Raw genomic sequence first — 57383 nt, 5'->3', positions numbered from 1 at the left:
TGGAATACCGCAGCAGGCGGGCACCATCCGAACCTCGTTAGGAGGTTGTTGAAAAACAGCCAGATCGCCGCCGTCCTCGAAAGCCACTTCGTGCGGCGTAGCGCTGCTACGCCTCCTCGTGGTTTTCTGCGGGTGCGACGATCTGGCTATTTTTGAACAACCTGAGGCTTTCAACTGTCTGCTGGACCCCAGAACAAAAAAACCTCGGCAGCCTTACCAGGCTCCGAGGTTTTTTTGTTTCTTCATCCGATCATTTTTTCAGCCGCCCCTTGAGCTGGCCGCAGGCCGCCGAGATGTCCCCGCCGCGGCTGTCCCGGGTGATGACCGTCACATGGCGGTCGATCAGGTATTTGTGGAAGGCATCCACGGCAGCTCGGGTCGGGGCCTTGAGATCGCACCCTTCATGTTCGTTGAAGGGAATCAGGTTCACCTTGTTGGGGATGTCGCTGGTCAGGCGCAGCAGGCGCTTGGCATCCTCCAGCGTGTCGTTCAACCCTCCCAGCATGACATATTCGAAGGTGACCTTGCGCCGGCCCGGCAGGGGGAACTCCTTGCAGGCCTTGAGCAGATCCCGGAGCGGATACCTCCGGTTGACCGGCATGATCCGGTCGCGCAATTCGTCGGTGGTGGCGTTCAGCGAGACCGCCAGGTTGACGGTCGGCACCTCGCGGCCGAGCCGCTCCATCTCCGGCACCAATCCGCAGGTCGAGACCGTCACCCGCCGGTTGGAGAATTGCAGGCCATTGCCGTCGATCATGATCTGGATGGCCGGGATGACGTTGTCCAGGTTGTGCAGCGGTTCGCCCATGCCCATCATGACGATGTTGCGGATCTCGAACTCGCGCCTGACCGCCATGATCTGGTTGACGATCTCGGCGGTCGTCAGGTTGCGGGTCAGCTTGAAGGTTCCGGTCAGGCAGAACTCGCAGCCCATGGCACAGCCGGCCTGGGACGAGATGCACAAGGTGTTGCGCCCCTCGTCCGGGATCAACACCGCTTCGACGGCATTGCCGTCCGAAAGCGCGAAGAGATACTTGCGCGTCCCGTCGCTTCCCTCCTCCACCGCTTCCGGTTCGAGGTCGCTGATAAAGGCGGTCTCGGCCAACTCCGCCCGCAGATCCTTGGAGATATTGCTCATCTCCTCGAACGAACGCGCATTCTGCTGGTAGATCCACTTGAAGATCTGGGTGGCGCGGAAACGCTCCTTGCCCTTGCCCTGGAGAAATTGCTCCAGAGCCGGCAGCGTCAGATTTTTAAGGTCGGTCTTTTCCGTCATCTATCGTATCCACAAACCCGTGATCATTTCTTTTCCTGCCCGCTTTCTTCCGGTGCTACCGGTGGCGGGCCGTCGGCCGGCGGCTCCGCGGAAGGGTTCTTTTCCGTCTCCGGCGCCAGCTCCTGCGGCACGGCCGGCGTGGGTTCGACAGACTCATTCCGGGCCGACGACGGGGCGGTGAACACCGGCGGCGTGGCGATGCTCTTATCGACCTTGCGCTGCATACCGGCGATATTGGGCTGCTGGGCCACCGCCGCCTGGTATTCGCCCTCGCTCAAGACCCCCTTCTTGCGTAAGAGTCTCAGGATCATGTCCGAACGACGCAACACCTTGCCCAGATTCTTGTAGGGATTATAGGCAAGACGCGGGCCGGGCAGCATGGCGGCGAGGAAGGCGCACTCCCTGGGGGTCAGGGCCGACGCCGGTTTTCCGAAGTAGTAATGAGCGCCGTTGCCGATGCCGTAGACCATGGGCCCCAGCTCGACCACGTTCAGATAAAGTTCGATGATGCGCCCCTTGCTCAACTCCTGCTCCATGCGCCAGGCCAGGTAGATCTCCTTGAGCTTGCGGGTAACGGTCTTCTCCCGGGAGAGGAACAGGTTCTTTGCCGTCTGCTGGGTGATGGTGGAGGCGCCGCGCTTGAGGCTTTTCTTTTCCAGGTCGTACTTGATGGCGTTCTTGATGGCCTTGACGTCGAAACCCTCGTGTTGATAAAAGTTGCTGTCCTCAGCCAGGATCACGGCCCATTTCATCTCGGGCGGGATGCGGCCGGAAGGGGTCCAATAGCGGTTTTTCGGCCCAACGACGAAAGGATGGTATTCCCCCTGCCAATCCTTCACCTGGATGGTCATGGTGAATTTCCGGTCGGCCAGATCGGAAACCGGCGGCGCCAGGCTCAGGGAGATGACGATGTAGGCGAGGTAGCAGGCGATTACCAGCAGGGTGCCATAGATGAGCTTTTTCATAAGTGGATATTATTACCAGAATACGGCGGCGGCGGGAACTATTTTTCCTTGGCCCCTTCCTCCAGAGGCGTGGTTTCTGACGACACAAGCTCGACAGCCACCTTTCCGAACGGTGTGGTCGTTTCCATCTTTACCGGCACCTTGTTTTTATCGTTGGTCAGCCAGATCAACATATCCCCTGTTCTCCTGAAAATCCCTTTCTGTTTGACATGACGCAACAGCAGGCTATCCACCTTCGTTAGATTTCGCAGCCGGACTTCCTCCCGGCGTATAACTTCAACCGGCACGGACGCATAGGCGTCGCCATCGTAAATATTCAGTATTTCCGTCGTGCCGATCTGTAACGGCCGGTTCCTGAGGTAATAGAACGAGGAGAGGGTATCAAGCACGTCGCTGTTGGGTATGGTCTCATCCGAGTAGCGCTTCCGAATGCGGTCGATCCAGAACACGCGCTTATCCCTCAGGAATATGGTGAAACCGATATCACTTTTGAAAGATCCTTCCTGCTGCCTGATCGTGGCAATGATGAAGTTGCCGGCAATGTGTCTGGCTTCCATAAGATCATCGACAGGATATACGCCCGACAGGGCGGTGTTTGTCCTGGTTCTCAGGATTATCCTTACCTCGCCTTTTTCGTTCTTTGCTTCCAACTCCACGTTCCCCACCGGGACGCCCAGCAAGGTGATCAAGTAAGTGAGTTTTTCATCTTTTGAGGACATGAACTCGCCGGCGGTTCTCAATGGAGGGGGTATTGGCGGCGTCACCGCATTGTGCTGCCGGAGGACCGGTTGCGTTGTCGGTGACGGTTCACCGGCACGGGTACCGCCATCGGTCGTTTCTTTGCCGATTGCAGCAGGCTCAACAGCCTGCGGCTTGATCGGGCTTTTTTCCGGTGCGGCCGGAGGCGTGCCGACCTCCTCCCCCTGTACCTGGGCGCGATTCCCGTTATCAGGCTGCTCTTCCGCGACCTTGTCCGAATGGTTGGTCTTCAGGTCGCTGGAAACGGCTACCGGCGCGGTGGCGGCAGATGGTTGTGCAACGTCTACCATTACGGCCTGGAGAAGGTTAACCGGCGCGGCAAAATTGTAGTTCCCGAACCTGCCCATGGAATACAATACCAACAGGTGTGCCAAAATGGATAACCCTGTATAGGCAGTCAATGTTCGGATTTTATCAGATGGTGTTTTCATTCGTCCCGAAATCCCGAATAAATAAACATGACTTGCGCTTGTTTTAAAAAAAGCCGGCGCAAGGCCGGCTTAAATGGTTGACATATGGAAGGGGGAGGGGCCAGGACGGCCCCTCCCCTACAGCAGAGGCCTAGTACTTCAGAGGCCGTGTTACCAGGGTGCTGCCGGAAGTCGCTTCGCGAACAGTCGGCTCGTAGGTGGTCGGGTTACCGGTAGTGCCGCCGCCATAGGTGGTGCGGAAGTACGCGGTGGCGCCCGACTGGGTTACGGTGCCAGCGGGGTTGTAGTTCGACTGTGCAGCCGAGCTGGTGCCGTGGTGGCTACAGGTGCTGTAACCGGGGTTGGTGTCGGTATCGCTGTTGGTGTAGCAGCCACCGATCGGTTTTCCGGATGCGCCGGGGAAGCCTGCCGAGCCGGAGCCGAAAGCAGGTCCATTATCCGCAATCGGATTGTTAACCGTCAGCAGGGTCGGATCGGAAACATCCTTGCCATCCCAGCCGCCCGGAGGTGCATAGCGGTAGTTGCCCATACCAGGCATGAAGCGGTAGGTGGTCTGCAGACGGCCAAGACCGTCGGTATAGGTGTAGTTGCCGCCGTGGATGCCGCCAAAAGCGCTGCGCAGGCCGCTGTTGTGGCAGTTGATGCAGGCGATGCCGGTGATGTTACCGGAGTTGGCGTTGCTGCCGGCAACAAACGGCTCGGTGGAACCGCTACTGGGTGATGCGGCAGTTGCACCTGCCGCGGGCAAGTAGTCATAGACCCCCACCTTGTCAGGTTCCCAAGAGGCAACCAGACGGGTAGCGCCGATGGCATTGGCCGAGTCGGCCTGGCACTGGCCGTGCATTGCGGATACGGCGTGGGCTACGTAGTAACCGGTGAGCTGACCCATAACTACGGTCGGATGGAGAGCATTCCAACCGGCTTTCCAGGTAGGTACCCTAGTTGCCGGCTTGTTGACGGTGACCGTAACACCGGCGCCGCTCACACAAGCTGTCTTGCTGGCATTGGTGTAACCACCGAAGTCGGCGCAGTTAAGGTACGTGCCCGTTACAGCAACTGAATCCGTAATCTTGCCTTCTGCCACCAATTCATTCCACAGAGTCTGGGTGGCTGCTTCTTCCCCGGCTTTGTGGCAGTTGAAGCAGACATAGGTCAGGTTGTTGTGGATCTCGTCGGTGCCGAGGCTGTTACGCAGCAGGTACTCGTTCACCGAACCGTGGGCGCCGATGGCGACGGAGGTGGTGGTGCCGTCAGCGTTGGTGGAGGAACCGACTTTCCACTGGCCGACGGTGTGGCAGTCGCCGCAATGGAGGATGGAGTTATCGCCGACATTCTGGGTAGCGCCCAGCGGGATGTAGGTGGCAACGAACTTGCCGCCTTCGTACAGGGTTGCTTCGCCGCCCTCTTCGGGGCCGGCCGGGTCATAGGTCAGGCCTGTACCGAACGGGCTCGTCACACCGCTGACCGTGTGGCCTTCGGCGATCTGGCTGGCATCGGGAACAGGGTTGCCGGTACGGGCTGCCCAAGCTGCGGCATTGGCAGCGGTGGAGAAGCGGTAGGTGTAACGCTGGCCGGATACGGCGTGGTGCGAAGCGTTGGTGGTGGTGAATGCGGTTTTTACATCAACAACGCCGGCGCGGGCAACCTGGTCGTAGCCGTTGGTCAGGGTGTCGCCGAACGGGTTCATGGCGGTTCCGGTGAAGCCGGCAACGCCAGAGAAAGTATTGGGTATTGCGGCGGCGCCGTTACTGTCATGGCAGGAGAAACAGAAGTTGTCCATCTCAGAGTGGTTCGTGCCGTCCCAAGCATGATCAAGGTTGTTATCTGCGTCACGCAGGTGGACTTTGGCGTCTGCCATGTGCCTCGTCGCGTCTACAACAACCTTACCAGACACAACTTTGCCTTCCAGATGGCAAACTGCACACTGAGCATTCGTAGGTGTGGCACCGGTGATGTGGTGAGATCTCTTGTTGAATTCAGGTATGATGGCGCGGACGCCGTTGTTGTCGTTGATTCGCTCCGCTCCATGCTGCGGTGCGGCGACGTCATGGCAACCAACGCAGTTATCACGTTTGTCAGTAGGTAGCGTGGTGGTCACCTGAATGGCGTGGACACTGCCGCTACCGCTAGCGGTGTGGCAATGGGAACAGTTGTTGCCGACAAAGTCAGCTTTGGCCATCACAAAAAGCGGGGCGAGGTCGGCATCGGTATGGCACACTGTGCACCTGTCACTGGCCAGCGGGTTTGGAAATGGAATCGGGCCGACACCGTTGTGCTGGGCTCCACCGCCATGACATCCCTGGCATCCTTGCGCGCCCGCAAAATTGGCCGGGTTATGCACCGAGTTTGCATATTCCTGGACAAGTGAGGCGCCCGATACGGAATCAGTTGTGGTTGAGTGGCAGACAATGCACGTACTTTCGCTGACCAATGCCGCCCCACCGAAATCAGTCGTCCCCTCTTTGCTGGACGAACCGCACCCGTTCAACAGTGCGGCACAAGATAACGCGCTTAACAGCATCATGCTTAACTTCTTGATCTGCATAGTTTTCCCCCTTCTTGTTTAGTGATGGCTCAGTTAATTTCAGGATCTCCGGCACTGTGGCACTGCAAACAGACCTTCTTGCTGCTTCTGTCCTTGTAGTTGCCGGCCTTGAAGCCCCTCGGGTGGGGATTGGCACCGCTTCTAATCATATTGCCTGTAAGCGGGTCCGTCCTCGTCGACGAGCTGTGGCACTTTTTGCAGGTCGAGCCGTCTTCATGGCAGGTCTGGCAGGCCTGCAGATTCCGCCGCGCCTCGCGGCCATGCTCAAATCCCCAGCGCTGTTCTCCCACCGTATCCGAGACTTGGGTCCGGTGCGACACGAAACCCAGTGACTTCAGGCCGCTCTGGGGCAGTTTGCTGTGGCAGGCCGTGCAGTATTTCTGGTCGTGGCAGCGGTAGCATTGCTGCTGGTTGTCCTGGGCCTTGATCGGGTGGATCTGCAGCCAGCCGCTGCGGTGGCTTTTCGGCTTGTAGTCCCGGCCCGCGTTGCTCTGGGAGAGGTCTTCGCCCGAGCCGCCGCCCTGGTGGCAGTCCAGGCACCAGGCCTGGGCATGGCACTGGTTGCAGTTGTTGTTCGCCCGGCTCGCCAGGACCCGGTGCCCGCGCACGAAGTCGGCGTCGTGGTTGGGGGCAACCCCTTCGCCTTTATGGCATTCGTTGCAGTCCTTGATCGCCATCGTGGCGTATTCCGCGTGGGACATCTTCTTGTCGGCGTACGACCGTTGCTGCAGGCAGACCAGGCCGAAGCCGAGAAGTGCTAGGATAAATACAATTCGCTTCACGTAGGTCCCTCCTTTCTAAAAGTCGTAGTTGAAGACGACCCGCCCCTGCCAGTCGTTTTCGTACTGGGCATTGACGTTGTCTTCAGCCCGGACGGACGCGGACATGTTCCTGGCAAGTTTGTACTTGGCGCCAAACCAGTATTTGCGCGCGGTCTCATCTCCGGTGCTCCGGTCGAACGCATAGACGTCGTACTGGAGGCCGGCGGCCAGGTCCAGCGGCTTGACCGGGGTGTAGGTAACCTCGGCGCTGCCGCCGTTCAGGTTGCCGCCGTAGCCGTTGTTGTGGTCGTAGTTCAGGTCCAGCCGGAGGTTTTCGATGGGACGGATGCGGCACCCGACCTCGACGACATCGGAGGCGTCGCTGCCTTCGCCGTAGAATTGCCGGGTATAGCCGGCATTGACCGACAGCATGTCGTTGATGGTGTAGTCGGCCCGGACCAGGGCTTCCTGGTAACGATCAACGGCAAAGATCGAATAAATCGATGTGGAGTCGAAGGTCGGGTAGCTCTGGTACCATTCCGCGGTCAGGACGAGGTTGGCCGTGGGGAAGTACTTGGCCCCCACCAGCAGTTCGGTGAAGGTTTCGCTGGGCAGGTCGAAGCGGGTGTCGACGTATCCCTTGAACGAGTTCCAGTATTGCTTGGCGGAGAAGCCGAGCTGGTCGCGGGCGACACCGTCGTTGTCCAGCTTGAGGAAATAGCTCAGTTCGGCGTCGGTGTTCTTGTAGCCGTTCAGGTAGACGGCTGCGCCGAAGGCGAAATCCCGGTCGCGGGTGGCCTCGCCGTTCAGGTCGAAGAAGACGTTGCGCCCCCCCATCACCGAGAAGCCGATGGGACCGACATTCTTCAGGTCGATCTTGCCGCCGTCGATCAGGGCCGAGCCGGCCGCATAGTTGACGAACTGGCGGCCGAGCCGGATGTCGACCTTGTCGAACAGGTTGCTGTAGTCGCCGTACAGGTAGTAGAGCCGGCCATTGAGGCCCTCACCGTTGTTGATATCCTGGGTGACGCGGCCGTAGCCCTGGAAGGACAGCTTGCCCTCTTTGTCGATCTTGGTCACCGACAGGTTGAGGTACTCGCCGAATTCATGCTGCTTGTTGCCGGTGAAGACGTCGTTGAACCAGGCAAACTGGGTGGAACTTCTGCCGTGGATCTCCGCCGACCAGGCGGCTGTCGATGCCAGGACAACCGTTATGCAGGCCAGCAGGCAGAAAAATCTTTTACATGTCATCAGAAACCTCCTTTCATGTAATTGTTCTCCGCGGGGAGAACATAACAATGCAAAACCCTCTCTCCTCCTTTCCGGTTATTTCTTGCCGCACCGGCTCCTGACGCATGAATGCACCAATGGTCCCCGGTCCAAAGAGACGCCCGGAGGCCCGGAAATTGGCCGCCCGTCGGTCTGTGCGCACGAAAGAGGGCCGGCGTGCGTGCGCGAGCCTGGCGGCGTGCCGGTTTCGGTATACGAAAAATTGAATTGGTACTTTATTACGGAGTGAGAGGCGGGGTCTTTTCAGTTATTGCGGAGTTTTGTCAAAAAATTGCGATATTTTCACACAATTGCCTTGCGGTATTTGCCCGGGGTGACGCCGACGATTTTATGAAACACCAGGGTAAAGTGGCTCTGGCTTTGAAAACCCAGTTCAAGGGCAATATCGGCAATGGGCAGGTCGGTGGTGGTCAGCAGCCTTTCGGCTTGTTCGACCTTCAGCTTCAGGACGAACCGATGGGGGGACACATGCGTTGCATTTTTGAATTGACGGGAGAAGTGGAACGGCGTGAGGCAGGCCACATCGGCAATTTCGTCCAACGACAGGTTTTTATGCAAGTGCGCCTTGATGTATTCCGTGACGCGCCTCAAACGGTTGGCATCGAGGCAGCCTTGCTCCGTTTTGCTGGAGCCTGAGGCGTTGGTTATGTCGAAGATGCGGCTTAAAAGAGCCAATGCCAGCGTCTGGCCGTGCAGGCGGCCGTAGGGCGAGCCCGCGGCAAAATCCGCCCGAAGGGCCATGGCAAGATAACATACCGAATTATCCATAAGCCCGTAATGGGCGTTTTGTTGCAACCGGTTGCCGGTAATGCGGTATTCCGTCGTCTTCTCGATGAATTTCTGGTTGAACGTCACCAGGATGATTTTATGTTCATCCCCAGCCCGAACTTTTTCCGTCACCCCTTGGGGGCAGAGGTTGAACATCCCCTGTTTCATTACCTGGCGGTGAAATGAGCCTTTGCTCCAATAGTGGATTTCCGATGCGGGGTCCAGGTGGATGGGGATGTACCAATCGGGGTACATCTCTTCGGTTTCATGCGGTTTTATATTGAGAGCCGCGACATTGAATCCGTCCGACTCCCGGCAAAAACTGGCAATGCCCGGGGCGACATCCATAAACGGCATGTCGTCGCGAGCCCCTGGAATGTTGTAAATGGCAGCGTCAGCCAACACACGTACCCCCTCAATTCTGCGTTACTTTTCCGTCCCGGCGATTTTACACAAAAATGTGCACGAGGGCCAGCACCGAATTTTCAGCGTACTCCTCACGCCCCACGCCCGTAGTCTTCATTCCCTGCAGATTGAAATATGAAATAAATGTGCGCGGGTTTGTGCAATTGCGGAAAGCTGCTATAATTGCGTCACAAAATCGGATGGTTTCATCGCAGCGCCTCCCCGAAGCCGAACTTTGGGCGGGGAGGGGACAAGCGGGAAGGAACGTATGGCGGCGGCGGAAGAAGGTTACGGCATAGGCTTTTTTGTTGAAGGGAAGTATCACGTCCTCTGTCATGACGGAAAAATGTACCGGTTCCACATCCTGACCCCGGACAGCGCCGAGGACCCGGTGAGGCTGACGTACTACCAGGCCCGGTCATTCGTCGAAACCCATCCGGTATGCACCAACATCAGCCTTCACCAGGTGCGGATCATGCCGTACCGGGAGATCGAGAACATCCTTCAGGGCAGGCAGGCGGAAAGTTCGGTGCAATCCCTCGCCAAAAGCGGCGAGGAGGAGGAAGAGGAACCGCTGCACTGACACCGCCTCCTCACGTCACCTGGAACCTGCGGGGCTCCACCAAGAGCGGCAGCGAACCGTCCAGCCCCGCGATGCCGAGGATGTTGTCCATGGTGCCGTCGCGGCGCTTCTCGTCGAAGATCCGCAAGGATTCCAGCAGCGCGGCCCGGGCGTTCAGGGAGACCTCCTGGTGGTCCGTCAGGTTGTAAAACCAGCTTCCCAGGTTCAGGACGTTGCATTCCTCGAATTCGTAATGCCCAAAATCCCATGAAAGGATCTCCACCAGGGTCATCTCGATCAGCATCTTCAGGCCCTCGCACGCCGCTTCCTTTGCGACCATGCTGTTTTCCAGCAGCGTCAGCACCAACGGCTTGCGGTTCGGGGGGTCCTGCTCCTGTATGGCCAGGGCCCAGGCAAGCTCCGCTTTGGTGATGGCGCCGATATGCACGAGGATCTGCCCGATCCTGACCATGCCGTTCAGGTAGTTTGCGCTGACGATATCCCCTTTCGAGAACACCAGGTTGCATTCTCCCTTGAAACAGCCGATGCGGATCGTCCCGGACTTGCGGGTTTCGTGCACGAACTGGATGATATCGCTGATGGGAAATTGGCTGAGATCACCAATGAGAGACATGGTTCCTGCCCTTTGCGTCGTAAGGCTTCAAGTTTCCGTAGTATAACGGTTAGTCCGGTTTGATGTACAATGAAAAATAACCTCCGGCGGTGGTTGCCGCGACCGCCGGCAGGACGGCAAAAAACCCCCGCGGGGCCTGTCCCCTCCTCACGTGAACGTACCTGCGGAACGTCCTATCTCTTTGTATATAAAGAAAAAATAATTTAGTGCGGGATTGAATAACTACGGGATAATGCTATAGTTATGTAACAAATTATATAGTTCAGCCGTGACGCCTCGATAAAGCCGAACCCTTCGCGAGGAGGGGGCGGAAAGCTACGGATCTTCACCTTGAAGATGGCCGGGTTGCCGGAGGAGTGCTCTTCCGAGGACCCGGCCTTTTTGCGCGCGTGACAAACCGGCCGGCACGGCCGAGAGGAGATGCAGCACCCATGGCCATACCCGTTCAGAATGTTTCCGGAAAAGAGCCGGACCTGAATCAATGCGCAACCGAGCACGTGGTGGAGGACTTCTCCCGGTGTCTGTCCAACAACACCGCCTGCCGCTATGCCGTTCCCGCCGGCACCAGCAGCAGCTACTGCATCCACCCCAATCACCGCAGCCTTCAGGGCATGCTGGTTCCGGGCGGCCCCGGGGACCGGCGGGCCTACGGATGGCATGTGCCGCGCTGAGCGCCGCTTTTTCAGCCCGGAATGCCGCAATGGAGCCGCCGGCCGTCAGATACCACCTCAGGGGGACCCCATGGCATCCCGGGATTTCAAACTCTTCGACGCACATCTGCATATCATCGACAACCGTTTCCCCCTGGTCCCCAATAACGGCTATCTGCCGGAGCCGTTCACCTGCGACGATTACCTGGGCCGCATGAAGCGGTACGCCCTGGCGGGGGGTGCCGTGGTCTCCGGCTCCTTCCAGGCCTTCGACCAGACCTACCTGGTCCACGCCCTCAGGCAGCTCGGCCCCGCATTCGTGGGGGTGACCCAGGTGCCGGCCACCGCAAGCGACGCCGAATTGCTGGAGCTGGACCGGGCCGGGGTACGCGCCGTCCGCTTCAACCTCAAGCGCGGCGGTTCGGAGGAGATCGGTCATCTGGACGCCATGGCGCGGCGGGTCCACGAACTGGCGGGCTGGCACGTGGAATTGTACGCCGATTCCCGTGAGTTGCCTGCGCTCTTCGCCACCCTGGCGGCCCTGCCCGCCGTGAGCATCGACCATCTGGGGCTTACCGGGGACGGCTTCGGCACGCTGCTGGCCCTGGTGGAGCGCGGCGTCCATGTGAAGGCCACCGGCTTCGGCCGGGTGGATTTCGACGTGCGCACCGCCCTGCAAGCCCTGTATGCCGCCAATCCCGAGGCGTTGATGTTCGGCACCGACCTCCCCTCCACCCGCGCGCCCCGCCCCTACCGGGACGACGATTTCGCCCTGGTGGTCGGAGCCCTGGGGGAGGAAGGCGCACGGCGGGTCCTGTGCGAGAATGCCGTGAGGTTTTATCGGCCAGGGAAGGGCGGGGAATGATTGTTGTGGGACTTTAGGGGTATGGGACTTATGGGAATTAATAGGACTAATGGGAATTGATAGGACTAATAGGAATTAATAGGACTAATAGGAATTAATAGGACTAATAGGAATTAATAGGACTAATAGGAATTATAAGTCACATAAGTCCTATAAGTCCCATAAGTCCCATAAGTCCCATAAGTCCCATAAGTCCCATACCCCCCATACCTCTTATCCCCAGTCCAAAGGAGATCGAATGAATTTGAGGTTTTCGTTGTCCATCGTCTGCTGCATGGCCACACTTGCTGTCTCATCCTGGGCCTTGGCCCAGGAGAGCAATGAAACGACAAAGCCGGACAAAAAGGTCGTCTATCCCCAACGGGAGCAGCCGCTCTCGGAGGTTACCGCCGACACCACCTGGCTCGCCGGCAGCCATATCCGCACTACGGGCGGAGACCTCACCATGGGCGAGGCGAAGGTGGGTTTTTCCCGCCGGTTCGTCATCGACCCGAAGATTGACCTGTCCGCGGGCCTGAAGTATTCGCTCCGGGAGATCGACGCCCCGGACAGCGCCCGTCTCCCCGAGTCGCTGCATACCCTGTCGCTGGACCTGGGAGCGGTGTACCATGTGGACAAGCGCCTCACCCTGGGGGTCCGGGTGTCGCCGGGGGTCGGCAGCGATTTCAAGGGCTTCTCGGCGGGGGATGTGCGGGTGCCGGTGGCGGTCCACGCCAATTTTCAGGCGTCCCGAAGCCTGTCCCTCATCGGTGGGGTCGCCTACACCGGGATGAATCATTCCTACCCGGTCATGCCGGTGCTGGGCCTGTTGTATATCCCATCGGAACAGTGGGTCTTTGCCCTGGGCTTTCCCCGCACCGGCGTCGTCTACAAGCCGGACCGGAAAACCGACCTCTACGTGGGGGCCGAGTTCGCCGGCGGCGAATATCAACTGCACGACCCCCCGGTGGGGGCCAATGTCGTGAGCTACCGGGATTACCGGGCGGTGGCCGGGGTCGACCTCCGGGTCCTCCCCTTTGCCAAGATGGGGATCGCGGGGGGCTACGCCTTTGCCCGGAAGTTCGTCTTCTACGACGGCAACCGCAACGACATCAATCTGGACGGCGCGCCCTTCGGCCGCGTGGCCCTCACCTTCACCTGGTGACCGGGAAGTCTGGAACATTCGCCAGGATTAAATGAAAATAATGTCTAAAATTATTGACTAGTTATGAATAAATGATAGGATGCTACTTTAGTTGTATTGCATATTCCGATAAAGACACGTTCCGATAAAGCCAAACCCTTCGCGAGGAGGGGGCGGAAAGCCGCGGATCTTCGTACCGAAGATGGCCGGGTTGCCGAAGGAAAATACTTCTTTTGCGCTTCCCGGCCTTTTTGCGTCCCGATTCCGGGGCGGGCCGGAGGGAGCGCGCATGTCCGCACCGCGGGGTTCCGTGGACGGCGGACCGGACCCGCGAGGAGAAACACGCATGGCAAAGGGATTTGAAACCAACAAGGTACGTATGGAGACGATCGGCATCTTCGGCAAGTCGGTCGGCAAGCGGGCAGGGTTTACCTGCGAGTGGTGCGGGAGCAAGGATGACCTGCGCCTGTGGGATTACAAGCCGGATATGAGCCCCAATATGGATACCCTGGCGCTGTTATGCACGCGGTGCCGGGACCTGGCCCACGGCAGGCGGGCCGCCCCGGAGGAGTTGCACTCCATCCGCAAGGCGCTCTGGAACAACACCCCCTCGGTAGCGGAAGGCGCCGCCCGGGTGCTCGCCCGGTGCCGGGAAGCCTGGGCGCGGACCGCCATCGAAGACAGCTATATCGACGACAACGTCAAGTCCGAATTGCTCAGGCAGGGGAATCCGGCCGGGCGGAGATAGGAAGAGCCTAAGGGGCTTCGGGTTTATAGGACTTATAGGACTTTAAGTCTCATAAGTCCCATAAGTCCCATAGGTCCCATAAGTCCCATAAGTCCCATAAGTCCCATAAGTCCCATAACACTTCCCTCCCCTTTGCACCAATGGGTCAAAACGATACAAAAGAGGCGCCCGGTAGTCTTCCGGGTGCCTCTTTTCGTATAAATTACCGGCAGTTCCGTGAATAGCTGTTTTATGTTAAAAAAATTAACATTTTGCAAATAGTGTTAAAATTTTTAACATATTGATATTATTATTGAAATTAATGTCAGCTTGGCGTTATACTCAAACTCAATAGCGCCGGTCCCCAAGAGGAGACAACCCGGCGTCTCTTGACGAGGATATCGCCGGCACGGTCCCGTGACCGGCTTTGGTTTACCCGCTTATCCCCGAAAGTCCCTCCGGTTGGAGGCTCATGGGAGGAACTATGGTCGGAAAATTCGTTATTGCCCTGATGTTGGGGGGCTTGTGCGTATCGGCGGGGGGGTGTGTGCACCGCGCCGGCGGCGTTTCCCGGCAGGCCGCAGATCCCGCCGCCCTTGCTGGGGCAGCAGCCGGCAAACCCACCGGCATGTGCGGCACGCTCCTGATGGAGGATCGCGCCACGCCGCTGCCGGGGGTGCATATCGTGCTCAGAAAGAGCGGGCAGGCGCCCATCGTCGGGGAGACGTACACGGACCTCATCGGCAATTTCACCCTGACCGGGGCGTTATCCGGCGAGACCTACCTGGTGGAGGTCGATTCTCCGGAGCACGCCGGGAGCATGACGATCACGGCCGCGCCGGACCAGGACAACTGGCACGAGATCATCGCCCACAAGCGGTGACCGGCCCGGCTCCGGGGGGATCGGGTTGTCCTTCCCGGGTGCGCCGGGTTCCCGAACAGATGCGCCAAAGGCGTCCGGACATGTTCCGGGCACTTTTTTGTCGATGATCCTCTCGTTATTTAGCATGATCAATTTGACGAAGTCATTTACCGAAATGAGAAAATGATTATCGAAATGAGAGGTAGTGAAACGGTTTGGTAGAGCAAACCATAACGGTTACAGGCTGTTAGGATGTGCCGTCCGTTGGTATGTTCCTTGCCATTGTTATAGTGCCGGGGAGGTGCGTCCCGGGACCAGCCGGCGCCGCCCGGCACCGGCGCGCATCGTTGTACGGTTCATGAAAAATCAGACTCATCGAAGAGGCAAAACCAGGGTAACCTGGCGACGCAAAGCTACCTGTCCAACCTGCCGTGGATAGAGGGGCCGCCGAAATGACACAAGTCTCCCGATTGTGACAAGGCCCGCCTTTGCGTAAAGGCAGGGCCTTTTTTGTGCCCTTGTTTTTCGTGGTTGCCGTTGGCGTCACTATCGTTTCGACATCACACAGGAGGCCTGGAAATGAAGGATTTGAAGATCGGCACCAAAATGCTACTCGGGTTCGGGATCGTATCGGCCATCATGATCTGCACCGTAACCGCAGGGATCCTGCTGCTCAACAGGATCGGGCGGCAGTTCGACGAGGCCCAGGCCTTCAACACGATCAGCGGTTACTCCCAGCGGGTTCAGACCTCCATCTTCGATATCAACGACCTGGTGAAACAGGTGGCCATGAACAGCGACGAGTCGGAGAAAAAGGCGGTCCTGGCCAAGATCGCGGAGCGGCGCAAGATCTACGTGGACAATCTGGAAATGGTGTCCAAGACGGCGGTGTCGCCTGAGGCGAAACAGTTGTTCGAGGAGTACAAGAAGACCACGGCCGCCGGCCGGGAGGTCAACAAGAAGTTGATCGCCTATGCCATGGATAACAAGATGCAGGAGTTTATCGACACCTACAAAAAGGAGTTCGAACCGATCGACGCCAACAGCCACGCCATGCTCAACAAGATGGCCGCATACAACGACGGCAGGGTGAAGGAATTGCTGCAAAGCGCCGATCAAAGCGAGAGGCAGGCCAAGCTCATGTTCGGCGTCTTCGGGCTCGCCGCGGTCCTGATCAGCGTCCTGATCGCCGTCACCCTGACCCGCGGCGTGACCCGGCCGATCGGGGAGTGCGTCGTGGTGGCCAACTGCCTGGCCGCCGGGGACCTGACCGTGGAGGTCCGGGTGGACGCCAAGGATGAAACCGGCCAATTGATGGCGGCCATGCGCAATGTGGTCCTGACCCTGCGCGACCTCATGGGCAATGCGAGCGCCACCTCCAGCCAACTGGCGTCCGCCGCGGTGCAACTGGAATCCACCTCGGAACAGATCGCCACCGGCGCCGAGGAGGTCGCTTCGCAGGCCGGGACCGTGGCCACCGCCAGCGAGGAGATGTCCCACACCAGCAGCGACATCGCCCGCAACTGCACCCTGGCCGCCGACGCCTCGCGCAAGACGGCGGAGGCTACCCACAGCGGCGCCGCGGTCGTGCAGGAGACCATCATCGGCATGAACATCATCGCGGAGCGGGTGCGCCACACCTCAAAAACGATAGAGACCCTCGGCGCGCGCTCCGAACAGATCGGGGATATTGTCGGCACCATCGAGGATATTGCCGACCAGACCAACCTTCTGGCCCTGAACGCGGCCATCGAGGCGGCCCGGGCCGGGGAGCAGGGCAGGGGCTTCGCCGTGGTCGCCGACGAGGTGCGCGCCCTGGCCGAGCGGACCACCAAGGCGACCAAGGAGATCGGGGAGATGATCCGGGCCATCCAGAACGAGACCCAGACCGCGGTGAAATCCATGGACGAAGGGGTGCGTGAGGTGGAAAAGGGGGCCTTGTCCTCCCAGAAGTCCGGGGAGGCCCTGGATGAGATCCTGGGGCAGATCAACGAGGTCACCATGCAGATCAACCAGATCGCCACGGCGTCGGAAGAGCAGACCGCCACCACCAACGAGGTGACCATGAACATCCAGCAGATCACGGCGGTGGTGGCCCAGACCGCGCGGGGGGCCGAGGAGACCGCCGGGGCCGCTGCCAGCCTCAACCACCTAGCCCAGGAGTTGCAGAGCCTGGTCAGGCGGTTCAAGCTGGCGTAGCAGGGGGCGTGCGGTTTACTGCGGCGGGTTCGGCGCGGCCTGGGCGGCGACGAACCGCAGCAGCGCGTTTTTCACCTGTTCCACCACAGGGTCCCAGGCGCCGGGCCCGGCCTGGCGGAACAGGCGCATCACACCCGGATACCAGGGCGAGTCCTCACGGTGGTCCATCCAGCGCCAGTCCGTACCGATAAAGGGCAGCATCACCCAGCACGGCGTGCCGAGCGCACCGGCCAGATGGGCAATGGCGGTATCCACGCAGATCACCAGGTCCAGGTTCGCGATGATGGCCGCCGTATCCGCGAAGTCCCGGATGTCCGCGCCGAGGGGGACGATCGGCTGTCCGGGCGGCGGCGCGGCGGCCTCTTCCTCACCCATCTCCTTTTGCAGGCTGACGAAGCCGACCCCGGCGACCGACCAGAGGGGTGCGAGGGCGGCGAGCCCCGGCAGCGACCGGTTGGCGTCGTTCTTGTGCCCGGCGGCGCCTTTCCACACCAGCCCCACCTTGCATCCCGCATCGGGAAGCCGTTTTTTCCAGTGCCCGGCCCGGTCGCCGTCCGCGGCGAGGTAAGGCAGGTCCGCTGGAATGGTGTCCAGCGTCGTCCGTTCGTGGAGTGGGATGCTGAGCAGACTCGTCCAGAAATCGTAGCCCGCGGGCCGTCCGGCCTCGGGCAGCGAGAGGATCTGATCGGCCGTTGGGACGGCATGGAGGAAGAGCGTTTTCAGGGGAGCCTTGCAGACCAGGGTGACGCGGGCGGCGCCGCGCGCCTTCAAGCGCGCCAGATACCGGATAAACTGGATCTCGTCGCCGAACCCCTGCTCCGGCCAGACGAGGATCGACTTGCCGCGCAGGTCCTCGCCCGACCAGGGGGGGCAGGGCAGGTCGGGCGCCGTGCACGGCGCTTGCCGCCAATCCTTGTCGTGGCGCGTTTCGTAGAGCGGCCACCCCTCGTCGAAGCGCCCCAGGAAGAGCAGCATCAGGCCCAGGTTCCAGCGCGCCTCCGTGTAACCGGGGTGCAGGGCGAAGGCCCGCCGGTAGCAGGCCTCGGCCTCGTCGAAGCATCTCAATTCCCTGAGCAGGACCCCCAGGTTGTAATGCGCCTCCGCGTACTCGGGGCGCAGGGCGATGGCCCGCCGGAAGCAGGCGCAGGCCTCGTCGAAGCGATCCCGTTCCTGGAGCGTCACCCCCAGATTGTAGTGTGCCTCCGCAAACTCCGGGCGCAGGGCGATGGCCCGCCGGTAGCAGGCTTCCGCGTCGTCCGGGCGCTTTTGTTCCTTAAACAGGTTGCCCAGGTTGTAATAGGCCTCCACATTGCCGGGGCTGACGGCCAGCGCCTGCCGGTAGCAGGCGAAGGCCTCGTCGAGGCGTCCCTGCCCCTGGAGCAGTATCCCCAGATTGTTGTGCGTCTCCGCATGGACGGGGCGGGCGGCCAGCGCCTGCCGGTAACACGCCTCGGCCTCGTCGGGGCGTCCCAATTCCTTGAGCAGGCCCCCCAGGTTGTAGTGCGCCTCCGCATAGTCGGGGCGGACGGCCAGCGCCCGCCGGTAACAGGCGCAGGCCTCGGCGGCGTCATGCAGTTCCGTGTGCAGGATGCCCAGGTTGTAATGCGCCTCCGCGCACCCGGGGTCGATGGCGAGCGCCCGGCGGTAGCACTCACCGGCCTCGCCGAAGCGCCCCTGCCCCTGGAGCAGCACCCCCAGGTTGTAGCAGGGGTCGAGGTACCCGGGACGGCAGGCCAGCGCTTGCCGGTAGCAGGCCTCGGCCTCGCCGGAGCGTTTCTGCCCCTGGAGGAGGACGCCCAGGTTGTGGTGCGCCTCGGCGTAATCCGGGCGGACGGCCGCCGCCTGCCGGTAGCACGCCTCGGCCTCGCCGAAGCGCTGCGCTTCCCGGAACAGGCCGCCAAGATGGTTGTATGCCTCGGCGTAGTCCGGGCGCAGGGCGATGGCCCGGCGGCAGCAGGCCTCAGCCTCGTCGAAGCGTTGCTGTCCCTGGAGGAGGACGCCCAGGTTGTAATACGCCTCGGCGTAATCCGGGCGGACGGCCAGCGCCTGCCGGTAGCACGCCTCGGCCTCGCCGAAGCGCTGCATCTCCTTGAACAGGTTGCCCAGGTTGTAGTGCGCCTCGGCATAGTCCGGGCGGAGGGCCAGCGCCTGCCGGTAGCAGGTCTCGGCCTCGTCGAAGCGCCCCCGCCCCTGGAGCAGGTTGGCCAGGTTGTTGTGCACCTCCGCGCGCTCCGGGCTGATTGCCAGCGCCCGCCGGTAGCAGGTCTCGGCCTCGTCGAAACGTTCCCGCCCCTGAAGCAGGCTCCCCAGGTTGTTGTATGCCTCCAGATAGTCGGGACGGATGGCGATGGCGCGCCGGTGGCGGGTTTCAGCCTCGTCCAGGCGCTTCTGTTCCTGGTACAGGACCCCCAGGTTGTTGTGCACCTCGGCATAGTCGGGCTTGAACTCCACCGCTTTCAGCCAGTAGCCTTCGGCGTCCTCCGCCTTACCCAGGCAGCGCGAGCATGCAGCCGCTATGTTCAGGGCCATGATATTCCGGGGTTGGCCGTCGAGCAGGCCCTGGACCATCGCCAGGGCGTCTCCGAACCTCCCGGAGGAGTACAGGTCGAGCGCGGTTTTCAGGGAGGTGGCGGGGGACGGGTCTCTCGGATGTGCGGTGTGTGGGGTTTTATGCAAAGGGCGCCGCTGTTTCCCGGGCAGGCGCCCCGTAGGCCGGATAGGCGCCCGCTTCCGTGTGGTGGTATCCATCTCGTGGAGCGGCGGTTATGGTACTACAGGTGATCGGGGAACTGCAATCGCTTTCCGCGGCTAGGCCCCGTCCAGCGCGCTTCTCACCCTTCTCAGCAGTTCGGGGGGCGAAACCGGCTTGTGGACCAGGTTGGCGATGTCGGCGGGGGACACCTTCTGCTGGACGATGTCGGCCGCATAGCCGCTGGTGTAGAGGGCCTTCACCCCGGGGCACAGCTCGTGGACCGCATCGGCGGTCTCCTTGCCGTTCATCTTCGGCATGATGATGTCCAGGAGCAGCAGGTGGATCGAGTCGGCGTGATCCCGGAACCGGTGCACCGCCTCCTCCCCGTCGGCCGCCGCGATCACCGTATAGCCCGCATCGGTCAGCACGCCGGTGACCAACTGCCGCACCAGATCGTCGTCCTCGGCCAGCAGGATCGTTTCCGTGCCGCGGGGGGGCGGCGCTTCCTCCTGGTACGCTCCGGTCTCGTACTGCGGCGCCGCGGTAAGGGGCAGATAGATGCTGAAGGTGCTCCCGTGCCCCGGTTCGCTGGAGGCGGTGATGAAGCCTTCGTGCTGTTTGACGATGCCGTAGACCACGGCCAGTCCCAGGCCGGTCCCCTTGCCGACCTTCTTGGTCGTGTAGAACGGTTCGAAGATCCGCTGCAACGTCGCCGCATCCATTCCCTGGCCGGTGTCCGAGACCGCCAGGTGCGCATAGACCCCCGGCTTTCCGAAGCCATGGACCGAGACGAACTCATCGTGCAGGGTCACCCGATCCGTGCGCAGGACGAACTCCCCGCCCTGGGGCATGGCGTCGCGGGCGTTCACCGCCAGGTTCATCAGCACCTGCTCGATCTGGTTGCTGTCGGCGAGAATCGGCAGGGGGGTGGCGTGGGCCGCCTGTTTCAGGATGATGTCTTCGCCGATGATCCGGTGCAGGAACCGCTCCATCTTGCCGACGATCAGGTTCAGGTCCACCGGCTGGCGCATGCTTTCCTGCTTGCGGCTGAACAGCATGAGTTCCCTGGTCAGATGGGTGGCCCGTTCCGCGGCCTCCATGATCCCGTCGAAGTTGATGCGCAGGGGATGGTCCTCCTCCATGCCCATGAGCGCAATCTGTCCGTAACCGATGATGGCCGTCAGGATATTGTTGAAGTCGTGGGCCACGCCGCCGGCCAGGGTGCCGATGGATTCCATCTTCTGGGCGTGGAGGTACTGGGTCTCCAGTTTCCGCTGTTCGGTGATGTCGCGCCGCAGCACGATCGCCTTGGCAACCGTGCCCTGTTCGTCCGTGAGCGGGACGGTGCGGATATCCCAGACCCGGCCGTCGCTATTGACGATAACCGCTTCCTCGGGGGAACCGGACTCGAAGCAGCGCGGCACCGGACAGGACCCGCAGGGTTCCGTGCGGCCGTCCCACAGGACGTAACATCTGCGCCCGGCCTGCCCTTCCCCTGCGGCACCCACGTCCCGGGTGGCGGCGCGGTTTCCCCAGAGGATGTGCAGTTCCCGGTCCAGAAGCATCAGGCCGTCGGGGATCGCGTCCAGCAGGCTGTTGAACTCCTGGGAGATACGGCGGAATTCGGCCGCGCTCGTTCTCAGCTGCTCCTCGGCCTGTTTGCGCTCGGTGATGTCTTCGGAGTAGATGGCGATACCATCGGTCGCGGGTTGGATGATGAGCCGGAACCAGCCGGTATACCCGTCGGGGAAGGTGAATTCATTTTCCAGCCGGTGGGTGGTCCGCTCCTCCATGCACTGTTTTTGCACGGTAAAGTACAAGGTTTCGGTGATGCCGGGCCAGCATTCCGCCACCGTCCGGCCCAGCAGTTCCGCGCCGGGCCGCCGGTTGTGCGCCTCGGCGGTGCTGTTGATATAACGGTAGCGCCAATCGAAGCCGATGATCTGGCACCCCTCCAGCATGGAATCCAGGGTGCGGCGGTAGGTGGCCTCGCTCTCCCGCAGCGCGTTCACGGTCCGGGACAGGTCGTCCGTCCGTGCGGCGACCTGCTCCTTCAGGTGCTCCCTGGCGGCGTTGACGGCGGCAAGCGCGGTTGCCGTCCGCTGGTTGGCCTTTCTCAGGCGTTCGTGGGTGAGGGAGAAGACCACGCCCATCACGGCAAAGGTCCCGATGGATACGGCGGATGCGGGCCGGTCCAGGGCGAACTCGTACCGGGGCGGAATGAAAAACCACCAGACCGCTGTCGTGGAGAAGGCTGTCGCCGTCAACCCGCCCCACAGACCGCCGATCCATGAGCTGAAAAAGAGCGCCGGATAGAAGAGGAACCAGGCATGGGGCTGGAGGTCCTTCCAGAAGAACCATTCCAGCGCGAACGCCGCCAGCGGGATCAGGAACGCCAGGGCCAGGCGCCGGGTTTCACGCGGAGCGTTGGCCGGCATTATGTTTGTGGTCTCCATTCCATGCTCTCCGTGCGGGACAGGTGGCGGAACGTGATGATGCCTTCGTGCGGCTCCGACTCTCCTTGGGGGCTCACTAAGTATTAAAATACATAAACGTATATAATAATTCTACACAACGAAATAAAAATTACAATGCAATTTCAATATGTTAAAAAAATTAACATTATTTGTGCCATGTGTATCATGCTGTTTTCAATGGGAAAAAACGTTTGGGCCGGGATCAGACGGCGTTTTTTGTGTCATTTTGATACAGAAAATGGGGATGATGGGTAGTAGGAATGATAGGAAAGATGGGACCAATGGGACCAATGGGACCAATGGGACCAATGGGACCAATGGGACCAATGGGACCAATGGGACCAATGGGACCAATGGGACCAATGGGACAAATGGGACAAATGGGACAAATGGGACAAATGGGACTTCAGTCCCATAATTCCTATTGGTCCTATAAGTCCCATCAACCCATCAGTCCATCAGCCCATCATTCCCTCCTCGGCTGCGACTCATCTGCTACCCCGGGCGAGCCCCTTCGGATTGTTCCCTGCGATGACCGGTTTGTGCCACATTTTTTATCACGCTCCGGGTAGTGTTAATTTTTTTAACATACCGGAGTTACGACATAAACATCCTTTTCATGGGGCAAAACAAGGTCCATGGTTCTTATTTAATTCGGTTTTTTGCATATTTGCCGGGGTGGGGGCCTTGGCGCCGTTCCTCGGACGGATTTTTCGGCGCCGGGGCCGGTGGAAAGGCTTTCCCCAGATGGCTGTGGAAAAACTTGGGGAGTAGTGCGATAAGATGCTGAATTTGTGACGGTCCTGTTACATTGCCACGTTTTTCGGCAGAGGGGGTGTCAAGGGAAAAACACCGGTTCCCTGAATTTTTTTGAGTGGCGTGTGAACGGAGCGTGTATATTCGTCAGGGGCGGGTTCGGGACGGTGCGCGGACGAGATGGGTAGCGTCGGCTCGTCCGCCTGCATGAATTTTAATGAACGATGAGGGAAACGCCATGAAAAGAATCGGCATTATCGGCGGTCTCGGCCCGGAATCGACCGTTGACTACTATAAGCGGATCATCGAGGCGTTCAGGCGGGAGGGGAGTCTGGCGGCCCCGGAGATCGTCATCTACAGTGTGGATATGGAGGAGGTGCTCGGCCTGGTTGCCCGGCAGGAATGGGACGCCCTCACCGCCCTCCTGGCGGCGCGGATCGGGGCGTTGCACCGGGCCGGCGCTGATTTCGCCGCGATCTCGGCCAACACCCCCCATGTGGTTTTCGACCGGGTCCGGGCGCAATCCCCCATCCCCCTGCTGAGCATCGTCGCCGCGACCCTCGACAAGGCGCGGGAGCTGGGGCTGGGAAAGGTCGGCCTCCTGGGGACGCAGTTCACCATGCAGGCCAATTTCTTCGCCCCGGTGTTTTCGGCCCGGGGGATCTCGGTGGTGGTGCCTCCGGCGGCGGATCAGGAGTACATCCACGGAAAGCTGATGACCGAGATAGAGTTGGGGGTCATCCGGGACGAGACCCGTCAGGGGCTCCTGGCGGTGATCGAACGCCTGGCCGCCCGGGAGGGGATCGACGGGGTGATCCTGGGCTGCACCGAATTGCCCCTGATCCTGGAGGAAAGCCCGTCGGGCCTCCCGTTCCTGAACACGACCGCCATCCATGTGGAGAGCATCGTCGGCTACGCACAGGGGTGATGGGGAGGGGCCGTCCGTTGCGGTTTGGGGCCGGGGCTGGGGAATAGTGTGCTTTTAGTGGGAAAGTCGCGGGTTGATGGTACAATTGTTCAGACCCAGCGTTCGAGATCGAAAACCAACCAGGGAGGCGCCATGAAACGCCGTCATGCACCCGCACTATGCCTGGCCCTGCTGCTTCTCGCAGCGGCCCCTCCGGCCGCCCATGCCGGTTTCTTCGACGATATCACCAGGGGGCTGGGGCTTTCCGGCTCCTCCGGCGACAGCCTGGACGATTCCACCATCGTGAAAGGCCTCAAGGAGGCGCTGGCCACCGGCACCACCAGGGCGGTCACGGCGGTGGGGCAGCGGGACGGCTACTTTGCCAACGCGGCGATCAAGATCCTCATGCCGGAGAAGATCCGCAACGTGGCCGATCTTTTGGGCAGGTTCGGCTTTCAGGACCAGGTGGACGATTTCGTCCTCAGCATGAACCGGGCCGCGGAAAAGGCGGCGCCCAAGGCCACGGAGTATTTCGTCTCGGCGCTCAGGGAGATGACCTTCGACGACGCCCGGAAGATCCTCCAGGGGGGCGACACCTCGGCGACCGACTATTTCCGGCGGAAGACCGGCGACCGGATCTATGCCGCGTTCAAGCCGGTGGTCGCGTCGAGCATGCAGGACGTGGGCGTGGCCCGCCGTTACAAGGAGATGATGGGCAAGGTGGAGTCCATCCCCTTTGCCGGGGCGAGCGTCGGCGGGTTCGACCTGGACCATTATGTCGCCTCCAAGGCGGTGGACGGCCTCTTCACCATGCTCGGCGAGGAGGAGAAGAAGATCAGGACCGACCCGGCGGCCCGGGGGACGGAGTTGCTCAGGAAGGTGTTCGGGAGATAGGGCGGGGGGGCGGATGACCGCACCCCGCGGAATGCCCGCGACAGGATGCATCAAGCTACAACCAGGGCGGCCGATGGGCCGCCTTTGCCGTTTTCGGGGAGCGGGTCCGGCCGCCCTCCGCCCTCCGCCCTCCGCTCGACCCCCACCCGGTTTTCACGTCCCGGCCCATGGCTCTCGCCGGTTTTGCCGCTATAATTTTCACGTCCCGGCAACAAGATCAATAAGATTATAATTGACGGCTAATGGTTAATTCGTTATATAAATAATTTAATAAGGCTGTTCACATGTGTGTGGCCAAACTTTTTATGAATACGGAGGCAACAGGTATGGCAATCATGATCTGGAGTTCGGCGTTCAGCGTCAATGTCAAACAGTTTGACGAACAGCACAAACAACTGGTCGTCATGGTCAACCAGTTGCACGACGCCATGAAGGTGGGCAAGGGGAGCGAAGTCCTGGGGCCGATCCTCAATTCCCTGATCACCTATACCGCCTCGCATTTTGCGGACGAGGAAAAACTGATGCAGCAAAACGGCTATCCCGACCTGGCCAAGCACAAGGCCGAGCACGACAAGCTCACCAAGCAGGTCCTGGATTTGCAGAAACAGTATCAGGCCACCAAATCGGCCCTGAGCATGGCGGTGATGACCTTCCTCAAGGATTGGCTCGTCAACCACATCCAGGGTGAAGACAAAAAATACGGCCCGTTCCTCAACGGCAAAGGGGTCGCGTAATCTTTCGGCGCTTCCGTGGGACGGTTTGCGAACATACCCTTAATGCGGGGCCGGGCGGATTGTCCGGCCCCTGTTTTTTTCCCTCCGGCGAATCCTTGTAACGAAACAGCCGTATCGAACGTCTAACTCAGCAGAGAGACATATGGGCATCGAAGGAGGTGCCACATGAAAAAACTTCTTCTTCTGATGGCGATTTCACTTCTGACGGCGGGCTGTATTGCCGTCCCGGTCTACGACGACGGTTATTATCCACCCTATCGCACCTATGACTACTACTACGGCCCGTACCCCTACGCCTATTGGGGCACCGATTACGTGTTCATCGGCCACGGCGGGCACGGCGGAGGCGGCTTCCATGGGAGAGGCGCTCCGGACGGCGGGCGCGGCTACCACGACAGGGACGGTGCCCGCGACGGCGGTTATCATGGCGGCGGTTACCACGGCAGGGGCTTCAGTGGCGGCAGGCGGTAGGCGGTAGGCGGTAGGAGAGGGGCGCCGGGCAGCGCGAAGCCTTGCGAGGCGGAGATCAGGATCATTTGTTTCCGTATTTCCTCCACGGGCGGCTTTCGCGTAGCCGCGCAATTTTTCTGAATCGACACAAAGGAGGGCATCCGGGCAGGTTCCGGGTGCCTTTTGTTCATGTGAAAACAGGGGGGTGGCCGGATTGCTCTTTGGCATGTTCATTTTTAACACTCTGATTTCGCGGTGAAATCAGGTCTGCGAGGCGGAGAAAGGGAACTCCCGCTCTTCCGGCAATGATGTAATTTTCTTTAACGGGAAGGGGAGTTGTGATATTGAGGCAAGGTGATTCCAGGCCCCTGTGTTGCTGAACCGGGGTATATGTACGTAACGACAATTCTTCGGCGCGTTTTGGGGGAGATGGGATGCAGCGAACCGGTTTTTCTAAAATAATGGGAACCGTTAAATTCGAATATGTTCTGCCGGTTACGCTGTTCCTCCTGGCATTCGCCTTGAGATATCACTTCCTGTCGAAATACCATTATCCGATGATGATTCATGAACAGGACGCCGTTGGATATATGGATACGGCAAAGAGCTTCCTTTCCCTGAACATTCCAAGTGTCGCGGGAAGACCGCCGGGTTACCCGATAGTGATCGCATTGTTTGCCGTGCTTCCCGTCGGGTTGGAATATGCCGCACGCCTTGCCTCCATCTTTATGGATGCCATGATTGTCCTCCCCCTTTATTATATAGCGCGAATTTACCTGTCACGGGTCGGAGCTCTTGCGGCTTGCCTGCTTTGGGCTTTCTTTTCCTTCAGTCTCTTCTTTTCCACCTCCCCTTTGAGCCAGTCGAGTTACCTTTGCTATCTTCTTTACGGCATGGCACTCCTTCATTTTGGATTGGTAAAGAGAGAGCGGAGATGGTTTTTCTGCTCTGGAGTATTTATGGCACTATCCTTTCTGGCACGACCGGAAGGGATAGTCGGGTTCGGTTATGGCTTGCTTTTCTGTTTGACGCTCCTTGTCGGTACATACGGCTTCAAGAGGAAAAACCTGGCACTGCCCGTTTTTTTCCTGATCGGTTTTTTGCTGATAGCCGGTCCCTACCTGGTGACCCTGCGCCTTACGTTAGGGGGGTGGACGTTGTCCGCCCTGACTGCTACGCAGGTAAAAAGCGCGGATGCCGTGCTGACGCTTAATGCCAAAGGGGGATTGCAACAAAATGCGGCAACGGGTTTATCCGCGTGGAAAGAATCCTATAGGACGTTGCCGGTGTTCGCAGCGGCGATACGAGAAAATATCAAGGGGTTCGCAAGGGTATATGTCGGCACCTTTCCTGCCTGGATGAATGTCGCCACGTTGCTCGGTTTCCTGTTGTTGGCGTGGAAAAGTCCATGGCGCAATACACTTCTGCTTTTGGCCTTGGTAGCGGTTATCGCGCCGACATTGGTGGTAAATTTACCCAAGACCCATTCTTATATCTATCCGTTGTTCGCGCTGACTTTTATCTGTTTCGCCTTCTGCCTCGATACGCTGCTGCTCGGTGGAATGTGGGTTGCCGGGAAGTTCCCGGCACTAAGGCCACGATTCCTGGAGGTCCTTTTGTCGGGCATTCTGCTGGTGCCGGTCGCATATATGGCGCTCACATCCTACAGGGTTGCCGATGCCAGCTATCAGATGCCGGGGCTCGTGCACGAAGCGGTGGAAACCGAGGCTATCTTCAAGGGAGCCGGCGAGATCATAAAGAGTAGTTCTCAGCCTCGCGACATCATCATGACCCGTTGGGGGTTGGTTGGCTACTTTGCCGATCGCCCGGTGCTCGGCCTTCCGAAGGGTGGGGTGAGGGAAGTGGTCGACTACGGCAGGAAAAATGGAGCGAAGTTCCTCTTGATCGACACCAAATCGGTCCTGTCCCGCCGAGAGGAATTGATGGAGCTTCTCAGCCCGCTGGGAGGAACGCCGGTCAACCCCGAATACGGGATCGAGGTCTTCGCCAGAAACTATATTCAGGATATTGGAGGGTACGTCATTTATCGCTATAAATGACGCGGGGAATTGCCGCGAGTGCTTTAGGGATATTCCGGCGGCAGGGGGGGATTCCGGTCAATCAAGTATACTGTCTTCCCCCCCATCACCGCAGAACATGAACGAGCAGGGGCGCGGCCAGGACGTTGAGCATGCCGACCAGCACCATGACGAGCCCGGCAATGGTGCCGATCTCCCCGTCGATCTGATAGGCCTTGGCGGTGCCCGCCCCGTGGGCGCCCATGCCGAGCAAAGCCCCGCGGGCCACGGAAGAGCGCAGCGGCAGGAAGTTGATCAAACCCTCGCCCATCACCGCGCCCAAAAGTCCGGTAATCACCACGAACACCGCCGTGAGCGCCGGGATGCCCCCGATGTCGCCCGATACGGTCATGGCGAAGGGGGTGCTCAGGGAACGGGGCAGCAGGCTCAGGCGCGTGGCGTCGTCCAGGCCGAGGAGGTTGGACAGCGCCCAGGAAGAGGCTATGGACGCGGCGCTCCCCGCCAGCATGCCGAGGACCAGCAAAGGCCAGTGGCGGCGGATCAACGAGCGTTGCTCGTAGATGGGGACGGCGAACGATACGGTCACGGGCGCGAGCAGGGCGACCAGCCAGTGGGTCCCCCGGATGTACTCCCCATAGGTCTCGTGAAGCGCCAGCGCGGCCAGGATCAGCACGAGCGGCGCGACCAGGAGCGGCGACGTCCACCAGCGGGGGAAGCGGCGGTACAGCTCTTTCCCGCCCACATAGAGCGCAATGGTCAAGGCGGACCAGAACGCGGCCTGCAGGATCATCTCACTCTGCGGCATCGGCAGGTCCCTTCCCCGTCAGGTTCAGGCTATAGCACACATCGATGACCGTGGCCGTGACGACCATGACGGTGAGCGTCCCCAGTACGATCACCGCGAGGATCTTCAAGCCCACCATGCCGAGCAGCTCGGGATGGTCCAGGACCGCCAATACGGCCGGTACGAAGAACAGGAGCATATCCGCGATAAACAGCCGCGCCCCCCGCTGCACCGAGCACACGCTGAGCCGCTTGCTCCCCAGAAGGGCAAGGACGATGAACAGCCCCACGATGGCCCCCGGTATGGGCAGGTGGGCGGCCCGTGCGACAAACTCGCCCGCCAGCCAGAAGATCATGATGAGAAGTGTCTGCAAAAACAGGCTTGAGCGGCAGCGCCGCCGCCAGACGATCTTGAGATGATGGTACATATTCATGGCTAATCCCTTTCTGCAACCTGCATGATTGAATTGTAAGCCGATTCGTGATATTCGTAAAATGAATTTATCGACTTATATTGATTCCAAATAGGAATACTCATGGAAATCCGGGCGTTGCGGGCGTTTGTGGAGGTGGTCCGCCAGGGGGGCTTTTCCCGGGCCGCCAAGGCGGTGTTCGTCACCCAATCCACGGTGAGCAAGGCGGTCAAGCAGCTTGAGGACGAGTTGGGGGTCCGGTTGCTGGAACGGGTCGGCCACCAGAGCAGGCTGACGGAGGCGGGCGAGGTCGTCTTTCGCCGGGCCGCGAGCATCCTGGCCCAGGGCGACGATCTGCGGACGGAGCTGGAGGAGGTGCGGGGCCTCAAGGGGGGCACGCTGCGCCTGGGATTCCCCTTGATCGGCAGCAATACCCTCTTTGCCCGCTGGTTTGCCGCCTACCGGAGCCGGTATCCCGGTGTGGAGATCAAGCTGCTGGAGCATGGCAGCCAGCGCCTGGAAGAACTGGTGCTGGCCGGCGAGCTGGATCTGGCCGCCTCGCTTTTGCCGGTGAGCGGGGAGTTCGATTGGCAGGAGGTGCGGCGGGAGCCGATCGACGTGCTCCTGGCCGCCGATCATCCCCTGGCGCGCCGCGAGAAGCTTACCTTCAAGGCGCTGGCCGATCTGCCGTTCATCCTGTACGGCGAAGGCTTCGCGCTCAATCCGATGATCATGGCGGCATGCCGGGAAAGCGGGTTCACACCCAGGGTGGCGACCCGGTCGAGCCAGGTGGATTTCATCATCGAGCTGGTCGCCGCGGGGCTCGGCATCGCCCTGCTGCCGCGGTTGATCGCCGAGCAGCGCCCACACCCCCTGACGAAGCGCCTCCCCATCGAGCATCCGGCGATCTATTGGCACATGGCCCTGGTGTGGCGGCGCGGCGGCTACCTGTCCCACGCCGCCCAGGCCTGGCTGGCATTGGCCGGTGCGCCCGAGGTCGCCGGGGGATAGGCCGATTGCTCCATGTGTGTAAAATTTTCAGCATCCTGAAATTACGTTGAAATTCTGTTTTGTGTAAGGTAGAAGAGGAGGACCGTTGGTGCGGCGTCGTGTTTGCCGTCATTTTGGCCGGGCCGGCATAATGGTAAAGGTATGAATTACGACGCCGATAAGATTCGTTGGGGGAATTTATTGCATGCGGAATCTGCACGATCTTATCGTCAGCAATGAAAACTGGTTGATGGACCGGGTCCTTGGTTATGCCAAAGACCACCGTTATACGGAATTCACCTCAACCCTCCTGGAAGCTTGGCGAACATCGGTTTCCGGGCTCTCCGCACCTCTCCTGGAGGCATTGCAGAGGGGGGCGCCCCTGCCGTATCTGGCGGCGAAAGAGGATTTTCTCGGGGACCCCATAGGGGCCTTCGGTATTGGGGAGGCTCAGAAACACCGGGAACGCGGCATAGATTTCTGTCTCTTTCTCGGCCTTATGAAGTATTACCGCAAATCGTATGTCGACCTGATCAGGCAATCGGATTTCAGTGCAGAGGACAAGGAACGTTACCGGGAGATCGTCGTCCTGTATTTCGACCGGGTGGAGCTGGCTTTCTCGACGGAATGGATCAATACGACCGAATCGGGCCGCAACCGGGAGTTGCAAGAGAAGAATATCGAATTGAACAACGAGAAGAACCGGTATCTTACCATCTTCGAAAGTTCGCCGAACCCCGTCTTCATCATCGGCAACGACAATAAGGTCCTTAATTTCAATCTGGCGGCGGGCAGGATCTTTTACGGGGTCGACACTCCGGGAACCCAATATTATTCGGGCCAAGTTACCGCAATCCCGGCCATAATCGAAGACGACGTCAGGAAGCTCGAGGCAAGCCAGGACAGCCGCCTCTACATGGAGAATGAGGTCGAAACCGCCGCCGGGAGGTTTCATTTCCTGGTGTGCATGCAAAAAATGCTCGATGTCAGCGGCAAATTCCAGGGGTCCGTGCTGATACTGAACGATATCAGCCAAATGAAGGTGCTGGAGGAGGAACGGCAGAACCTGAACAAGCAACTGCTTCATGTGCAGAAGCTTGAAAGCCTCGGCGTCCTTGCCGGCGGGATTGCCCACGACTTCAACAATATCCTCGTGGGGATGATGGGATACGCCGATCTGACCTTGATGCGTTTGCCGCTCACGTCTCCGGACCGGCATAATATCGAGCAGATCATAAAATCCGCCAAGAGCGCCGCCGACCTGACCAAAAACCTTCTGGCCTATGCGGGAAAAGGCAAGTATACGACCCAGTCCCTGAAACTCGACGAAGTGATCACGGACATAGAACATTTACTCTCCATATCCATATCCAAATCATGCATTCTCAAGTTCAATTTTGCCGATAATCTCCCGCTGTTCGAGGGCGACGTCTCGCAAATCCAGCAGGTGGTCCTGAATCTGGTCATCAACGCCTCCGATGCGATAAACGACAAAAGCGGCGTGATTTGCGTATCCACGGGATTGATCAATGTCGACCGCCACTATCTGACCACGACCCTTGCCGACGAGGACCTCACCGAAGGCCATTATCTCACCCTGGAGGTTTCCGACAACGGGTGCGGCATGAGTGAGGAAACCCGCTTCCGCATTTTCGACCCCTTCTTCACGACGAAGTTTACCGGCCGCGGTCTGGGGCTTTCGGCCGTCATCGGCATCATTCGCGGTCATCGCGGCGCCATAAAGGTGTACAGCGAACCCGGCAGGGGCACCTCCTTCAAAATCCTCCTGCCGGCCCTTGAAGCGACCAGCGACCGTTGCCGGGAAAACGTCCTGGACGCTTTCCAGGATTTGCGCGGCAGCGGGACCGTGCTCGTCGTGGACGACGAGGAAACCGTCCGCACCGTGGCGGAATTGATGATAACGCAATGGGGCTACAAGGTACTCACGGCCGAAAACGGCCTGGAGGCCCTTGAGGTATACCGGAAACACGGGGACGAAATCGACCTGGTGCTGCTGGACATGACCATGCCGCATATGGACGGCACCGCCGCATATACCGAGCTGAGGCGCATCAACCCCAACGTCAGGGTCATTCTCACCAGCGGGTACAATGAATCCGACTCCATCAGCCGCTTTTCGGGCAAGGGGCTGGCCGGTTTCATCCAGAAGCCGTACCGGCCGAACGAGCTTGCGGCGCTTTTGAAGAAAGCCACCGATCAGCCTTGATGAATGAAGGGCCGAATTACCGGCACAACACACAGTAATCTCAACCCAGGAGGAAGTCCCCATGTTGAAGCGTTCGGTCGTAGCCGCCGTTGTGGTCCTCGGTCTCTGCGAGAGCGGGCATGCTCTCGAATTCCAAGCGGTGGGCAACGGCTCCCTCGGCGTCGGCGGGGCCGGGGTGGCCCGCAGCGACGGGGCCATGTCCCCGTACTGGAATCCCGCCGGCCTGGCCTTTGCGAAGAAGTCCGTCACCGTGTCCCTGACGGCCGGAGCCGGCCTGCAGCCGGACAAGAAGCTGGCGGAAGACATGGACAACATGTCCAAGGCCTACGACGCCTGGAACAACAACCAGGCGGACGCCACCGCCCAGACTAACCTTGCCGACGCCGTCGCCAACGTCTCCCCCACCGACAACCTGCGGGCCACCGCCGACGCCGCCCTCGGCGTCCAGGTCAAGCAGTTCGGCTTCGGCGTCTTCGGGACCTTCGAGGGTGGGGCGGTCCCCCACACCGTTCCCGTGGACACCAGCTCCATAAACGCCATCAATACGACGCTGTCGCAAGAGACCGTCACAACGCGCGGCATTGCGCTCATCGAAGCCCCCGTATCCTACGGCTACCTCATGGATGTGGGCAAGCTGGGCCATGTCGGCCTCGGCGTCACCGGCAAATACCTCTACGGCGAGGCGACCTCCACCACGTCGCAGATCTTCGATACCGCCACCGGCACCTCCATCTCCTCGAAAGACCTGACCAAAGACCTGTCCAAAAACCGCAACGGCTCCTCCTCGTGGGGGGTCGATCTCGGCGCCATGTGGAAGATGGGTAGCTTCCTGCCGGTCCCGGTCACCGTCGCCATGGTGGGCAAATACCTCAACTCCCCCTCGTTCAAAGCGAAAAACGGCGACAAGATCACCGTGGACCCGCAGGTCCGCGCCGGATTCTCCGCGGAGCTGTTGAGCTGGCTGGATCTGGTCGGCGACGTGGACGTGATTAAGAACACCACCCTGGTGCCGGGGCTCAAGAGCCAGAAACTGGGCGGCGGCGCGGAATTCCACCCCTTCGAGTCTCTCAAGTTCCGCGCCGGGGGCTACACCGACCTTGCCGAATCGGGCAGCGGCGCCGTAACCGCCGGTTTCAGCGTCGGCGCACCGTTTCTCTTCCTCGATATCGACGGCGCTTACGGCCTGGGCTCCGTGCGCTACGACAACCATTCCTATCCCTCCGAGGGCAAGGTGCAGTGCAGCCTGAACATGGCGTTTTAGCAGGTTCAAACGCTCATCCGCGAAACTTTTTTTCGTGGCAAAACGACGCAATCGAAGGCATCCGGGCACGTTCCGGGTGCCTTTTTTCATGTGATAACAGGCAAATAGGATGGTGGCGCGAAAATGTTAATAAAATTAACACGTTGATTTAATATTGAAATCGGGTTTTGCGGGGTGTAAAAGGGGAAGAAGGTGTTTGCTCGCCTATTTTTAGAGAATGCACGGCCTGACGCCCAGAGCCGTGGATTTTCCGCAGCCTGTTACGCAAGATCGGGAACGTGAGGAAATCATGCCCATGAGAAGAGCCGCCGCCGGAATCGTTGTTGCTCTCTGTCTGACTGCGCCTGCAGCGGCGGAGATGTTCAAGATCGAGAACCCCGCATCCAATATCTACAATCCTGCGGATCGGATGGACAAACCCAATCCGCTGTCGCCTCCCACGCAACCGGTCCCCCCACCCCCCCCGTCACCGCCAAAAGAAACAACGGCACCGCCTGCGGCAACGACCACGCCGCCGCCACCGCCGGAGCAGGTCAAAGAACGGCCTGTGCCGCACCAGGAACGCGCGGTCCCTCATAAACGCTACTCCTTCACCACGGTCAAAGCCTATCTGACCGCGGCGGATAAGGCCTACAAAAAACGCGACTTCCGGAGATTCCTGTCTCTGAATGAGGAAGCCCTGCACCGCATCCGCACCGGAACGCTTACTGCCACTAATAGAGCGAAACAAAAGCTGCTCAGGAATAAAGCCCTTGGCCGGGCGCTGCTGGAAAGGGATAGCCGGTGAGCCGGACCCTTTTCCGGGAACGATGATGCTCAGGCGTCAAGCCCGGCCTCACGCTTCCTAGATACTTTGACACCATTACACGGGAGATGACATGAAACAATCGCTTGGTGCAAAGACCCTGCTGTTCCCCACACCGGCACTGATGATCGGCACCTATGACAGCGCAGGCAAACCAAACCTGATGAATGCCGCGTGGGGCGGCGTCTGCTGTTCCGAACCCCCCTGCATCGCCGTATCCGTGCGCAAGGCCCGGCATACCTACGACGCCATCGTGGAGCGCAAAGCGTTCACCGTGGGGATCGCCGACGAGGCCCACATGGCCGAGGCCGACTACGTGGGGATCGCCTCGGGGCGCAATGCGGACAAGTTCGCCATCGCCGGGTTGACGGAGGTGAGGAGCGAACTGGTGGACGCCCCCTATGCGGCGGAGTTCCCGCTGGTGCTGGAGTGCCGGCTGGTGCATACCTTCGACCTGGGGATACACACCCAGTTCGTCGGCGAGATCATCGACGTGAAGGCGGACCGGGAGATAGTGGACGAAGACGGCCTGCCGGATATCCTCAAGCTGAAGCCGCTGGTGTTTGACACCGCCCACAGGGGGTATCATTCCGTCGGGCCGCTGGTGGGGAAGGCGTTTTCGGTGGGGAAGAGGTTTATGTGAGTGGTGGGGGAGTGAAGGGCAGATGAAGGGGGTAGGCAACAATTGAGTCGCCAGGGGGCAATAAGCAGCCTGACCCCTTATTGGTCCCTTTGAGTGGCCTGAACCAAAATTTGAGTGATCAGACTCTAACAAGACCAGTGGACCCGGTCGCGATGACCCTGCGCCGGGTTACCGGCCGAGCCGTTAGGTGACAAAAAATGATGGAAATACTGATCGAAATAATTGGCCAAGCTATTTTGTACGGCACCGCTGAAGTGTGTACTGCGAAAATAGCGAAAAGTATTTCCAGATCCAGAGCGCCAGAAAAAAGTAAAGTCTCACCTATATCTGCTGCGGTCATTTATGCAGTAGTCGGTTACTTTGCAGGCTTGTCTTCGCTCCTCATATTCCCAAAGTACCTGATAACAGACCCAAATATGAGGTCTATGAGTATTATTGTTCTTCCGGTACTGTTGGGATTTTTGATGAGTGTGATTGGACGGTACCTGAAGAAAAGATGCAGAGATGTTGTCCGGCTTGAAAGTTTCCCATATGGGTTTCTCTTTGCGTTCACCTTTGGCATTGCGAGAGTATTATTTGCTAAGTGACACCCAACCACGTCCTCAGACGCGGACGCCTAACGTCGCCGGTCAAGGCCGACGCCGTTGAGTAGATCAAATACTGATTGAAATGGAAATCAGGGAATGTTTGCTGTTTTGATGACCGTAATCGTCATTATGAATATTCTACTTGTAGTAACCCTAGTCAGGCTAAAAGACAAGCATGGCGATGTCTTCGTCCGTTTAGAGTTAGATAAAACAATCTTTGGATCGCCTAAACAACTCGCGCGAATTGTTGAATTCATGATAAAGCGCAAACCTGCTGAATTAAATGATCCTTTTTTGACGGGTGCTGGCTACGTTTTTGTTGCCACTCTTGTAATTACTATTCTGCTGATGTATGCGAGTTTCATTTACAAGTGAGGTTACAGATGGCACAGGTACCTATCCGCAGCTCAATTTTTACATGCCACCTAATACCTATTAAGGAGCATACTACATGATCACTGTTGAATTCCTCATTACCTCGCTCATCGTCGTACTCATTCCCGGCACGGGAGTGATTTACACCGTTTCCACCGGGATCACCCAGGGACGCAGGGCCGGCTTCTATGCCGCACTCGGCTGCACGGCGGGCATCATCCCCCACCTTCTCGCCACCATCCTCGGCCTGACCGCGCTCATGCACGCCAGCGCGCTGGCGTTCCAGACGCTCAAGTACGCCGGTGTGGCCTACCTGTTCTACATCGCCTATGCGACCTGGAAAGACACCTCCGCATTCGCCCTGGAGAACACGCCGCCGCGGAGCACGGCCCTGTCCCTGGTGGTAAAGGCCTTGCTGCTCAATATCCTCAACCCGAAACTGACCATCTTCTTCCTGGCGTTCCTGCCGCAATTCGTCAAACCCGGCTCGGGCAGCCCCTTCCTGCAACTGCTGCTTCTCAGCGGCATCTTCATGGCCATGACCTTTGCGGTGTTCCTGGTCTATGGCCTGCTGGCCCATGCGTTCCGAACTGCCGTCATAGAATCGAAGACGGTCCAGTCTTGGCTGCGCCGCAGTTTTGCCGCCGCATTTGCCGGGTTGGGCGTGCATCTGGCGTTTTCGGAAAAATAGGGTCGGAAGACGAGGGGGCTAGCGGGATTCCGGAGGATCGACCGGCTCCGGCTCTTCGAGCAGGCCCGGCTTAATGTAGTCGAAGACCTCTTTCGACCACACGGCGGACCATTTCCCCAGCGGCAGGATGATTGCGCGCAGTTCCTTGCCCCGCCGCGTCAACACATACCCATCGAGGGTCTTTTCCACCAGGTCCGCCTCGCGCAGGTCCTTGATGCGGCTATTGAGGATGGAGGGGGAGATGTCGCCGCAACGTTCCTGCAAGCTGCGGAACGTGCAGGGGCCGTTTTCCAGGTTCCACAGGATGCCCAGCGCCCAGCGGCGGCCCAAAAGGTCGAACAGGGCGTTGATCGGGGTACCGGAGAGAGATCCGCGTACCTTTTTTCCGGGGCTTGGAATGGACATGGGGAGCGGCTGTCTCCTTTTTGGGGTGGGGAAGAACGGGCACCGATCCGGGCTGCCGCGGACCGCCGGAATCGGTGCCCGGTTCCGGTTAGCGAGCCTGCGCCGCCTTGATCTCGGCGAGGGTCAGACCGCCAACCCCGATGTTGGTGCCGTCCAGTTCATTGATCAAAACCGTGAACTTTTCTGCGGGGATATTTGTGACCTCTGCGGCGGTTTTTGTCAAGTTTTTGATCAGGGCCTTCTTCCGTTCCACGTCCGTTTTTCCCATGTCAATAGTGATGACCGGCATGATGATCTCCTTGCTATGTAATTTGTAGCGCGCTATTGATTTTATAGCATGCTACTAAAAGAGAAGCAAGGCTTTTGTAAGTAATGGAATAAACCCTGCCATCCCACAGTTTTTTCACCACTTGCGGGGTAGTAGAGACTTGTATACGTGTCGATTTAGGGGTAAAGTTTCATAAAGCTCCTCTTGGCGTGGAAGGCTGGGCTCGCAAGGGCAGCGCGGAAGTTTGTTCCTCTTCAATCATCCGGGTAGTGCCTTTGGAGCGGTTATCGGGCCAGCCAATCTCATATAATCAACAAGCGATATGGTATGGCACTATTTGCCGGCTTCGATGTGGCGTCTCGGGATGTTTTCGGTCCTGGGAAGTGCGGCGTTCCCTACTGGTGCGTTCGTAGACCTTATGCTGGAGGAGGATCATTATGCGAAGAGGATGGCCGGCGGTACTGGTGCTGACACTGACGCTTGTGGTGGCGGGATGCGCCACGGTTCCCCCGAAAAAGACGCTTGCGGAGCGTAAGGCGGAACGCGCACAAGCCGCCGCCGTTGCCGCTACGAAACCCTCCCCGCCGCCGCGGATCAAAACCGTGGGAACGCCCGAGGATGCCAGAAAGCACATGCTGCGCGGGATGGCCGCCATCGAGATGGCGAAGTCGCCCGAAGAACTGGCCTTGGCCGAGGAGGAATTTCTGGCTGCCGCCGATATCTCCCCCCAGCTCGGCAGCGCCTGGTTCAATCTCGGCAAGGTGCAGACCCAACTGGGGCGGTATGACGATGCGATTGCCAGTTACCGGCAGTATCTTGCGGTTGCGCCGGGGGCGGAAGACGCTCAGAAGGTGCGCGACGAGATCGTGAAGCTTGAGTTTCGCCAGGAACAGATTGCCCGGGAGAAGGGGCGGGCGGGTTCCTGGGTCGCCTCCACCGGCGCCTGGTACGTCTTGGCCATGGAGGGCAACGGCATTGTCCTCAAGACCGACCAGCGGAGAGTGACCGAGGAGGAGGCGCACTCCACCTATACCCTGGTCGGGAGCATTCCCATTTCTCAACGCGCCCATGCCGAGCACCATCTGACGGTGCGGGGCGGCCGGCTATCGGGAACCTGGAGCCGCGGGCCCGTCACCGCCGAGAAGTGTCAGATCCCGCCGGATACCGCCGAGGTTGCCGGTGAAATAAACGAACGGGAAAAGAAGATCACCCTGCGCTATGAGGTCACCACGTTCAGTGCGTCAACCCAACTGGCGATCCTGGGGGACGATTATTGTTCGGGAGTGACGGTCACCGGCAAAAGAGGGGTCGAAGAGGTCCTCTATGGGCCGCTGGGGCCTGCCGGCCTCGGCCCCGGCGTCTCCTACAAGGGGCTGTATTCCTGGTGGGCTGGCGGTTTCTCTGTCGTCGGACAGGGATGGCAGGGGCATCTTGGCGTGCGTCTCGACCAAGAAACCGAGGCATATGAGGCGGGGCTGAGGGACGATGATGAAATACTGGCCATCGACGGGGTGCCGGTAAAGAGCCTCAACGCCGGTGAAGCGATGATGCGGCTCTACGGCCAGCCGGGCGCTCCGGTCCGTCTCGACATCCTGCGCAAGGACGTAAAGGATCCCGTCACCCTCACTATCCTGCGGATACCGAGCGTATGATGCGCCGCGCGGCGATTTGCGGGGTGGTGCTCGCTCTGGCCGCCGGTTCTGCATCGGGCTCCGGCATCCCCCAGGTCAATGGTCCCAAGATGGACTGCGAAGGGTCGGTGCAGGCCCTCGCCTACCAGGGATACAAGTGCACCTGTTCCGGCGGCCAACTGGATTGCGGCGGCAAAGCCGCAGCGAAGCCCCGCGCCTCCTCCGCTTCACAAGAGGCGCAGATGAAATCCATGATCGTCGGGGGTATCTTCCAGGGGCTTATCTCCAACATGAGCGCCCCGCATCAGGGAAGCTCCCCGGCTCTCCGGGCGCTCATGGACCAACACGATGCCTCCGTCAAGGCGGCCCGCAAGGCGGAAGAGCGGCGGCGGGCGGAGGAAGCGGAGTTCCAGGCGGAACGTGACCGGATGCTCGGGACGTACAAGGGGTTGGAGGGCACGTCCGCCCTGGGATTCAAGGAGAGCGGAGGCGGTCTGGATTTCAAGACGCTGGACGGGGAGGCGGAGGCGCAGGCCGCCGCCGCCCGGCAACCGTTCGACACCGCGGGAGGGTCCGCGAAGCCGGTGGACACCCTGACCGGCCGGGGCACCTCCTTTTTCGGCGATACGATGCCGGAAGCCGACCTGCGGCTCCTGGTGGCGCCGGAGAACGACCCGCGGGTGGTGGATCTGCGCAATGCAGTTACGTACACTGCCGGCAACCTGAAGGAGGACGGTACGAAGCCGGTTCCCCGGAAGAAAAAGCAGGCGAAGGGCGAGGGAGAGCCGATCATCGAGCCGCCCGACTGTGTCGCCCTCTCCCGGAAGCTGGACTCCTTCCTGGAACAGCGCGGCAAATTTTACAAGACAATCCTTCTGGCTCAGGATCAGGTGACCGAGTGGGAGGCCACAAACCGGGGCGCGCTGGTGAATGCAGCAAAAGACGGTATCGAATATTTTACAGGCGGCTTGCTGGAGGCCCTTGGCAACAGGGGCAAGGCTGCGGAGCGGTTGCAGGAGATCTACACCCGGAACGCCTCCAGGATGGCGGCGGAAGGTGTGGACATTCTGGCGCTGGAGGCGAAGATCCGACGGCTGCAACTCCTCTCGTCGTCGGGGAAGGCGGCGGAATTGGCAAGCCAGGTGAACGATTGGCAGACCTTTGTCAAGGACGGTATGTCGGCGCTCCTCGCGCAACTCAACTCCTCCAACGGGGAGGTGAGGGAGATCCTGGCGGACCCGAAAGTGGGGAAGTACTTTCAGGCGGAGAGCCCAGAACTTAACACGCTGCTGGATATCAGCAAGATCGCCGCGGCCAACCGGATCTTCGGCAAGTGGGTCAAAAATCAGCTTCCGATTATCGGCCTGACGGAAATTTCACTGAAGCAGCTTTACAACGGCAGCGAATGGGCCGCGAGTTTCTACCGGCTTGCAAAGGCGAACGATATCAACGGCAACGTGATGGAGAGCGCCCAAGGACTCCAGAAACACATCGACGACACACGGATCGCGCTGAAGGCGTGCCGCTAGAAGCAGAGAACGTACCACTTCCCCGGAGAAAAACGTAAATATCGCGTATCGGATGTCAATAGAGGCCATGGTGGAATGTTCCATCTTGGCCTCTCTGTAATTAATTCCTTGAAGATCGGAATGGCAAGCTACCCCTTTCGTTTTATCCCGAGCCATGGAGTGGAGTGCCGCATCGGGTGAATTCCGGCGACAGGATAGAGAAATCCGCAAGGCGGCCAATGCCGTATCTCCGGGTTTTGTTGCTGCGGTGACATGTTGGCAGGCTGTTTGCACTAATATCTTTGGTAAGTCAGAATGACAGTAATGGCCTCATAACGATGTCGGGGCGGCGATACTACCGGGATTACAGGTGAAAAGCGGATGGACGTGCAACGTGTGGTCGAAATAGAGAGTCAATATACGGGCGTCACGCCGGATGAGCGGGTGGCCATAAGTCATATTTTTGACCGCAAGGAAGATGTTTTAATGGCACCGGAACAATTTTCCGACATCTTGAAGCCCACTGGACCGATAAAATGAGCATCTCTTTGCGTAAGGCCGCTGCCATGCAGTTGGAGGCGGAATACGCCCAATTGCGCAAGCAGCAGGCCGAGGAAAAAGCCAATAAACCGAAACGGACGAGGATCGCTACGGTCGACGCGGCCGCCGCCGCGCAAACGGACACGGTCACGCTCTCCTCGACACAGGCGGAGGGCGAGACGCCCGCCAAGCCGAAACCCTCCCAGCCCGTAAGCACTGCCGAGAAATCCGCTCTGCATTCCCTGTTTTCCGTTTCCGCCTGATCCTCCCGCACTACCGGGAAGGTCCCTGCCGCAGGGAAAAAGTCTCGTCCGGCCGGGGCACGGCATAAAAAACCCGCACTGTTTCCAGTGCGGGTTTTTGTTTTCGCTGCGGCTGCGGGAGGCGGACTAGTTGGTGCGGGGGACCAGGGAGATGTTGGTGGTGGCGCCCCAGCGCTTGGTGTACCACAGGTAGTCCCGCACTGTCATCTTCTGGGCGGCGGCGTCGATGGTGACCACCTTGAAAGTGAGTTTGGACGGGTCCGTTGCCGAGAGCGAGCCCTTCATGGGGGAATCGACGCGTACCACGTTCAGACTGATGTCGTTGTCCGGCCCGGTGTAGGTGTAGGTGCCGTTGATATGGTCGTTGCCGTGGAAGTAGGCCACGATGTTCTTGTGGGTCTTCAGCCACGCCACCATGGCCCGCTGCTCGGTGGTGCTGGTGCCGGAGGTGGTGGCGCTGGCGGCAACATCCGTGACCATGTTCTCGAATTTGTCCGTGGCGTTGATGTCGTGGGTGCCGTTGGGGTTGGTCAGGTGTTTGGTCTCGATGTCCGGCTGGTCGTGGGCGAAGAGGATGACCGGGGTCGTGGCGGCCACGTTCTTGAGGTCGTTATCGATCCAGGCGCGGGCGGTGCTGTCGGGCCACATGGTGATGAACACGAAGTGGACGCCGTTGATATCCTTGGAGTAGTTAATCCTGTTGCTGAGATAGCTGGCCGCGGCGGTGGCGGCGCTGGGACTGGCTCCCACGAATGCCGCGTTCGTCAGGGCGGTGGCCGGGCTCATCATCAGGTTGTAGATCTGCACATACGAGGTCGCATCCAGCCCGGACCCGTCCGCCGCGTTCATGGGCGCCTTGTAGAAGCCGATGGCATTGGATACGTCATGGTTGCCGGGGATCAGGAACAGCGAGGACTGCCTGCCGTATTTGTTCCTCAAGGTCAGGCCGTCGATATAGTCGGCCTTGAACTGGGACCAGGAGGTGGCGGCGGTCTGGTTGCCGGTGGCGCCTTCGGAACGGTTGGCGATATCGCCGCCTTCCACGATGAAGTCCACGGGGCCGACGCTCTGGCAGGCGTTGAGCCCGCTGTCGCCGCAGGGGGTCGTGACGTCGGAGATGGTGTTCATGACGCTGACCATGGCGCCGTTGACCTGATAGCCGCTGCTGTAACCGTTAAAGAAGCCCGCCGCGGGCCGTTTGATGCCGTAGTGGGCGTCGGAGGTAAAGATCATCTGCGTCTGGGCGGCCGGTTGCGCCGAGCTGTCTCCGCCGCAGCCGGCCACCAAGCCGGAACATGCCGCGACCATCGTCAATGCTGCACACGTGAGCCCCTTTTTTACTGCATCCATGCTTGTTGCCCTCCATAATCGGTAGTGTGAAAAGATTATGGATTTATAACAAAAGCATGCAGGTTATGGGGTGCCGATGCTGAAACGACTTTGTTGCGCATTTGTTACCGGCCCGGTATCCGGGCATTGCAAATACGTTGCGGTGACCACCCCTTTATGTGGTATTGTTCCGCCCAGGAGGATTGTCCCCATGACCCTGTCCACCGGCGGCGCAACGATGGTCCGTGTCCTGCTGTTCACCCTGCTTGCCCTGGGCCTGCCGGCCGCGGCCCGGGCCGCGGAGGTCTGTACCACCCCGGCTCCGCCCCCGGTGTTCCCCCTGTTCCCCGCGGCGCCGCCATCCCCGGAGCCGGATCAGGTCCCGCCGCCCCTCGACGATTCCCCGCTGGAACAGCGCCTGCGCCAGGAAACCCAGGTGAAGAAGTCCCTGTTTTCCATCATGCCCCACAAGCCCAACTACCTGCTTCCCATGGCCTATAACACGTCGCCCAACGCCAAGGTGTACTCCGACGCGACGGGCAACGCCGAGAGCCTGGACAAGGCGGAGGTCAAGTTTCAACTGAGCATCAAGACCCCGCTCTGGGAAAACATCTTCGGCAACAACGGCACCCTCTTTGTCGCCTACAGCCAACTCGCCTTGTGGCAGGCCTACAACAGCAGGTCGTCGGCCCCGTTCCGCGAGATCAATTTCGAACCGGAGGCCTTTCTGGCCTTCACCACCAATTACACCCTGTTGGGCGTGACCAGCAAGATCATCACCGTCGGCTTCAACCACCAGTCCAACGGGCGGTCCAAGCCGCTTTCCCGCAGTTGGAACCGCATCGACGCCAACATGGTGTTCGGTTCGGACCGGACCTATGTCAACATCAGGCCGTGGTTCCGCATCCCCGAGAGCGCGGCGGACGACGACAATCCCCATATGGAGCGGTATTACGGCTACGGGGAGCTGCGCATCCTGCACAAGCTGCAACAGCACACCCTGACGCTGTTGTTGCGCAACAACCTGCGCGCCGAGGGCAACAAGGGGGCGGTGCAGGTGGATTGGAGCTTTCCGCTCCACAAGAAGCTGCGGGGGTATGTCCAGTACTTCAACGGCTATGGCGAGAGCCTGGTGGATTACAATCATTCCAACAACCGGATCGGGGTGGGCGTGATGCTGACCGACTGGCTGTGACGCTGTTTTGGGGCAGGGCGGCCCGGACGGAGGCGCGCCGTGCCCGTATCCGGGACACCATTACCGCACAGATCCTCGTTACCTCCCCTGCTGCACCTGCATGATCTTCGGCAGGTTGATCTCTATCCAATCGGCCAGCGATTCCACCTTCCGGCCGACCTCCCTGCCCATGGGCGTCAGGGTATATTCCACATGGGGCGGCACCACCGGGAAGGACACCCGGTCGATGAAGCCGTCCTTTTCCAGGCATTGCAGCGTCTGGGCCAGCATCTTCTCGCTGACCCCGCCCACCTTGCGCCGCAGGTCGCTGAAGCGGTGCGTGCCTCCCATCAGGGCCACCAGCACGAGCACGCCCCAGCGGCTGGTGACGTGTTTGAGGATCTCCCGCGAGGGGCATTCCACGGCAAAGATCTCGCCGCGCCGCAGCAGTTCCGAGAGTTTCGGGGTTTTCGATTTTGTCATGGTACTAACCTTTTTGTGCGTACTTACTAAAAGTAATTATACATGATATGGTGAAGCCATACAATACGTCAAACACCGCGGAAAGGAGTTTCATCATGATCGTCGTTACAGGAGCCACCGGACAATTGGGCCGTTTGGTCATCGCATCTCTTTTGAAGAAAGTGCCCGCAGCCGGGATCGTCGCCGCCGTGCGTAATGTGGACAAGGCCAAAGACCTTGCCGCCCTGGGCGTCCAGGTGCGCCACGCGGATTACAGCCTGCCCGAAACGTGGGACGGGGCGCTGAAGGGCGCGGACACGCTGCTGCTCATCTCATCCAACGAGATCGGCCAGCGCGCGCCCCAGCATCGCACGGTCATCGACGCCGCCAGGCGGTCGGGGGTAAAACTGCTGGCGTACACCAGCCTGCTGCGCGCCGATACCACGCCCCTGGGACTCGGGGGCGAGCATAGCGAGACCGAAGCCATGCTCCGCGAATCCGGGATTCCCTACGCGCTGCTGCGCAACGGCTGGTACACCGAGAACTACACGGCAGGCGTGCCCGCCGCGTTGCAGCTTGGCGCGGTGTACGGCTGCGCGGGCGACGGCCGCACCTCGTCCGCCGCGCGCGCCGACTATGCGGAAGCGGCGGCGGTCGTCCTGACCGCGGACAACCAGGCGGGCCGCGTCTATGAACTGGCCGGGGACACCGCCTACACCATGACGGAGCTGGCCGCGGAGATCTCGCGCCAGTCGGGCAAGACCATCGGCTATGTGAACCTGCCGGAGGCCGATTACAAGAACGCCCTGCTCAAGGCGGGATTGCCGGAAGTGGTCGCGGAATTGCTCGCCAATTCGGGTACGGGGGTTTCCAGGGGCGGGTTGTTCGACGACGGCCATCAGCTCAGCCAATTGATCGGCAGGGGCACGACACCGCTGGCAACGTCCGTCGCGGCGGCGCTGTAGGTTCGTCGAGCTGCGGGCAGGCTTACCTGCTCCCCGCGCGACTAATTTTGTATCAAAATGACACAGTCAAGGGCATCCGGGCCGGTTCCGGGTGCCTTTTTTAATGTGAAAACAAGGAGATAAAGGATTGGCAGTTTTATGTTAATTTTTTTAACACTTTGATTTTGCATTGAAATTCTATTTTGCGGGGTGTAGAAGGAGGTTGTTTCATAGTTGGTGCACAATCTACCCCCTTCACTGGACAGGAGGCTCTGATGTCGAACGCTGCACGTATCCGGATGTCCGGTATTTCCCTGTTATGCTGCCTGACGTTCCTGCTGGCGGGATGCAGCGGCGGTGGCGGCGACAGCGCTAAATCGGGCCAACTGGTCGATCCGTCGTCCACCTATACCGGCACCACCACCCAGGCCGTAGTGACGGCGACAAACGCCGAAGGGCTTGCCATGAGCGGGTTTGCCGGCACCATGATCGCCTCTGACATACATGGGGCCACAGCCAAGGCAAGCGCCGATAGCGCCGCCGAAGGCAGCGCCGGCGGTCCGACTATCTTCGAAATAACCCAGATACTCAAGCAGTCGGTGCGGCGGGTGGATGTGCCGCAGAAGGCCGCCCAACGGCATACTGCCACGCCGTCCACCGCCCCGGCCGCGAAGGTGGCCCGGAGCGTCACGTTCCAGATCCCGGGCGACAACGGCGGGACGGCCAGCTATACCCTGGACGTCAACGACGCCGACGGCAGCTTTTTCGGAACCATCAATTACCAAGGCTTCACCTCGAACGGCGTCACCATCGACGGCACCACGGATGTGCTCGGCACCCTGGACGCCAGCCGGAGTCGCTACACCCGGTTTACCCTGTCGTTCCGTTCGCTGTCGTTCCGCACCTCCTCCTCGGCCTTCACCCTGACCGGCTCGCTGTCGTGGGGCTTCGTCTACGGCACGTCAATCACCGAGACCCTCTCCATGAACATGGTCCTTGTGAGCGGCGCCAAGACGTACTGGTTCCGCAATTATGAAGTGACCACCGTCTACGGTCCCGCCAGCCTCACCCAGACCATTGCCGGGCGCTACTATGACCACAACAGCGGCTATGTGGAACTGACCACCGGGACGCCGCTCGTTGCCGTGTACAACACCAGTTGGCCCTACCAGGGAACGCTGACCTTCAGCGGCAACGGCAGCCGGTGGGTCCGCATGAGCTTCCGGAGCACCACCATGCTGTTCGAGGCGGATACCACCGGCGACGGCACGGCTGATTGGCAGACCACCGAGGCCTCCAATGCCACGCCCCCCATCAATACCCCCCCCGTGGCCAATGCCGGTCCCGACCAGAGCGTCAGCCAGTATAGCATAGTCCATCTCGACGGCAGCGCCAGCAGCGACGCGGACGGCGATCCGCTCACCTATACCTGGAGCGTTGTCAGCGGCCCCGCCTATCCGACACTGACCGGCGCCAGCACCGCCACCCCCTCCTTCGACGCCACTACCCAAGGCACCTATGTGCTGAGCCTGACGGTGTATGACGGCAGATCTTCCAGCCCGGCGGATACGGTGACCATCACCGTGACGCCTGTGACAGCCAGCGACCCGGCCTATGTGGCGCAACAGTGGCAATACGGGAGCTACGGCACGTACATCGGCCAGGCAGGGCTGTACACCGCCGACCTGGACGGCGACGGGACGCCGGAGATCATCGCCGGCGCGTCTATCAGCGGATTCGCCGGCAATTCCGCCTGGTACGTCGTCCGGAAGAACGCGAGCGGCGGGTACGACCAGGTGTGGCGCAGCCCCTTGTATGGGGTCACTATCGCCCGTATCCTGCTGGCCGATATGAACGGTGACGGCAAGGATGATGTGGTCGTCGCCATGGCGGACGGCACCGTCCATATCTACGACGGGCCGACCCTTCAGGAGATCCGCACCCTGCACATCATCACCTCGTTGAGCGATATTGCCGTGGCCGATCTGGACGGCGACGGCGCCCGGGAGATCGCCGCCAGCAACGGCAGCGGCGTGTACGTCTACGACGGCCAGACCGGCGCAGTGAAGTGGAGCGTCGCCTCGGGCGGCGGCACCTCCATCGCCGTGGGCAACGTGGATGCCGACGCAGCCCCGGAGATCGTCACCACCACTTACGGCGGCAAGGGGTACGTGCTGAACGGCCAGACCGGCGCAGTCAAATGGTCCTACGCCAACAGCTTCGGCAGCAAGGTCCGGCTGGCGGACCTGGACGGCGACGGCATGCAGGAGATCGTCGGCGCCTCTTCCTGGTACAAGATCACCATCTTCGACGCCGACCTCCAGTCGCCGGCCTGGGAGATCGCAACCAGTCAGGATATCGGCGCCGTCACGGTCGTTGATGCCGATGGAGACGGTATCCCCGAGATCGTCTACGGCGACGGCCAATGGGGCAAGGTCCATGCCGTGGATGTGCTTACCCATAGCGAAAGGTGGGCCGTCGCCAATCCCGAACACGGCGTTTCCGGCATCGCTCTGGGGGATGTGGACCTGGACGGCAAAAAGGAACTGCTGTGGGGTGCCGGGGGTGATTTCCTGTACGTAGCAGACCTGTTGACCGGTACGATCAAGTGGCAGGATCTGGATCTCTATGGTTTGAACACCGTGGCCGTGGGTGACGTGGACAACGATGGCACGGACGATATCGTTATGGTTTCCAATTCCAGCTTCAGCAGCATTAGTGGTGGAATAATCAATGTTTTCAACGCTGTGACTCATGCCCTGAAATACCAAGTGGCTCTGGGAGAGTACGACTGGATGGGAAACCACCGGGCGGTGAGCATCGGCGATGTGGATGGGGACGGCAGTGCCGAGATTGTTGTCAGTTCTTCATACACGTACGACGGCTTCGTCAGTATCTACGACGGCGCGACCGGCACCCTGAAACGTCAGAGCGCCCGATACAACGGCAGCTTTTTCTCGGCTGTCACCACGGGTGATGTGGACAATGACGGCAAGGTGGAGGTCGTTGCGGGCACGGGGATTGCCACTTCTGAGGCAACAGGCATGTACCTGATTGCTTTCGATGGCGTCACGATGCAGGAAAAATGGCGCAGTGTCGATCTGGGCGGGAGCTCGTGGGGTGTCTACAGTATAAAGGTTGCCGACCTGGATAAGGACGGCCACCCGGATATCATCCTCACCATGACCGACAAAAGCCTGATCGTCTACGACGGGGTGACCCACGTTCAGAAAAAGCTGATTACAACCCCCGCCCGGGCCCTGGAAGTGGCGGACGTGGACGGGGACGGGTTCCCCGAAGTCCTGGTCGGACGCGACAAGGGGTATATCGATGTCTACGACGGCGTAACCTTTGCTGTCAAGAAGGTCGTTTTCACCTATGGCACGACGTCGATTGACGCCCTGCGCATCGCGGATCTGAAGGGCGACGGCAACCAGGAATGGCTCGTGGCCAGCAACGGGGTGCTGTCCATTCTGGATGCCCAGGGGGGACTGAAATGGCGGAGTTCATCCCTTGGCACCAACCTGGGGAAGAACAACAGTATTGCCGTGAAGGATGTCAACGGCAACGGTCGCCAGGATATCTTCATCGGTTCCGATCCGGTGCTGTACCAGTTCGAGTAGCAAGGGCAGGGGGGCGCACCTGACGTTGCGCTCTCTTGAAACATTTTTTGTATCGAAATGATGCAATCAAGGGCATCCGGGCCGGTTCCGGGTGCCTTTTTTAATGTGAAAACAGGGGGATAAAAGGCGGGAAGGGTGCAGGGCGGCGCCATGTGATTTTTGCCGGCAGGTAATTGTATGCCGGCAATGGACAGACCAGCTTGCTTATATTATAATTTCCTCTAATTTCGTGTTGGAGAGTCGCTGCACCGAGGCTGACGGCAAGAAAGGCGCCTTCATGACAAAGAAAATCCTGGTAATTGATGATGAACAGCAGATTGTCGACCTGCTCGTGCTGGAGCTTACGTCACGCGGATATCAGGTGGAAACGGCCAACGACGGCAGGGCGGGGTGCGAAAAAGCCCGGAAATTCTTGCCGGACATTATTCTGCTGGACGTAATGATGCCGGGCTGGAACGGTTTTGACACGGCCAACGCGTTAAGCACCTATACGGAAACCTATGACATCCCCATTGTCTTTATTACGGCGCAAACCGGGGATAGCGCTGCCGGACAGTACTTGGGCAAAAGCCGCTATAGTTACTTGTTCAAGCCATTCAGTTTTAGCGAGTTGCACGCCATACTGACGAATGTTTACGGGGTATGATTCCTATGTCGAATATACCGAAACTTGTCAAAGACATCCTGAGTTCCCAGCCTGTTGTGATCCCTGTCTTCAATAGGATAGCGCTACAGTTGCACCAAAAGATGAAGGAACAGACGTATGAGATAAACGATATAGTCGATCTGATCCATGAAGACCAGGCATTGGCGTCCGAAATGCTCAGATATGCCAACAGCGCGTATAATTCAGGTAAAATGCCGATTACTACGATCAGGAACGCCGTAATCAGGCTCGGATCGCAACAGATAGTAAACCTGGCTTTTGCTGCCAGCTTGGCAACGACAAGATCGAATAACCAAAACATCAACACCTATATGACAAATCTGTGGCGGCATTGTTATGCCGTAGCAAATGCGAGCGCCGCTTTGGCATTCAAGATAAGGCATGACAAGAATATGCCGGAACTGGACCCCGATGAAGTGTACCTGGCCGGGTTGTTACACGACATCGGCAAGCTCTATCTCCTGAAAGTAATCGACTGGCTGATTACAACCGATATGCTCCGTCCCGGCAATGCCATAATAGATGAAATGCTTGATGAACTTAACATTGAACAGGGTTTGAGGGTGATGGCCAGCCTTAATTTGCCGGATATATATGCAAATGCCATAGAAAGGCTGTGCATCGATGATTGGCAATGCGGTTCAAACGATTATCTGGTCGCTGCCGTCAGGTTGTCGAGTAAAGTGCATGAATCCATGGAGCGGGGAATCCTGTCGGCCGATGCGGCGGATGATAGCGCGGCGGTCAATGATTTCAAGGCGGAAATGGAGCTGCTGGAGGTCGATGACAGCGGCTATTTGTGCAGTTTAATCGGGGGCATCGACGACGGTGGTTACCTGGAAACGGCTCCGGGCGGGACCGGGTAGGAATGCATCCGTAAAACTTTTTTCGTATCGAAATGACACAACAGAAGGCATCCGGGCAGGTTTCGGGTGCCTTTTTTTATGTGAAAACAGGGGGATAGGGGATGGGCGGTTTTATGTTAATTTTATTAACACTTTGATTTTGCGTTGAAATTGGGTTTTTGGGGGTGTAGAAGGGGAGGGCTGGAACGTGGGTGACGCTTGCTGGTTTTGGTGAGAACGGAGCCCTAAAACTCAGGACTTTTCAGGAAAAGGGGATGATCCGCATGAAGTTGCTGTCCGTAATGATTGCCGCCGTTGTTGCCGCCATGTCCGCCACCGCAGCCTTTGCCTCCGATACCGGGCCGTACGTCAGCGTCGGCGCCGGCGTATTCGTGGTGCCGGACTCCGAGGTACATGACTCGTCGGGGAGCTATCAGCTCTCCTACGATACCGGCTATTCGGTCAGTGGCGCAGTGGGCTATGCCTTTGACAACAATCTCCGTACCGAGCTTGAGGTGGCCTATCGGCATGCGGACACGAATGCTCTCAAGATGGGCGGCGATAGCGTGCATTATCTGAGCGATATCACGTCCGTGTCGGTCCTGACCAATCTCTTCTACGACGTGAAGCTGCCCCACGGCGTGACGCCTTATCTCGGCGGGGGCCTCGGAGTCGCTTTCATGGATACGAAACAAGACAATCTCTATATCGTGGATAACCGTAATACGTCGAATCTCAATGCCGGTACCTCGGATACAGTGCTGGCGTATCAGCTCGGTTGCGGGATTGCCTATGCCGTGACCCCGAGAATAAGCCTGGATGCCGGGTACCGTTATTTTGCAACCGATGATGTTGCCGTGAACACCTATTCGGCTGGAAAACAGGAATTTGCGACCCATATCGGCCAGATGGCGATACGTTACCGGTTTTGAGCCCTGTTTAGGGATTGACTAGAGGGATTGAACATGAAACTCGCGAAGAGAGAGCGCAACAACTGTGGGCGATTCTTGTTCTTGCAGCGCGTAATCGCCAAATCCTCACGTATGATTTGATTGCCAAGGCAACAGGTATGATGACGCCGGGCATTGGTGACATATTGAGGCCGATTCAACAGTATTGTATTGAGAACAAGCTTCCCGCGCTTACGTCATTAGTGGTCAATGGGCAAACAGTATATTCAAGGGACATGATACCCAACCCTCAAGGCGGCCAATCGGCCGCCTTTTTTGTTTCCCGAAACCGGATGTAAGAAAAAAAATCGACTCTCTCCCACCAACCCCGACGTTTTTGGGGAAAGACATGGGGGTTGCGGCATGGACGCAATCTCCGTTTTTTGTTTTGATGGCATTACAAAAACACAACACGTCACGGGAGGCCCATATGTGCGGAGGAGGAGCGCCCAGCGCGCCGGTGGTGACGCCGGCGCCGGAGGAACAGGATGCCGGGGTGGTGGCGGCCAGGGATTCGGAACGCCTGCGCCGGAGGATGGCGGCCAGCAATACGATCCTGACCGGAGCGCAGGGGGTGACGGCACAGGCCCCCACGGTCAGCAAGACACTCTTGGGGCAGTAGACGTAAAAACCAGAGGCAAAATCGACATCCGCCACAGAGACACGGAGACACAGAGAAAGGCGAAAGACTTTTTGGGGTAAAACCATAATCAGGAATCGTTGTTGCTTTTTGTATGTCTTGTTTCTGGTTTCCTCTGTGTCTCCGTGTCTCTGTGGCGGGGTGGTTCTATTCTTTCGGTTGTTAATCAAGCACCGTCGCGACGACAGGAGCGCATTTCCATGGCAGAAGAATCGGTACGCGAGCAGGTCGCCCGCAGGCTGGGAGAGCTGAAACAGGAGCGGAGTTCCTTTATCCCCCATTGGCGGGAGCTCACTGATTTCCTCTCCCCCCGCACGGGCCGCTATCTGGTCATCGACCGCAACAAGGGGGTCAAGGCCAACGACAAGATCGTCAATTCCTGCGCCACCACGGCCCTGCGCACGCTCAAGTCCGGCATGCACGCCGGCATGACCTCCCAGGCCCGCCCCTGGTTCCGCCTGACCACGGACAACGTGGACCTGATGGCCTCCACCGCGGTCAAGGAATGGCTCTTCGCCGTGGAGAACAGGATGCGCATCGTGTTCTCCCGCTCCAACTTCTACAACGTCATGCCCCAGATCTACGGCGCGGCGGCGGGCCACGGCACGGCGGCCCTGGCGATCCTGGAGGACGACGAGACCGTGATCCGCTGTTTTCCCTTCCCGGTGGGGTCGTTTATGATCGCCCTCTCCGACAAGCTCCGCTGCGACACCCTGTATCGCGAATTCCCCATGACCGTGCGCCAGGTGGTGCAGCAGTTTGGCCTGGATAACGTCTCCCAGACCATAAAAACCTTGTGGGACCGTGGCTCCTGCGAGCAGCCGGTGGAGATCGTCCACGCCATCGAGCCGAACCGGGGGCGCGACGGCTCCAAAATGAACGCCAAGGACAAGCCGTTTCGCTCCGTGTACTACGAGGCGGGGGGGAGCGGCGACACGTTGCTGCGGGAGTCGGGCTTCGACGAGTTCCCGGTGATGGCGCCCCGCTGGGACGTGGAGGGGGACGATGTGTATGGCTATTCCCCCGGCATGGACGCCCTGGGGCTGGTGAAGGGGCTGCAATTCTGCGAGCGGCGCAAGGCCGAGGCGTTGGATAAGCTGGTGCGGCCCCCCATGCTGGCCGATGCGTCGTTGCGCACCCAGCGCACCTCCATTTTGCCGGGGGATGTGACCTATATCGATAATCTGGCGGCTCAACAGCATGCGGGCCTGCGCCCGGCCTACCAGTTCAATCCCAACATCAACGAGATCCGCGCCGACATCGAGGCCATCAAGCGGGAGATCCGCACGATCTTCTTTGAAGACCTGATGCAGATGTTCGCCCTGTCCGACTCCTCCAACGTGACGGCCCGGGAGGTGGAGGAGCGCCACCAGGAAAAACTGCTGGTGCTGGGCCCCACCATGGAGCGCTTCGGCGAGGAGTTGTACGACCCGGCCATCGACCGGACCTTCGCCATCATGCTGCGCAAGGGGTTGATCCCCCAGCCGCCCCAGGAGTTGCAGGGGCAGGCGCTGAAGATCGAATACATCAGCGTTATGGCCCAGGCTCAGAAACTGATCGGCACGGCCAACATGGAACGGGTGGCGGGGTACATCGGCAACCTGGCCCGGATGGACGCAAACGCCGTGGACAAGCTGAACATCGACGCGGCCATCGACGAATACGCCAGCATGCACGGGGTGCCGCCCAACGTGATCAATTCCGCCGACGCGGTGAAGGGGCTGCGCGCCCAAAAGGCCAGAGCCGGGCAGGCGCAGCAGATGGCCGCCGCGACCCCGGCCATGGTGGATGCGGCGCAGGCGGCCAAGACCCTGAGCGAGACCAGCGTGGGGGACACCAACGCCCTGGCCCGCCTGTTGGGGACGGCCTGACATGGCGCGGCCCAGCGCAAGAAAACAGGAATTATTGGACTTGGACAGCCTCATGTCCCTCCCGGCGGGGCGGCGCTTTCTCTGGCGGCTCCTCACCCAAAGCGGGGTGTTCCGCTCGTCCTTCTCGCCGGACCCGTTGGTAATGGCCATGAACGAAGGGCAGCGCAACGTGGGCCTGCGGGTGGTGGGGGCAATCATGGCCGCCTGCCCGGAGAAGTATCTGGACATGATGCGTCTCGCCAAGGGACTCAGAGAACGGGAGGATGAAGATGCACACCACATGGCTTAGAAGGATTCTGTTGTTCCCGCTGTTCCTGCTCATGGGGGCGGCGGGGGAGGGCGACGCCCCGCCTGAAGGCGAACCGGCCACCGTCGGGGGAGTGGCGGCGGAAGAGGCCCCGGAGGCGCACGAGGCGGAAGCCCCGGCGGAGGCGGACCCGGAAGGGATCGGCGCGCCGGAGGAGTACGGGGAGTTCGCCGTCCCGGAGGGGGACGAGGTGGTGGCCCAGGCGCTGGAGGCCTTCAAGCCCATAGCGAAGGAGCTGGACCTGCCCCAGGCGAAGGCGCAACTCCTCTTCGACCGGCTTTTGACCCAGGTGCACCCCCTGGTGGAGGCGCGGCGTCTGGAGGCCTGGAACGGTATCGTAACGGGGTGGGCCGAGGCGGCCAAAGCGGACCAGGAGATCGGCGGCAAGCGGTTCGCCCGCAACGTGGAGGTGGCCCAGCGGGCGCTCAACACCTTCGGCACCCCCGAGCTCACGGCTACCCTCAACCGCTTCGGCCTGGGCAATCACCCGGAGATGATCCGCCTGATGGTGCGCCTGGGGAACGCCATGCGCGAGGACAGCATCGTGCTGCCCGGCAGCAAGCCCGGCGGCGGCAAAAAGAGCATCGAGGACCGGCTGTACGGCGGCGGGGAAAAGTAACGAGAGGGTGAGGTAGTCGTGGCCATTGCACTGGTAGCGGGTTCAAAAAACAGAAGCGACGCCGCCTGGGGTAATACGTACCACTCATCGGTCTCCTGCGCTTTTTCGGCAAATGTGTCCGCCGGTAATCTCCTGGTCGCCTGTATCGACCATGGGGACGGCAACTCCAATTCCCTGTCCGGGGTCACCGACAGCCTGGGTCAGACCTGGACCAAGGCAACCGAATATTGGGATGCGACATTACGGCAAGGCACGGCAATTTATTACAAATACAACACCCTGGGCGGAAGCAACACGGTATCCGCCAACTTCTCAGGGTCCACCGCAAACTGGATAACGCTCCAGGTTTGCGAGTTTTCCGGGGTGTTGAATACCGGTGATCCCCTAGACCAGAAAACATCCGTCAAGGTTTCGGGTAGTGCAACGCCTTCCGTCGGACCGATCACTCCCGCCCAGAATGGCGAATTATTGGTTGCGATGTGCGGGGATATCGACGGCGATTCTTCATCGCTCGTCATAAACTCACCCTTTTCGGAGATAGGCCGCTTAGCCGGCGCCGACACGTGCGGGTATTACGTACCGGCAACCGCTGCCGCCATTTCGGCGGGATTTACGGCCAATGTATCGGTAACGGCGGCCGATCTGTGTATGGCATCGTTCAAGCCAAGTGCGGGCGGTGGTGGCGGCACCACCTACAACCAATCCGTCGCCGGTTCTTTTCCGGCGCCTTCCGGTTCTCCGGCAAAGCGCGTGTTCAAAGTTTTGGCCGGATCGGCTCCGGCCCCAGGCGGAGTTATTGCCCGTAAAACCAATAAGGGCGTTACAGGGGGCCTCCCGGCACCTGGTGGGGCATTCGCTTCCAGGTCGGTGGGGAAGGGTGTGGCCGGAGTCCTCCCCTCACCCGCTGGCGCCGCTTCGAGTAATGGAGCGTTCGGCGAGACCCTTGCCGGCAATTTCCCGGCGCCATCCGGCTCTATCAACAAACAGACAGGCAAGCAACTGGCCGGGGCCGTACCTGCGGCCGGCGGAACGGCGGTAAAGCAGTCATTCAAGGCGCTGACCGGGAATATGCCGTCGGCCGGCGGCAACTTGGGACATGGGGCGATTCTGCATCAATCTATTGCCGGCATCATGGGGACCATCAGCGGGGCGGTATCGGCCGTGGTGAACCCGCTGGCGGCGGCAGCCAAGAGCCTGCGCAAAATCATCGGCTCGGGCTTCAAGAAGATCATCGGAGGGTAAGGGTATGAAACTGTTTGGCAAAGAATGGCGGGACAAGGAAGGCAGGATGATCGACGGGCTGTTTACCCGGTTCCGTCGCTGGTGGCTCGGTCGCCGGCTCCGCACGGGGAAGGTGCCCCGCGGGCGCGCCATTTCCGGCGCCGAAGCTATCGACGCCCTGGTGTCCAGTTATCGCGGCGTCATGGGCGAGATCTGGGGCGTGCTCTCCTGCCGGGTCCGGCGGAGCGGGACGGGCCAATGGGAGGATCACGGCTGCATCAGTGTGCAGAAGATCACCACGGGCTTCCGGGACCGCATGGTGTCGGCGCTCCAGAACTCCACGACCTATCCCCTGGACGTGTTCAGGTACCACGCCTGCGGCACCGGCGCCACGGCCGAGGCCAATACGGACTCCGCCCTGGTCTCGGAGGTGGGGAGCCGGGTGGCGGGAACCCAGACCAACAACGGCAACAACATCTACCGCACCGTGGCCACCATCACGCCGGGGGCCGCCTACGCCGTCACCGAGCACGGCATCCTGTCGGCGGCCACGGGGGGCATCCTCATGGACCGCTCCGTATTCGCGGCCATCAACGTAGGGGCCGGCGACAGCATCCAGTTCACCTACGACTGCACCTTCAACGCCGAGGCCTGAGCCATGAACGAGCGCAACCAATGCACGGGCGTACTCACGGCCAGCGGCCCGATCACGGCGCTGCCGGCCAAGCTGGTGGGATGGACCGCGCGGGTCACCGCCGACGCCACGATCCAGGTCTTCCAGGGGAGCGTGGAGGGGACGGACGCCGACGTGGTGTCCGAGCTGGACATCCCGGCCACGGAGAAGAGCGGCGGGGTGATGGGGCTCAACGTGGCTTCTCCCAACGGTTTTTATCTGAAGATCGCAGGTTCGGCAAGGGTGTCGCTGTATTTTCGGAAGACGGTTACCGGAGGGTGAGGTTTTGGTTTTAAGGGGGTCCGGTTTATAGGAGGTATAGGACCAATGGGACTTATGGGTCATGGGACTCATGAGACTTAAATCCCATAAGTCCCATTTGTCCCATAAGTCCCAGAAAATAGTCAGAAAAGCAACCAATCTGCACCACCATTCCTCAAAATGAAAGGACCAACCATGGCAACAATCGGCAACAAAGGTTCAACCCTCATCGACGTGGCCAACAGCCTCGATCCCGACGGCAAGGTGGCCGCCGTCGCGGAACTTCTCAACCAGACCAACTCGGTTCTGGAGGACATGCCCTTCAAGGAATCCAACCTGGAGACCGGGCACCGCTCCGTGATCCGCACCGGCCTTCCCTCGGCCACCTGGCGCAAGCTGTACGAAGGGGTGCAGCCGTCCAAATCCACCCGCACCCCGGTGGTGGATACCTGCGGCATGCTGGAGGCCAGGAACCACGTGGACAAGGACGTGGCAGAGTTGAACGGCAACACCGCCGCCTTCCGCCTCTCGGAAGGGGTCGCCGAGGTGGAGGCCATGAACCAGACCATGGCCCAGACCCTGTTCTACGGCGATTCGTCCCTGAACCCGGAGCGCTTCAACGGCCTCACCACCCGC

General features: G+C 59.9%; 55 protein-coding genes and 3 riboswitches (2 of these 58 only partly in view). Of the genes, 39 read left to right on the top strand and 16 right to left on the bottom strand.

Translation table 11 applies throughout. From position 1 onward, the window contains the following. Window positions 1-41 carry the 3' portion of a DEAD/DEAH box helicase gene (locus LDN12_RS13070; protein WP_223923103.1) on the top strand. The gene continues 1309 nt to the left of window position 1, outside the view, so 41 of the gene's 1350 nt are visible here — the last part of the coding sequence; the start codon falls outside the window, past its left edge; its stop codon occupies window positions 39-41. A 209-nt stretch (window positions 42-250) separates the two neighbouring features. On the opposite strand, the gene rlmN is transcribed toward LDN12_RS13070, so the two are convergent. The 7 genes from rlmN to LDN12_RS13035 all read right to left on the bottom strand — a co-directional run bounded on the left by rlmN (window position 251) and on the right by LDN12_RS13035 (window position 9200). Beyond that, the gene (rlmN, locus tag LDN12_RS13065) at window positions 251-1276 is read right to left on the bottom strand and encodes a 23S rRNA (adenine(2503)-C(2))-methyltransferase RlmN (RefSeq protein ID WP_223923102.1); all 1026 of its coding nucleotides are present in this window, start codon (window positions 1274-1276) and stop codon (window positions 251-253) included. 23 nt (window positions 1277-1299) lie between these two features. Further along, window positions 1300-2241, bottom strand: a complete 942-nt coding sequence (locus LDN12_RS13060) for a transglycosylase domain-containing protein (protein ID WP_223923101.1) — start codon at window positions 2239-2241, stop codon at window positions 1300-1302. Between the two features lie 38 nt (window positions 2242-2279). Further along, a complete protein-coding gene (locus LDN12_RS13055; protein WP_223923100.1) occupies window positions 2280-3374 on the bottom strand; it encodes a DUF3108 domain-containing protein in 1095 nt (364 codons plus the stop codon). A gap of 187 nt (window positions 3375-3561) precedes the next feature. Next, window positions 3562-5976, bottom strand: coding sequence for a hypothetical protein (locus LDN12_RS13050; RefSeq protein WP_223923099.1), 2415 nt, complete (start codon window positions 5974-5976; stop codon window positions 3562-3564). A 29-nt stretch (window positions 5977-6005) separates the two neighbouring features. Continuing rightward, window positions 6006-6758 (bottom strand): cytochrome C, encoded by a 753-nt coding sequence (locus tag LDN12_RS13045; RefSeq protein WP_223923098.1) that lies wholly within the window; start codon window positions 6756-6758, stop codon window positions 6006-6008. 15 nt (window positions 6759-6773) lie between these two features. Further along, complete coding sequence (locus LDN12_RS13040) at window positions 6774-7988, bottom strand: hypothetical protein (RefSeq protein WP_223923097.1); 1215 nt, start codon at window positions 7986-7988, stop codon at window positions 6774-6776. Between the two features lie 321 nt (window positions 7989-8309). Further along, window positions 8310-9200, bottom strand: coding sequence for a helix-turn-helix domain-containing protein (locus tag LDN12_RS13035; RefSeq protein WP_223923096.1), 891 nt, complete (start codon window positions 9198-9200; stop codon window positions 8310-8312). 268 nt (window positions 9201-9468) lie between these two features. On the opposite strand from LDN12_RS13035, the gene LDN12_RS13030 reads away from it, so the two are divergent. Then, complete coding sequence (locus tag LDN12_RS13030; RefSeq protein ID WP_223923095.1) at window positions 9469-9783, top strand: hypothetical protein; 315 nt, start codon at window positions 9469-9471, stop codon at window positions 9781-9783. A 10-nt stretch (window positions 9784-9793) separates the two neighbouring features. Here LDN12_RS13030 and LDN12_RS13025 read toward each other — a convergent pair whose 3' ends face one another. Next, window positions 9794-10396, bottom strand: coding sequence for a DUF4388 domain-containing protein (locus tag LDN12_RS13025; protein WP_223923094.1), 603 nt, complete (start codon window positions 10394-10396; stop codon window positions 9794-9796). 274 nt (window positions 10397-10670) lie between these two features. Then, window positions 10671-10749: riboswitch (cyclic di-GMP riboswitch) on the top strand. Window positions 10750-10827: 78 nt separating this feature from the next. On the opposite strand from LDN12_RS13025, the gene LDN12_RS13020 reads away from it, so the two are divergent. The 6 genes from LDN12_RS13020 to LDN12_RS12995 all read left to right on the top strand — a co-directional run bounded on the left by LDN12_RS13020 (window position 10828) and on the right by LDN12_RS12995 (window position 16822). Then, window positions 10828-11067 (top strand): hypothetical protein, encoded by a 240-nt coding sequence (locus LDN12_RS13020; protein WP_223923093.1) that lies wholly within the window; start codon window positions 10828-10830, stop codon window positions 11065-11067. A 70-nt stretch (window positions 11068-11137) separates the two neighbouring features. Continuing rightward, the gene (locus LDN12_RS13015) at window positions 11138-11911 is read left to right on the top strand and encodes an amidohydrolase (protein WP_223923092.1); all 774 of its coding nucleotides are present in this window, start codon (window positions 11138-11140) and stop codon (window positions 11909-11911) included. A gap of 238 nt (window positions 11912-12149) precedes the next feature. Continuing rightward, window positions 12150-13055, top strand: a complete 906-nt coding sequence (locus LDN12_RS13010) for a DUF6268 family outer membrane beta-barrel protein (protein ID WP_223923091.1) — start codon at window positions 12150-12152, stop codon at window positions 13053-13055. 119 nt (window positions 13056-13174) lie between these two features. Further along, window positions 13175-13253, top strand: a riboswitch (cyclic di-GMP riboswitch). 127 nt (window positions 13254-13380) lie between these two features. Next, window positions 13381-13782, top strand: coding sequence for a hypothetical protein (locus LDN12_RS13005; RefSeq protein ID WP_223923090.1), 402 nt, complete (start codon window positions 13381-13383; stop codon window positions 13780-13782). A gap of 463 nt (window positions 13783-14245) precedes the next feature. Further along, on the top strand, window positions 14246-14644 hold the full coding sequence (locus LDN12_RS13000) for a hypothetical protein (RefSeq protein WP_223923089.1): 399 nt from the start codon (window positions 14246-14248) through the stop codon (window positions 14642-14644). A gap of 351 nt (window positions 14645-14995) precedes the next feature. After that, a riboswitch (cyclic di-GMP riboswitch) is annotated at window positions 14996-15075 on the top strand. Window positions 15076-15202: 127 nt separating this feature from the next. Next, window positions 15203-16822, top strand: a complete 1620-nt coding sequence (locus LDN12_RS12995) for a methyl-accepting chemotaxis protein (protein WP_223923088.1) — start codon at window positions 15203-15205, stop codon at window positions 16820-16822. A 15-nt stretch (window positions 16823-16837) separates the two neighbouring features. Here the strand turns inward: LDN12_RS12995 and LDN12_RS12990 are convergent, their stop codons facing one another. Together LDN12_RS12990 and LDN12_RS12985 are read right to left on the bottom strand one after the other, a co-directional pair. Continuing rightward, window positions 16838-19570 carry a tetratricopeptide repeat protein gene (locus LDN12_RS12990; protein WP_374045058.1) on the bottom strand — a complete coding sequence of 911 codons (2733 nt, stop codon included), beginning with the start codon at window positions 19568-19570 and terminating at the stop codon, window positions 16838-16840. A 60-nt stretch (window positions 19571-19630) separates the two neighbouring features. Next, the gene (locus LDN12_RS12985) at window positions 19631-21970 is read right to left on the bottom strand and encodes a PAS domain-containing protein (RefSeq protein WP_223923086.1); all 2340 of its coding nucleotides are present in this window, start codon (window positions 21968-21970) and stop codon (window positions 19631-19633) included. A 1015-nt stretch (window positions 21971-22985) separates the two neighbouring features. Here LDN12_RS12985 and LDN12_RS12980 point away from each other — a divergent pair. The 5 genes from LDN12_RS12980 to LDN12_RS12960 all read left to right on the top strand — a co-directional run bounded on the left by LDN12_RS12980 (window position 22986) and on the right by LDN12_RS12960 (window position 27792). After that, window positions 22986-23675 carry an aspartate/glutamate racemase family protein gene (locus tag LDN12_RS12980; RefSeq protein WP_223923085.1) on the top strand — a complete coding sequence of 230 codons (690 nt, stop codon included), beginning with the start codon at window positions 22986-22988 and terminating at the stop codon, window positions 23673-23675. A gap of 132 nt (window positions 23676-23807) precedes the next feature. Further along, window positions 23808-24548, top strand: coding sequence for a DUF4197 domain-containing protein (locus LDN12_RS12975; protein ID WP_223923084.1), 741 nt, complete (start codon window positions 23808-23810; stop codon window positions 24546-24548). Between the two features lie 326 nt (window positions 24549-24874). Further along, window positions 24875-25282 carry a bacteriohemerythrin gene (locus tag LDN12_RS12970; RefSeq protein ID WP_223923083.1) on the top strand — a complete coding sequence of 136 codons (408 nt, stop codon included), beginning with the start codon at window positions 24875-24877 and terminating at the stop codon, window positions 25280-25282. Between the two features lie 165 nt (window positions 25283-25447). Then, window positions 25448-25753, top strand: a complete 306-nt coding sequence (locus LDN12_RS12965; RefSeq protein ID WP_223923082.1) for a hypothetical protein — start codon at window positions 25448-25450, stop codon at window positions 25751-25753. Between the two features lie 413 nt (window positions 25754-26166). Beyond that, window positions 26167-27792, top strand: a complete 1626-nt coding sequence (locus LDN12_RS12960) for a glycosyltransferase family 39 protein (protein WP_223923081.1) — start codon at window positions 26167-26169, stop codon at window positions 27790-27792. 85 nt (window positions 27793-27877) lie between these two features. Here LDN12_RS12960 and LDN12_RS12955 read toward each other — a convergent pair whose 3' ends face one another. Then, the gene (locus LDN12_RS12955) at window positions 27878-28576 is read right to left on the bottom strand and encodes an LrgB family protein (protein WP_223923080.1); all 699 of its coding nucleotides are present in this window, start codon (window positions 28574-28576) and stop codon (window positions 27878-27880) included. Continuing rightward, window positions 28563-28988, bottom strand: a complete 426-nt coding sequence (locus LDN12_RS12950; protein ID WP_223923079.1) for a CidA/LrgA family protein — start codon at window positions 28986-28988, stop codon at window positions 28563-28565. The genes LDN12_RS12955 and LDN12_RS12950 overlap by 14 nt, the downstream gene beginning before the upstream one ends. A 102-nt stretch (window positions 28989-29090) precedes the next feature. Here LDN12_RS12950 and LDN12_RS12945 point away from each other — a divergent pair, with 102 nt between their 5' ends. The 8 genes from LDN12_RS12945 to LDN12_RS12910 all read left to right on the top strand — a co-directional run bounded on the left by LDN12_RS12945 (window position 29091) and on the right by LDN12_RS12910 (window position 36546). Next, window positions 29091-29978 (top strand): LysR family transcriptional regulator, encoded by an 888-nt coding sequence (locus tag LDN12_RS12945; RefSeq protein WP_223923078.1) that lies wholly within the window; start codon window positions 29091-29093, stop codon window positions 29976-29978. Window positions 29979-30162: 184 nt separating this feature from the next. After that, window positions 30163-32184 (top strand): response regulator, encoded by a 2022-nt coding sequence (locus tag LDN12_RS12940; protein WP_223923077.1) that lies wholly within the window; start codon window positions 30163-30165, stop codon window positions 32182-32184. Window positions 32185-32245: 61 nt separating this feature from the next. Next, window positions 32246-33445 carry a conjugal transfer protein TraF gene (gene traF, locus LDN12_RS12935; RefSeq protein WP_223923076.1) on the top strand — a complete coding sequence of 400 codons (1200 nt, stop codon included), beginning with the start codon at window positions 32246-32248 and terminating at the stop codon, window positions 33443-33445. Between the two features lie 295 nt (window positions 33446-33740). Next, window positions 33741-34232: a hypothetical protein gene (locus LDN12_RS12930; protein ID WP_223923075.1), complete on the top strand. Its 492-nt coding sequence runs from the start codon at window positions 33741-33743 to the stop codon at window positions 34230-34232. A 91-nt stretch (window positions 34233-34323) separates the two neighbouring features. Continuing rightward, complete coding sequence (locus LDN12_RS12925) at window positions 34324-34893, top strand: flavin reductase family protein (protein WP_223923074.1); 570 nt, start codon at window positions 34324-34326, stop codon at window positions 34891-34893. Between the two features lie 197 nt (window positions 34894-35090). After that, complete coding sequence (locus LDN12_RS12920) at window positions 35091-35480, top strand: hypothetical protein (protein WP_223923073.1); 390 nt, start codon at window positions 35091-35093, stop codon at window positions 35478-35480. 96 nt (window positions 35481-35576) lie between these two features. Next, complete coding sequence (locus tag LDN12_RS12915) at window positions 35577-35855, top strand: hypothetical protein (protein WP_223923072.1); 279 nt, start codon at window positions 35577-35579, stop codon at window positions 35853-35855. 76 nt (window positions 35856-35931) lie between these two features. Further along, the gene (locus tag LDN12_RS12910; RefSeq protein ID WP_223923071.1) at window positions 35932-36546 is read left to right on the top strand and encodes a LysE family translocator; all 615 of its coding nucleotides are present in this window, start codon (window positions 35932-35934) and stop codon (window positions 36544-36546) included. A gap of 18 nt (window positions 36547-36564) precedes the next feature. Here the strand turns inward: LDN12_RS12910 and LDN12_RS12905 are convergent, their stop codons facing one another. Next, window positions 36565-36951 carry a helix-turn-helix domain-containing protein gene (locus LDN12_RS12905; protein ID WP_223923070.1) on the bottom strand — a complete coding sequence of 129 codons (387 nt, stop codon included), beginning with the start codon at window positions 36949-36951 and terminating at the stop codon, window positions 36565-36567. 88 nt (window positions 36952-37039) lie between these two features. Further along, entirely contained in the window at window positions 37040-37240 is a 201-nt protein-coding gene (gene dmpI / locus LDN12_RS12900) for a 4-oxalocrotonate tautomerase DmpI (protein WP_223923069.1), read from the bottom strand. 416 nt (window positions 37241-37656) lie between these two features. Here dmpI and LDN12_RS12895 point away from each other — a divergent pair, with 416 nt between their 5' ends. The 4 genes from LDN12_RS12895 to LDN12_RS12880 all read left to right on the top strand — a co-directional run bounded on the left by LDN12_RS12895 (window position 37657) and on the right by LDN12_RS12880 (window position 41161). After that, entirely contained in the window at window positions 37657-38871 is a 1215-nt protein-coding gene (locus LDN12_RS12895; RefSeq protein WP_223923068.1) for a PDZ domain-containing protein, read from the top strand. Continuing rightward, window positions 38868-40379: a hypothetical protein gene (locus tag LDN12_RS12890; RefSeq protein WP_223923067.1), complete on the top strand. Its 1512-nt coding sequence runs from the start codon at window positions 38868-38870 to the stop codon at window positions 40377-40379. Before LDN12_RS12895 ends, LDN12_RS12890 begins: the two co-directional genes overlap by 4 nt. 360 nt (window positions 40380-40739) lie before the next feature. Then, on the top strand, window positions 40740-40898 hold the full coding sequence (locus tag LDN12_RS12885; protein ID WP_223923066.1) for a hypothetical protein: 159 nt from the start codon (window positions 40740-40742) through the stop codon (window positions 40896-40898). Beyond that, window positions 40895-41161, top strand: a complete 267-nt coding sequence (locus tag LDN12_RS12880) for a hypothetical protein (protein WP_223923065.1) — start codon at window positions 40895-40897, stop codon at window positions 41159-41161. Before LDN12_RS12885 ends, LDN12_RS12880 begins: the two co-directional genes overlap by 4 nt. Window positions 41162-41287: 126 nt before the next feature. Here the strand turns inward: LDN12_RS12880 and LDN12_RS12875 are convergent, their stop codons facing one another. After that, window positions 41288-42511, bottom strand: coding sequence for a metallophosphoesterase (locus LDN12_RS12875; protein ID WP_223923064.1), 1224 nt, complete (start codon window positions 42509-42511; stop codon window positions 41288-41290). A 190-nt stretch (window positions 42512-42701) separates the two neighbouring features. Between LDN12_RS12875 and LDN12_RS12870 the strand changes: the two genes are divergently transcribed. Continuing rightward, window positions 42702-43685: a phospholipase A gene (locus tag LDN12_RS12870; protein ID WP_223923063.1), complete on the top strand. Its 984-nt coding sequence runs from the start codon at window positions 42702-42704 to the stop codon at window positions 43683-43685. Window positions 43686-43763: 78 nt separating this feature from the next. Here the strand turns inward: LDN12_RS12870 and LDN12_RS12865 are convergent, their stop codons facing one another. After that, on the bottom strand, window positions 43764-44147 hold the full coding sequence (locus LDN12_RS12865) for a helix-turn-helix domain-containing protein (protein ID WP_223923062.1): 384 nt from the start codon (window positions 44145-44147) through the stop codon (window positions 43764-43766). A 95-nt stretch (window positions 44148-44242) separates the two neighbouring features. Between LDN12_RS12865 and LDN12_RS12860 the strand changes: the two genes are divergently transcribed. From LDN12_RS12860 to LDN12_RS12800, 13 genes are all read left to right on the top strand, one after another. After that, window positions 44243-45091: an SDR family oxidoreductase gene (locus LDN12_RS12860; RefSeq protein ID WP_223923061.1), complete on the top strand. Its 849-nt coding sequence runs from the start codon at window positions 44243-44245 to the stop codon at window positions 45089-45091. 254 nt (window positions 45092-45345) lie between these two features. Continuing rightward, window positions 45346-48693 carry an FG-GAP-like repeat-containing protein gene (locus LDN12_RS12855; protein WP_223923060.1) on the top strand — a complete coding sequence of 1116 codons (3348 nt, stop codon included), beginning with the start codon at window positions 45346-45348 and terminating at the stop codon, window positions 48691-48693. A 277-nt stretch (window positions 48694-48970) separates the two neighbouring features. After that, a complete protein-coding gene (locus LDN12_RS12850) occupies window positions 48971-49339 on the top strand; it encodes a response regulator (RefSeq protein ID WP_223923059.1) in 369 nt (122 codons plus the stop codon). Between the two features lie 5 nt (window positions 49340-49344). Continuing rightward, entirely contained in the window at window positions 49345-50226 is an 882-nt protein-coding gene (locus LDN12_RS12845; protein ID WP_223923058.1) for an HDOD domain-containing protein, read from the top strand. Window positions 50227-50489: 263 nt separating this feature from the next. Then, entirely contained in the window at window positions 50490-51137 is a 648-nt protein-coding gene (locus tag LDN12_RS12840; RefSeq protein WP_223923057.1) for an outer membrane protein, read from the top strand. 448 nt (window positions 51138-51585) lie between these two features. After that, window positions 51586-51777, top strand: coding sequence for a hypothetical protein (locus LDN12_RS12835; RefSeq protein WP_223923056.1), 192 nt, complete (start codon window positions 51586-51588; stop codon window positions 51775-51777). A gap of 218 nt (window positions 51778-51995) precedes the next feature. Continuing rightward, on the top strand, window positions 51996-53666 hold the full coding sequence (locus LDN12_RS12830) for a portal protein (RefSeq protein ID WP_223923055.1): 1671 nt from the start codon (window positions 51996-51998) through the stop codon (window positions 53664-53666). Window position 53667: 1 nt separating this feature from the next. After that, on the top strand, window positions 53668-53955 hold the full coding sequence (locus LDN12_RS12825) for a hypothetical protein (protein ID WP_223923054.1): 288 nt from the start codon (window positions 53668-53670) through the stop codon (window positions 53953-53955). Then, window positions 53936-54592 (top strand): hypothetical protein, encoded by a 657-nt coding sequence (locus LDN12_RS12820; protein ID WP_223923053.1) that lies wholly within the window; start codon window positions 53936-53938, stop codon window positions 54590-54592. The genes LDN12_RS12825 and LDN12_RS12820 overlap by 20 nt, the downstream gene beginning before the upstream one ends. 18 nt (window positions 54593-54610) lie before the next feature. Next, window positions 54611-55834, top strand: a complete 1224-nt coding sequence (locus LDN12_RS12815) for a hypothetical protein (protein WP_223923052.1) — start codon at window positions 54611-54613, stop codon at window positions 55832-55834. 4 nt (window positions 55835-55838) lie between these two features. Next, window positions 55839-56468, top strand: coding sequence for a hypothetical protein (locus tag LDN12_RS12810; protein WP_223923051.1), 630 nt, complete (start codon window positions 55839-55841; stop codon window positions 56466-56468). A gap of 3 nt (window positions 56469-56471) precedes the next feature. Next, entirely contained in the window at window positions 56472-56768 is a 297-nt protein-coding gene (locus tag LDN12_RS12805; RefSeq protein ID WP_223923050.1) for a hypothetical protein, read from the top strand. 174 nt (window positions 56769-56942) lie between these two features. Continuing rightward, window positions 56943-57383 carry the 5' end (the start) of a major capsid protein gene (locus LDN12_RS12800; protein ID WP_223923049.1) on the top strand. Its footprint extends 552 nt past the window's final position, so only the first 441 of its 993 coding nucleotides appear in the window; the start codon lies at window positions 56943-56945; its stop codon lies beyond the right edge, outside the window.

It is taken from the genome of Geobacter sp. AOG2 (assembly GCF_019972295.1).
In the GTDB taxonomy this organism is placed as follows: Bacteria; Desulfobacterota; Desulfuromonadia; order Geobacterales; family Pseudopelobacteraceae; genus Oryzomonas.
The sequence above is the reverse complement of the archived record's forward strand: the minus strand, read 5'-3'. Positions and strand labels throughout refer to the sequence as shown.

Coding starts and splice junctions, on each gene's coding strand:
- rlmN (WP_223923102.1), bottom strand. CDS start 1,276: ATGACGGAAAAGACCGACCTTAAAAATCTGACGCTGCCGGCTCTGGAG.
- LDN12_RS13060 (WP_223923101.1), bottom strand. CDS start 2,241: ATGAAAAAGCTCATCTATGGCACCCTGCTGGTAATCGCCTGCTACCTC.
- LDN12_RS13050 (WP_223923099.1), bottom strand. CDS start 5,976: ATGCAGATCAAGAAGTTAAGCATGATGCTGTTAAGCGCGTTATCTTGT.
- LDN12_RS13040 (WP_223923097.1), bottom strand. CDS start 7,988: ATGACATGTAAAAGATTTTTCTGCCTGCTGGCCTGCATAACGGTTGTC.
- LDN12_RS13030 (WP_223923095.1), top strand. CDS start 9,469: ATGGCGGCGGCGGAAGAAGGTTACGGCATAGGCTTTTTTGTTGAAGGG.
- LDN12_RS13025 (WP_223923094.1), bottom strand. CDS start 10,396: ATGTCTCTCATTGGTGATCTCAGCCAATTTCCCATCAGCGATATCATC.
- LDN12_RS13020 (WP_223923093.1), top strand. CDS start 10,828: ATGGCCATACCCGTTCAGAATGTTTCCGGAAAAGAGCCGGACCTGAAT.
- LDN12_RS13015 (WP_223923092.1), top strand. CDS start 11,138: ATGGCATCCCGGGATTTCAAACTCTTCGACGCACATCTGCATATCATC.
- LDN12_RS13010 (WP_223923091.1), top strand. CDS start 12,150: ATGAATTTGAGGTTTTCGTTGTCCATCGTCTGCTGCATGGCCACACTT.
- LDN12_RS13005 (WP_223923090.1), top strand. CDS start 13,381: ATGGCAAAGGGATTTGAAACCAACAAGGTACGTATGGAGACGATCGGC.
- LDN12_RS13000 (WP_223923089.1), top strand. CDS start 14,246: ATGGTCGGAAAATTCGTTATTGCCCTGATGTTGGGGGGCTTGTGCGTA.
- LDN12_RS12995 (WP_223923088.1), top strand. CDS start 15,203: ATGAAGGATTTGAAGATCGGCACCAAAATGCTACTCGGGTTCGGGATC.
- LDN12_RS12990 (WP_374045058.1), bottom strand. CDS start 19,570: ATGGATACCACCACACGGAAGCGGGCGCCTATCCGGCCTACGGGGCGC.
- LDN12_RS12985 (WP_223923086.1), bottom strand. CDS start 21,970: ATGGAGACCACAAACATAATGCCGGCCAACGCTCCGCGTGAAACCCGG.
- LDN12_RS12980 (WP_223923085.1), top strand. CDS start 22,986: ATGAAAAGAATCGGCATTATCGGCGGTCTCGGCCCGGAATCGACCGTT.
- LDN12_RS12975 (WP_223923084.1), top strand. CDS start 23,808: ATGAAACGCCGTCATGCACCCGCACTATGCCTGGCCCTGCTGCTTCTC.
- LDN12_RS12970 (WP_223923083.1), top strand. CDS start 24,875: ATGGCAATCATGATCTGGAGTTCGGCGTTCAGCGTCAATGTCAAACAG.
- LDN12_RS12965 (WP_223923082.1), top strand. CDS start 25,448: ATGAAAAAACTTCTTCTTCTGATGGCGATTTCACTTCTGACGGCGGGC.
- LDN12_RS12960 (WP_223923081.1), top strand. CDS start 26,167: ATGCAGCGAACCGGTTTTTCTAAAATAATGGGAACCGTTAAATTCGAA.
- LDN12_RS12955 (WP_223923080.1), bottom strand. CDS start 28,576: ATGCCGCAGAGTGAGATGATCCTGCAGGCCGCGTTCTGGTCCGCCTTG.
- LDN12_RS12950 (WP_223923079.1), bottom strand. CDS start 28,988: ATGAATATGTACCATCATCTCAAGATCGTCTGGCGGCGGCGCTGCCGC.
- LDN12_RS12945 (WP_223923078.1), top strand. CDS start 29,091: ATGGAAATCCGGGCGTTGCGGGCGTTTGTGGAGGTGGTCCGCCAGGGG.
- LDN12_RS12940 (WP_223923077.1), top strand. CDS start 30,163: ATGCGGAATCTGCACGATCTTATCGTCAGCAATGAAAACTGGTTGATG.
- traF (WP_223923076.1), top strand. CDS start 32,246: ATGTTGAAGCGTTCGGTCGTAGCCGCCGTTGTGGTCCTCGGTCTCTGC.
- LDN12_RS12930 (WP_223923075.1), top strand. CDS start 33,741: ATGAGAAGAGCCGCCGCCGGAATCGTTGTTGCTCTCTGTCTGACTGCG.
- LDN12_RS12925 (WP_223923074.1), top strand. CDS start 34,324: ATGAAACAATCGCTTGGTGCAAAGACCCTGCTGTTCCCCACACCGGCA.
- LDN12_RS12920 (WP_223923073.1), top strand. CDS start 35,091: ATGATGGAAATACTGATCGAAATAATTGGCCAAGCTATTTTGTACGGC.
- LDN12_RS12915 (WP_223923072.1), top strand. CDS start 35,577: ATGTTTGCTGTTTTGATGACCGTAATCGTCATTATGAATATTCTACTT.
- LDN12_RS12910 (WP_223923071.1), top strand. CDS start 35,932: ATGATCACTGTTGAATTCCTCATTACCTCGCTCATCGTCGTACTCATT.
- LDN12_RS12905 (WP_223923070.1), bottom strand. CDS start 36,951: ATGTCCATTCCAAGCCCCGGAAAAAAGGTACGCGGATCTCTCTCCGGT.
- dmpI (WP_223923069.1), bottom strand. CDS start 37,240: ATGCCGGTCATCACTATTGACATGGGAAAAACGGACGTGGAACGGAAG.
- LDN12_RS12895 (WP_223923068.1), top strand. CDS start 37,657: ATGCGAAGAGGATGGCCGGCGGTACTGGTGCTGACACTGACGCTTGTG.
- LDN12_RS12890 (WP_223923067.1), top strand. CDS start 38,868: ATGATGCGCCGCGCGGCGATTTGCGGGGTGGTGCTCGCTCTGGCCGCC.
- LDN12_RS12885 (WP_223923066.1), top strand. CDS start 40,740: ATGGACGTGCAACGTGTGGTCGAAATAGAGAGTCAATATACGGGCGTC.
- LDN12_RS12880 (WP_223923065.1), top strand. CDS start 40,895: ATGAGCATCTCTTTGCGTAAGGCCGCTGCCATGCAGTTGGAGGCGGAA.
- LDN12_RS12875 (WP_223923064.1), bottom strand. CDS start 42,511: ATGGATGCAGTAAAAAAGGGGCTCACGTGTGCAGCATTGACGATGGTC.
- LDN12_RS12870 (WP_223923063.1), top strand. CDS start 42,702: ATGACCCTGTCCACCGGCGGCGCAACGATGGTCCGTGTCCTGCTGTTC.
- LDN12_RS12865 (WP_223923062.1), bottom strand. CDS start 44,147: ATGACAAAATCGAAAACCCCGAAACTCTCGGAACTGCTGCGGCGCGGC.
- LDN12_RS12860 (WP_223923061.1), top strand. CDS start 44,243: ATGATCGTCGTTACAGGAGCCACCGGACAATTGGGCCGTTTGGTCATC.
- LDN12_RS12855 (WP_223923060.1), top strand. CDS start 45,346: ATGTCGAACGCTGCACGTATCCGGATGTCCGGTATTTCCCTGTTATGC.
- LDN12_RS12850 (WP_223923059.1), top strand. CDS start 48,971: ATGACAAAGAAAATCCTGGTAATTGATGATGAACAGCAGATTGTCGAC.
- LDN12_RS12845 (WP_223923058.1), top strand. CDS start 49,345: ATGTCGAATATACCGAAACTTGTCAAAGACATCCTGAGTTCCCAGCCT.
- LDN12_RS12840 (WP_223923057.1), top strand. CDS start 50,490: ATGAAGTTGCTGTCCGTAATGATTGCCGCCGTTGTTGCCGCCATGTCC.
- LDN12_RS12835 (WP_223923056.1), top strand. CDS start 51,586: ATGTGCGGAGGAGGAGCGCCCAGCGCGCCGGTGGTGACGCCGGCGCCG.
- LDN12_RS12830 (WP_223923055.1), top strand. CDS start 51,996: ATGGCAGAAGAATCGGTACGCGAGCAGGTCGCCCGCAGGCTGGGAGAG.
- LDN12_RS12825 (WP_223923054.1), top strand. CDS start 53,668: ATGGCGCGGCCCAGCGCAAGAAAACAGGAATTATTGGACTTGGACAGC.
- LDN12_RS12820 (WP_223923053.1), top strand. CDS start 53,936: ATGCACACCACATGGCTTAGAAGGATTCTGTTGTTCCCGCTGTTCCTG.
- LDN12_RS12810 (WP_223923051.1), top strand. CDS start 55,839: ATGAAACTGTTTGGCAAAGAATGGCGGGACAAGGAAGGCAGGATGATC.
- LDN12_RS12805 (WP_223923050.1), top strand. CDS start 56,472: ATGAACGAGCGCAACCAATGCACGGGCGTACTCACGGCCAGCGGCCCG.